Below are 56,977 nucleotides of genomic sequence, written 5' to 3' on the forward strand. Positions count from 1 at the left end.
CCCTGTTCGCCCGCTTCTCCTCCCGCCAGGAGGACTCGCCGCAGATGAAGATGATCGCCGCGCTGCGCAACCAGTTCGGCGGCCACGCCGTCGAGTCCGCCAAGTAACGGCTCGCCCGCCCGCCGCGGAATCCGGCAGGCGGCTCCCGGATCGTCGCAGGAACTTCTGCGGCGATCCGCTAGTTTCTACGTTGCTGTAGAAAGCTCAGAGGTCACCGGCCCGCCCGACCGGGCGGGCCGGATCCTCACTACTTATGGAGTTCGCATGGCCCTGTGGGACCGCATCAAGGAGTCCGCGTCGACGATGCAGACCCAGCTCGTGGCGAAGAAGAACGACCTGAAGAGCGGCGCGTTCCGTGACGCCAGCATGGCGATGTGCGCGCTGGTCGCCGCGGCGGACGGATCGATCGACCCGTCCGAGCGGCAGCGCGTCGCCCAGCTCATCGCGACCAACGAGGTGCTCCAGAACTTCGACGCCATGGACTTGCAGCGGCGCTTCGACGACAACCTGAACAAGCTGGCCGCCGACTTCGCCTTCGGCAAGGTCAGCGTCCTCCAGGAGGTCGCCAAGGCGAAGAAGAAGCCGGCCGAGGCGCGCGCCGTCATCCAGATCGGCATCGTCATCGGCGGCGCCGACGGCGACTTCGACAAGACCGAGCAGGCGGTCGTGCGCGAGGCGTGCTTCACCCTCGACCTGCCGCCGCACGAGTTCGACCTGTAAGCACCTCCGCGGGCCCGGGTCACAGAACGTCGCCGAACTCGCTCAGCACCCCGGGGGGTGCGAGCGCGTTGACGTAGTGGCCCGGGCCGTGGTCGTCGAAGGAGTACTTGAACGGGATGGTCCGGGTCAGCGCGAGCCGGGTCGCGAAGAACGCCAGCGGCGCCACGACGGCGAGCCCGGCGAGGCTGTCCATCTGCGGGTAGTGCAGCTCGGGGTCGGTGTTCTCGGTCCAGCCGTACTCCCTGGCGCGCAGCAGCGGGCGGCCCGCCCGCCGGACCGCGTCGCTGAGCCGGACCGCGCACTCGCCCCAGCCCCCCACCGGCCGGTCCTGGAGGGTGCGCAGCAGGTCGCCGGGGAGCGCCAGCGCCTCGATCGCCGAGTCGGCGGCGAAGGTCAGCGCCGCATCCACCGCGTGGCGCGGATTGCGGTAGTGGAACTCGCGGCCGAACGGCGCGTACGGTCCGACGGGCCGCGGCGGCAGCGCCGGGACCACGTCACGGTCGTAGATGTAGCGGATCAGCCGGTCACGCAGCACGGGCAGGCCGGGCGGGGTCATCGACTCCTCGCAGGCGCGGGCGAATTCGGGGCCGCCGACCATGGGCTGGCCGAAGGTGTAGACGGCCCGCAGTTTCTCCGCGACGGCCCGGTAGCGCGGGTCGTGCACCAGGATCACGCCCATCAGGGCGGCCATCGCGCCGCCGAGGCTGTGCCCGGTGACGTAGAGCGCCTCCAGGCCGTTACCGCGGGTGCCCTCGACGTCCGGAAGCACCGACTCGCCGCGCAGGGCGCGTTCCAGGGCGCCGATGATGTGCGGGCGGGTGGCGCGGACGTTGCGGTAGAAGCCCGCGTGCACCGCGTGCCTGCGTCCGTCCAGTTCCACGGCGAGCATCTCGGGCCGTACGTCGGCGTCGGTGAGGATGCTGATGATGTCCTCGGGCTGGGTGCCGCGGTAGCACAGGATCACCACCCGGCGGTCGCGGTCCTGGATCAGATAGGCCGCGGAGGCGATGTACATGGCGTCGACGCGCTGCTCGAACAACCGGCAGGCGTTCTCCTCCAGGCCGAGCCGGGTGGCGATGGTGGCCACGGTCTCCGGGTCCCCGCGCTGCTCGTATCCGGCGTAGGAGTAGGCCGCGCAGGTGGCCAGGGTGTGCGGCACGACGCCGTCCGGATCGGGCTGGCCCTTGTCCTCGGCCAGCCGCTCCACCAGGTCCGTGTAGACCGGGAAACCGGCGGGCCCCGGCGCGGTGTCGGTCCTGGACTTGAGCGGCCGCAGGTCGGCGAAGCTCGGGCCCGTCACGTAACTGCTGCTGTCCCGCATGATCGGCCTCCCCCGGGGTCACGGCAGCGGGACGGTGAGCACACCACCGCCCCGCAGGGCCGTCAACCGCCGGGTTCCCGCCCACCCGGCGCTCCCCGGCCACCTCCGCGACCGCCGTGTGGGGCCGCTGGTGACGCGGGGCGCTGCCGGGGCGTCCGGCGGCGCGCGGCGGAGGCCCGGACTCCGCGCTGACGTGCCGGGACGCCGGTGCGGGCCGGGGCGGGGCGGAAACGTGACCTCACCGCGCACATAGGCGGGAACCGCCGCTGTGGCCGTTCCGGGCCGCCGGTAGCGTGCTGGCCCCCTGTCCCGTACGCATCCGTACGAAGGAAGCGACCGATGGCTGAGACCGGGCAGCACGAGCAGCAGTACGAACGGTACGAAGGCGGCAGTCCCGAGGCGGAACGGCTGGTGTTCGACCGGCTGGCCCGGGAGCTGATGCAGGTGCAGGTGAAGAACCGGCGGGCCGGGGGCGGCCGGACGAGCCGCGCCTTCCACGCCAAGGCCCCGCTGGCCGTGGAGAACGCGCGGCTGCGCTTCCACGACGATCTGCCCGCGGCGCTGCGCGTCGGTTTCGCCCAGCCGGGCGCCGAGTATCCGGCGACGGTGCGGCTGTCGAACGCCAGCGGCATCCGGCAGGGCGACGGCTCGCCCGACCTGCGCGGCGCCGCGGTGCGGGTGAAGGTGTCCGCGCGGGAGAGCCATGACCTCCTCGCGACCAGCTATCCGGTCTCGCACGCCCGCAATGCCCGTGAGTTCGTGGCGTTCGCCAAGGCGATGGCGGGGGCCAGGACCCCGGTGCAGAAGGCCATCGGGCTCTTCGTGAAGCTGCCGCTGGCCGTCGGGCTCGCCACCGCCAACCGGATGCGGCGCAACGTCCAGGCCGCGACCCGGCACACCGTCACCTCCCTGGCGAGCGAGACGTACTGGAGCCGGGGCGCCGTCCTGTGGGGCGAGGCGGGTCCGGTGCGCTATCTGCTGCGGCCGGCGCCGGGCAGCCCGCCCGCGGCGGCGACGGACCGGCGCGACCCCGAGTTTCTGCACGGCGAGATGGCCCAGCGGCTCGCCAAGGGCGACGTGGTCTTCGACCTGTGCGTGCAGCGGTACGTCGACGAGCGGCGCACCCCGGTGGAGAACGCGGCGGTGGAGTGGAAGGACGCCATCGCGCCCGCCGTGCCGGTGGCCCGGCTCGTGATACCCGGCCAGGACGTGACGAGCGCGGAGGCCAGGGCGGCGGCCCTGCGGATCGAGGACCTGGCGTTCAACCCCTGGTACACGACCGACGAGTTCCGTCCGCTCGGCAATATCAACCGGGCGCGCAAGGCCGCGTACCAGGCGGGCAGCGCACACCGGCTCGGGCTGCGCTTCGTGACCGGGGAACCGGTCCAGAACCGGGTGCTCGGACCGCCCCTGACAAGGGCCTTCGAGCTGCTGAACCGGGTGGTGCCCTGGTACCGGCTGCCGCTGGAGTCGAGCCTTCTGAACCTGGTGTTCCTGCGCAAGACGCTGCGCCGGCTGAACCTGATCGACACCGAGGTGCGGGAGGCGCCGCCGAAGGCGCAGCCGGTGCCCGCCGTGATCCCGGAGCGGCTGCGCACCGAGCGGTCCTACGACGGCTCGTACAACGATCTGTCCGAGCCGCGGATGGGCGCGGTCGGCGCGGCGTTCGGACGCAATCTGAAGCCGGACTACCGGCCCGACCTCTTCGACACGCCCAACCCGGTCACGGTCAGCCGCCAGCTCCTGTACCGCGAGCGCTTCCTGCCCGCGACCTCGCTGAACATCCTCGCGGCGGCCTGGATCCAGTTCCAGGTCCACGACTGGGTCAGCCACCGGCGGCACAAGCCCGGCGAGCGCGGTGTCGAGGTGCCGCTGCCGCCCGGCAGCGGGGGCTGGCAGAACACGCCCGGCGGCCCGTCGGAGACCGTGATGCGGTTCGCCGACAACGACGGCATCGAGCTGCCGGGCAACCGCCCGCCGATCCTCTTCGGCAACGTCGCCTCGCACTGGTGGGACGGCTCGGAGGTGTACGGCGAGGACGAGGCCACGGCCCGCTATCTGCGCGAGCCGGACGGCGGCGCGAAGCTCCGCCTGGAGGACGGCCATCTGCCGTCGGGCCCGAACGGCATCCCGCTCACCGGCTTCAACGAGAACTGGTGGCTGGGGCTCAGCGCGATGCACACGCTGTTCGCGCGCGAGCACAACGCGGTCTGCGACGCGCTGCGCGCCGAGTACCCGACGCTGAGCGAGGAGCGGATCTACCACACGGCGCGCCTCGTGGTCTCCGCCCTGATCGCCAAGATCCACACGGTGGAGTGGACACCGGCGATCCTCGCCACCCCGGCGATCGACATCGCGCTGAAGACCAACTGGCAGGGCCCGCCGAGCAACTGGCTGAACCAGCTCGGCCTGTGGCTGTTCGAGGCACACTCGCTGACCGGCATCCCGAAGACCCTGCCCGAGCACCACGCGGCGCCGTACTCGCTGACCGAGGACTTCGTCACCGTCTACCGGATGCACCCGCTGATCCCGGACGACCTGGAGCTGCGCGAGCACCACTTCGGGCAGCGGCAGGAGACCGTGGGCTTCCTGGACATCCAGGGCCCGGCGGCCGAGACGCAGATCCGCAAGACCGGTCTCGCCGATTCGCTGTACTCGTTCGGCATCGCCAACCCGGGCGCGATCACCCTGCACAACTACCCGCGCTCGCTGACCCGGTTCGAGCGCGAGGGCGAGGTCATCGACCTTTCGGTGGTCGACCTGGTGCGCACCCGGCGGCGCGGCGTGCCGCGGTACAACGACTTCCGCGCGGGGCTGCACAAGAAACGCCTGCGGTCGTTCTCCGAGCTGTCGCAGGACCCCGAGACGGTGGCCCGGCTCAAGGAGGTCTACAGCTCGGTCGACGAGGTGGACACGATGGTCGGCCTGTTCGCGGAGAATCCGCCCACCGGCTTCGGCTTCAGCGACACCGCCTTCCGGGTCTTCATCCTGATGGCCTCCCGGCGCTTGCAGAGCGACCGGTTCCTGAACGTGGACTACCGGCCGGAGATCTACACGCCGCTCGGCATGGACTGGGTCGAGAAGGGCGGCATGAACTCGGTGATCCTGCGGCACTGCCCGGAGCTGGCGGCGCTGCTGCCGCGCGGCGCGAGCGCGTTCGCGCCGTGGCGGGCGGTCCAGCCGACGACCGACGGAGGCCCCGGATGACCACGGCCGGCGGCCCTTCGCCCGACGGCCCCGCGGGTCTCGCCGACGGCCCCGCGGGTCTCGCCGACGGCCACCCCGGCCTCGCCGACCTCGCCGTCCGGCCGCTCCTGGAGACGGTCTGGCACCGCCGTACCCACCGCGTCAGCCGTGGCGCGTCGGTGCCCGCCGGGTCCATGAGCTACCGCTCCACGCACACCCGGCAGCCGCTGTCGGAGCTGGAGGAGGCGGTGCTGATCGCGGTGACTCGCCACCCACCGCCGCTTCCCGGCGCACACGGACGCCCCGCACGTCCCGGGCGTCTGGCTACAGGCGCACCACGTCGAGACCGAGTACTACGACCGGTTCTTCGTGCGCGGCCTGGCGGACGCCCACCGGCGGCACGCGGAGCTGTGGGACTGATGCCGCCGGCGTCAGCGGTCAGAAGAGAGGAGGCACGGCGCAGTCGATGAGGTAGGGGCCGGGCTCGCCGAGAGCCCGGCCCAGCAGCGTACGGAACTCCTCGGCGGTGGTGGCCTGTTCGGCCGGTACGCCCAGGCCCCGGGCCAGGCCCACGAAGTCCAGGTCGGGCCGGGACAGGTCCAGCAGCTCGCCCGCCCGCGCACCGCCGGGCGCGGCGCCCACGGACGTCAGCTCCAGGTTGAGGATCGCGTAGGAGCGGTTGTCGAAGAGGACGACCGTGATGTCCAGCTCCTCGCGTGCCATGGTCCACAGCGCCTGGAGGGTGTACATCGCGCTGCCGTCCGCCTCCAGGGCGAGCACCGGCCGGCCCGGCGCCGCGAGGGCCGCGCCGACCGCGGCGGGCAGCCCCTGGCCCATGGCCCCGCCGGTGAGCGTCAGCCAGTCGTGCGGCGGGGCGCCCGCGGTGGCGCCGGGCAGCCACAGGCCGGACGTGTTCGACTCGTCGACGACGATCGCGTCCTCCGGGAGCAGCGCGCCGATCACCGCGGCGGCGGTCTCGGCGGTGAGCGCGCCCGTGGGCAGGGCGGGGCGCAGCGGCGCCTGCGGCACCGGGGACACGGCGTCGAACCCGGCCGCGAGCGCTTCCAGGGCCGTCGTCACGTCCTCGGTCCCGGCGGCCAGCGTGCGGACCTCGCAGCCGTCCGGCACCAGCCGGGCCTGCTGCCCCGGGTAGGCGAAGAACGTCACGGGCTCGGCGGCACCGGCCAGCACCAGGTGCCGTACGCCCGAGAGCTGGCCCAGGGCGTCCTCGCCGCGGTAGGCCAGGCGCTCGACCGGGGGCAGGCCCGCGCCGCGTTCCAGCCGGGCGGGGAAGGTCTCGCAGAGCAGCCGGCAGCCGGTGGCGGCGGCGATCCGGGCGGCGGCACGGATGCCAGGACCGTGGGTGGCGGACCCGCCGAGGAGCAGCGCGGCAGGAGCCTTCGCCCCGTGCCGCAGCGCCCGGGCCGCCTCGGCCACCGCCGTCGTGGACACCACGCCCGAGCGCGGGAGCACGGGCGCGGGGGTGGCCTTGCCCGCCTCCGACCAGGACACGTCCGCCGGCAGGAGCAGCGTCGCGATGGCACCGGGCGGGCCGACGGCGGCGGCCACCGCCTCGGCCACGTCGGCGGCCAGGTCACCGGCGTAGTAGGTGCGCCGGGTCCAGTGCGAGACGGTCCGCGCGAGGGCGCTGATGTCGGACTCCAGGGGCGCGTCGAGGCGTTTGTGGTGCAGCGCGTGGTCGCCGACGATGTTGACCAGCGGGGTGCGGGCGCGGCGCGCGTTGTGCAGGTTGGCCAGGCCGTTGGCGAGCCCTGGGCCCAGGTGCAGCAGGGTGCAGGCGGGTTTGCCCGCCATGCGCCCGTAGCCGTCGGCCGCGCCGGTGGCCACGCCCTCGAAGAGGCAGAGCACGGCGCGCATCCGCGGTACGTCGTCGAGTGCGGCCACGAAGTGCATCTCCGAGGTGCCGGGGTTGGCGAAGCAGACGTCGACGTCTGCGGCCACGAGACCTTCGATGAGGTTCTGTGCTCCGTTGGGCATGGCGGTCGCCTCCGCGCTCGCGGGCCGCGCCCCCGGTGGTGGCGCCGCCCCTCGCCGTCAGTACGGGCTGCCAGTCTCACGAGGTTGCGGGCGGGGCGTCAGCCGGGATTCGGACACAGGCGTCGCGGCGGAGGCTTCCGGGATCAGCGGCCCGGCCGTGCCGTGTGCTGGACGGCGAGGCGCACCGGGGCGTTCCGGGCGCCGTAGCCGCGGTGGCCGCCGTCGCGCTGGACGAGTTCGAAGAAGACCCGCCCTACGGTCTCGGTGTAGCAGTGCCGGAACTCCCCGTGCTCGTCCCGGTCGTAGAGGATGCCCAGTTCCCGGTACGTGTCCAGCTCCCCGTCGGCGAACTCGTACTGTGCGGCCAGGTCGTCGTAGTAGTTCGCGGGCATCGCGAGCAGCCGGCCGCCCGCGGCACGGTACCGGCGGGCCGCGGTGACCACGTCGTCGGTGGCGAACGCGAGGTGCTGGACGCGGGCGCCGTCGTCGGCGGGCGCGGGGCCGACGCCCAGGGCGATGCGCACACTGCCGTCGGCGCTGGCGACGGCGCGGCTGCGGTGCAGTCCGTAGGGGTCGGCGACGTCGACGCTCTCCCGCGCGGCGAGCCCGAGGACGCTGCGGTGGAAGAGCGCGGCCTCGTCGAACTGGTGCCAGGGCTGGGTGAGCGCGACGTGGTCGACGCGGTGGACGCAGCCGGCGGAGCCTGCCCGGTCGGCGGGCGGCTCGGCGACCGGCGTGAAGTCGTCCGTCCAACTGGGCAGGTGCGGGCGGTCGGTGGCGCAGAAGAAGAGTTCCGTGCCGTCGGGGGCGGCCACCGCGTCGAGCGGCGCGTCCTCGGGTGCGCGGCGGCGCGGCAGGACCGGCGCGAGCAGGGCCTCGGCGCGGCGGGCCGCGCCCGCGGGGTCCGGGGACTCCAGGCCGATGGCGGCGAGCACGGCGCCGGCGCGGTGCGCGGCGGCTCCGGTGTTCAGCAGCACCCGGGCCTCGCCCTGCTGCCACAGGTCGACCGGCTTGCTGCGGTGCCTGGCCGTACGGGTGAAGCCGAGGGCGCCGAGCACCGCGGAGACCGGTGCGGCGTCGGAGGCGACGAGTTCGGCGAAGGCCACGCCGGTGGGCACCACGGGCGCGGGCGGCGCCGCGAGCCCGGTCGCTTCCTTCAGGACGAGCAGCGAGCGCTGGGCGTCGACGGCGGTCGGCCCCGCGTCGGCCTGCCGGAAGACGTCGTTGAACACCTCCAGGGAGAGCGGCCCCCGGTACCCGGCGCGCACCACGTGCCCGAGCAGCCCGGCGAGGTCGAAGCCGCCCTGGCCGGGGAAGCAGCGGTAGTGCCGGCTCCACTGGAGGACGTCCATGGCCATCAGCGGGGCGTCGGCGAGCTGGAGGAAAAAGATCTTCTCGCCGGGTATGTCCTCGATCCCCTTGGGGTCGGACCCCCGGGCCAGGATGTGGAAACTGTCCAGGCAGGTGCCGAGCGCGGGGTGCCCGGCGGTTTCCACGAGACGCCACGCGTGGTCGTACGTGTTGACGTGCCGGCCCCAGGCGAGCGCCTCGTAGGCGACGCGGATGCCGGAGTCCTGGGCCAGCTCGGCCAGTCGGCGCAGTTGCCCGGCGGCCAGCTCGTCGTCGTCGAGGGCGTGCGGGGAGACGCTGGAGCACACCAGGACGGTGTCGGCGCCCAGGCGCCGCATCAGCTCGAACTTGTGCCGGGCGCGGCGCAGATTGCGGGCGAACTCCTCCTCGGGCACCGCCTCGATGTCCCGCATCGGCTGGTAGAGGTCGATGCTCAGGCCGAGGTCGGCGGTGCGGGCCCGGATCTCCTCCGGGGCGAGCGGGCTGGCGAGCAGGTCGTTCTCGAAGATCTCGACGCCGTCGAAGCCCGCCCGGGCGGCGGCCGTGAGCTTCTCGGTCAGGGGTCCGCTGAGCGAGACGGTGGCGATGGACGTACGCACGGGGTGTTCCCTTCGTAACGGCGTGCAGGTCGGGGGCGGTTCCGGCGGGGCGGCGGGGCGGCGGCTGGCGGCTTGGCGGCGGCTGGCGGCTTGGCGGCGCGGCGGCTGACGGCCGGACGGCTTGGCGGCTGGCTGCTGGCGGCTGGCTGCTGACGGCCGGACGGCTTGGCGGCTTGGCGGCTTGGCGGCGCGGCAGCTGACGGCCGGACGGCTTGGCGGCTTGGCGTGGCGCGTTTCCAGGAGCGGCCGCTCCGCGTGGCGCGTTCGGCAGCGGAGCCCGCGGGGCGGCGGGGCGGCGGGGCGGCGGGGCGGGTTCGGGTCGGTTCCGCCGGGGCGGTCAGCCGCGCGCGCCCGCCGTGCCGGCCGTGCCCGCCGTGCCCGCCGCGTCCGCCGCGTCCGCCAGTTCGGCGATGTCGGCGAGCATGCGGATGGCGTCGGGTTCCCGCCCGGTGAAGAGCCGGAACGCGTCCACCGCCTGGAAGACGGCCATGCCGCCGCCGTCGAGGGTGGGGCAGCCGAGGGCGCGGGCGGTGCGCAGCAACTCGGTGTCGAGCGGCCGGTAGACGACCTCCGCGACCCAGAGGCCCGGGTGCAGCAGTCCGGCGGCCAGCGGCAGACCGGGGTGGGCGGCCATACCGGTGGGGGTGGCGTGGACGATGCCGTCCGCCCCCGACCGCGGCGACAGCAGGGACGGCAGCGCGTCCGGGGTCGCGGCGGCCGCGCGCCCCGCGCCGAAGTGGCCGTTCAGGGCGGCGGCGAGGTCGGCGGCCCGGTCGGGCAGCGCGTCGACGACGGTGAGGTGTCCGGCGCCGAGGGTCAGCAGGGCGTGGGCGACCGCCGCGCCCGCTCCCCCGGCGCCGAGTTGTACGACCTTCTCCAGCGGGGCGTCGGGCAGTCCGCGCGCGAAGGAGGCGGCGAAGCCGGTGACGTCCGTGTTGTGGCCGACGGCGCGGCCGTCCTCGAAGACGACGGTGTTGACCGCGCCCAGCGCCTCGGCCTGCGGGGCGAGCGCGTCGAGGTGCTCGATGACGAGCTGCTTGCAGGGGTGGGTGATGTTGAGCCCGTCGAAGCCGAGGGTGCGGGCGAACCGCACCAGCGCGCCCACCGCGCCGGGAGCGGCGCCGAGCGTGTCGAGGTCGATCAGCCGGTACAGATAGCGCAGCCCCTGCCGGTCGGCCTCGCGTTCGTGCAGCGCGGGGCTGAGCGACGGGCCGATGCCGGAACCGATGAGGCCGACGAGATAGGAGTCCTGGGTCACGGCGACCTCCTGAGCGACTGGCTTGCAGAGACTGGCTGACTGCGACGGGTTGGCAGCGACGGGCTGACTGCGACGGGCTGACTGCGACGGGCTCGCGTGGCCGTCGCTCGACGCGGTGACCACCTAATGTACGAACTAGTACGTTAGTGATACCAGGCTGCCGCCGTCACGGGAACCCCCCGTCAGCAACGCGGGCACCGGCCGGGCTCCCGACGGCTGCTTCTACAATTCCCAGCACCCGCCCTCTCCCAGCACCCGCCCTCTCCGGCACCCGCCCCTCGCCCGCAGGCCCGAAGGAACGTCATGACCAGCGTCGAAGAACCGGCACGACAGGGCGGCCGCATCCGCGACGCCGCCCGCACCAGGGCGGAGATCCTCGACGTGGCCACGCGGGAGTTCGCCCGGGCCGGCTACACCGGGGCCCGCGTCGACGAGATCGCCGCCCGCACCCGCACCACGAAGCGGATGATCTACTACTACTTCGGCGGCAAGGAGCAGCTGTTCACGGCGGTCCTGGAGCGGGCGTACTCCGTGATCCGCCAGGCCGAACAGGAGCTGGACGTCGAGCACCTCGACCCGGTCGCGGCCATCCGCCGGCTCGCCGAGGTGACCTTCGACCACCACGAGCGGCACCCGGACTTCATCCGCCTGGTGAGCATCGAGAACATCCACGACGCCGAGCACATCGCCGCCTCCGAGGAGCTGGGCCGGATCGGCTCCCCCGCCCTGGAGGTGATCCGCCGGATCCTGGCGGCGGGCCGCGACTCCGGCCTGTTCACGGCCGACGTCGACGCCGTGGACCTGCACGCGATGATCAGCTCGTTCTGCTTCTTCCGGGTCGCCAACCGGCACACCTTCGGCGCCCTCTTCGGCCGCGACCTGGTCGACCCGGGACAGCGGGAGCACTACCGCACGATGCTCGGCGACATGGTCATCGCCTATCTGACCGCCGAGCGCTCCACGGACTGAGCGACGGCTCCACGGACTGAGCGGCGGCCGCGGCGGCCGGCGGCCTTTTTCGACATCACCCCTTGACACGGCGGAAACACGGGCGCAGCATCCGTAGCCAATCCATTGGTAACTATCCAGTGGGTTAATTAGCCGGGGTCCGCTCCCGGCACGGCCGACCCGCTCACCCCCCAGGGTCCCGGCACCCCTCCCCACCGTCACTCCCGTCCCCGGAGTTCCCCCGAAGGAGCACGCCGTGTCCGACCCCGCCGCACCGCTCGATGCCCCTCCCGGCCAGCCCCGGAAGGCCGCCACGGCCGCCTGGGTCGGCAGCGCCCTCGAGTACTACGACTTCTTCATCTACGGCAGTGCCGCCGCGCTGATCTTCCCCGAGGTCTTCTTCGACGAGTCCGACCCGGCCACCGCGACCCTGCTCTCGCTGGCCACGTTCGGTGTCGCGTACGCCGCCCGGCCGGTCGGGGCGCTCTTCCTCGGGCACTTCGGGGACCGGGTGGGCCGTAAGAAGATCATGGTGTTCACGCTGCTCCTGATGGGCCTGTCGACGTTCCTGATCGGCTGTCTGCCCACCCGTGACCAGGTCGGCGGCCTCGCCCCGGTGCTGCTGGTGCTGTGCCGGGTGCTCCAGGGCATCTCCGCCGCCGGCGAGCAGGCCAGCGCCAACTCCATGACGCTGGAACACGCGCCACCGCACCGCCGCGGCTTCTTCACCAGCTTCACGCTCAGTGGCACCCAGGGCGGCCAGTTCCTGGCCACCCTGGTCTTCCTGCCGGTCGCGGCGCTCCCCGACGAGCAACTGCTCTCCTGGGGCTGGCGCGTCCCGTTCTGGCTGAGCGTGGCCGTCGCCGTCGTCGGCTACGTCATCCGCCGCACCCTCCAGGAGACCCCGGCCTTCACCCGGCAGGCCGCCGCCGAGGGCGTGGTGAAGCTGCCGCTCGTCGTGCTGCTGCGGGACCACCGCGCGGACGTACTGCGGGTCGTCGCGGGCGCGTTCATCGCCTCGGTCAGCACGATCTTCACGGTGTGGGCGCTGGCGTACGCGACCAGCGACTCGGTCGGCATGTCCCGCTCCGGGATGCTGTGGGTGGGCGCGCTCGCCAACGTCGCGGCCCTCGGCGCCATCCCGCTGTGGGCCAAGCTGTCCGACCGCATCGGCCGCCGCCCGGTCTACCTCGTGGGCGCCGTCGGCAGCGCGGTCACCATGTTCCTGTACCTGTGGGCCATCTCGACCGGCTCCTATCCGCTCACCCTCGCCCTCGGCATCGTCGCCTTCGGCATCGTCTACAGCGCCGCGAACGGCGTCTGGCCCGCCTTCTACGGCGAGATGTTCTCCACCCGGGTGCGGCTGTCCGGCGTGGCGATCGGCACCCAGATCGGCTTCGCGGTGGCCGGGTTCGCGGTCACGTTCGCCGCTCGGATCGCGGGTCCCGACGGCGACGACTGGTCGTCCGTGGCGCTGTTCACCGCCGCCCTGTGCGTCCCGCCGGTGATCGCCGCCGTGACCGCGCGCGAGACGCACAAGGTGCCGACGGAGCACCTGGGTTCGCGCCCCGCCGCCGACGCCGCGCAGCGCACGGCCGTGACCGCCTGACCCCCGCCTGGCCCCCGTCTGATCCCCGCCTGATGCCCCGTCCGGTCCCGCCCGCCCGCCGGGCCTGCCGGGACCGCCCGCGGGGAGGACACCGCTCCCGGCGGGCCGTAGAGTTCCACTTCGCGCACACCGGCCGGGTTCAGGGACGGCCGGTGTGCGCGGAGCCTTCCGCCGCGGCCGGGACCCGATGCGCGTGTGACGGCGCTCACAGCGCCGCGCGTTGATTCTGACACTGATGTCAGGATCGACCATTCGCGGCATGCGAACCGACAACGACAGTCACAGCTCCGGCTCCGGCTCCGGCTCCGGCTCCAGCTCCAGCTCCAGCTCCAGCTCCAACCACGATCTCGGTCACGATCCCGGTCACGACCGCGACCACGGCCACGACCGCGACCACGACCGGAAGTTGCCCCTCTCCCCGCTGCTCGCCCTCGCGACCGCCGTCTTCGTCACGAGCCTGACCGAGACGCTGCCCGCCGGGCTGCTGCCGTCGATGAGCGCGGACCTCGGCGTCGGCGAGCCGGCGATGGGGCAGTCCGTGACGGTGTACGCGGCCGGGACCGCGCTCACGGCGATCCCGCTGTCCGCGGTCACCGCCGGGTGGCGGCGCAAGCGGCTGCTGCTGGCCGCGACCGCCGGGTTCGCCGTCGCCAACACGGTGACGGCCGCGTCCACTTCGTACCCGCTGACCATGGCGGCCCGGTTCGTGGCGGGGGTCGCCGCGGGGCTCGCCTGGGCGCTGCTTGCCGGGTACGCGCGCCGCCTCGCACCGGCCGGGTTCCAGGGCAAGGCGGTCGCGGTGGTCATGACGGGCATCCCCCTCGCCCTGTCGCTGGGTGTTCCCGCGGGCACCTTCCTCGGCGGCGCGGTGGGCTGGCGGGTGACGTTCTCCCTGATCACGGTGGTCACACTCGGTCTGCTCGGCTGGATCGCCGCCGCCGTGCCCGACCGCCCGGGGCAGCGCGGCGACGGCCGCCCGCCGCTGCTGCGGGCCCTCGGCGTGCCCGGCGTGGCACCGGTGCTGTTCGTGACGCTGGTCTTCGTACTCGCGCACACGATCCTGTACACCTACGTCGCCACCTACCTCAATCACGTCGGCATGGGCGGCTCGACCGATCTGGTGCTGCTGGTTTTCGGCGCCGCGTCGATGGCGAGCATCTGGATCACGGGCGCGCTGATCGACCGCCGGCTGCGCCTCCTGACCCTCGCGAGCACCGCGGGTGTCGCCCTGGCCGCCACCCTGCTCGCCGCGTCGACGGGCGGTCACGCCCTGGTGTACGTCGCCGCCGCGCTGTGGGGGCTCGGCTGGGGCGGCGCGCCCACCCTGCTCCAGACCGCGGTGGCCGACGCGGGCGGCGAGGCCGCCGACGCCGCCCAGGCCATGCTGGTGACCCTGTGGAACGCGGCCATGGCGGGCGGCGGGGTGGCCGGCGGCGTCCTACTGGACCGCTTCGGCGCGGCCGCCCTCCCGTGGAGCGTCCTGGCCCTGGCCGTTCCGGTACTGGCGGTGGTGGCCGCGGCGCGTACGCACGGCTTTCCGTCCCGCTGAGCGCTCAGCGTGCGCGCGGGATGCCGTACACGCGCTCCGCGCGGAGGCGCAGGACCAGCCGGCCGTCGCGGACCATGGCGGCGCGGTAGTCGTCCCAGTCCGGGTGCTCGCCCTGGAGGTCGCGGTAGAGCCGGACCAGCTCTTCGACGGTCTCGTCGTGCGGGTCCCGGGCGACGGGCGTCAGCTCCGCCGTGCCCTCCACGACGGTGTACGCCCACCGGTCCTCGCTGGTCACGTGGTACGAGGCCCGCGGATCCCGGCGCAGATTGCGGGTCTTGGCGCGGTCGTCGGTGAGGGAGACCCTGAGGATCCGCTCCTTCGGGTCGTAGCCGTGCACCACGTTCGACAGCTGGGGCCGGCCGTCGCGTTTGAGGGTGACCAGCACCCCGCCGCCGTACTCGGAGAGCAGCGCGAGCAGGTCGCCGTCGTGGTTCGCATCCTGAGTCATGCCGTGCCCAACGCGCGCGGCGGCGAACGGCATTCCGCCGTTGGCGGCGCACATCCGCGTACGCCGCCCGGTATCTCCGTGCCCGCGATACCCGTAGACAGTGTCTACGCCGTCTGGTAGACACTGTCTATGCACGTTGAGAAGTCATCCGGGGAAGCCCCGGACAGAGCGCCGGAGTCCGGGCTGCGGGACCGACTGGTCCAGGCCGGCGTCGAGTTGGTGACCGCCGAGGGGGCGGACGCGCTGTCGCTGCGGGAGATCGCCCGGCGCGCGGGCGTCTCGCACGGCGCCCCGCGCCGCTACTTCCCCACCCACCTCGAACTGCTGTCGGCGATCGCCCGCCGCGGCTTCACCGACCTCGGCGACCGTGCCGCGGCGGCGCTGGGCGAGAACGGGGGCGAGGGCGGCGGCGAGAACGGGGGCGAGGACAGGAGCACGGACGCCCGCGACCGGCTCGGCACGCTGGGCCGCGTCTATCTCGACTTCGCCCTCGCCAACCCGGGCATGTACGCGCTGATGTTCCGGCACGACCTGCTGCGCAGCGACGAGCTGGGCCTGCGGGACACGAGCCTGCCGCTCTTCGGGGTCCTGGTGGACCTGGTGGGGCAGGCGCGCCCCAGCGCAAACGCCCGGCTGGTGGCGGGCGCGCTCTGGGCCAACCTGCACGGGATCGCCCAGCTCTGGATCTGGGGCAGCCTCCAACTTGCCACCGGTGCCGCGGACTTCGAGCCACTTCTGCGTACGGCACTCGACGCGCACCTCGGGCAGGTCGAGCGATGACGCCGCACCGTCTCCTCACCCTGACCAGCAGCGTCGTCGGCGCCGCGATCGTCGCGCTGGACGGCACCGTGCTGGCCGTCGCGCAGCCCACCCTGAAACGCGAGCTGCACGCCTCGTTCGCGCAGGTGCAGTGGACGAGTACGGGCTATCTCATCGCGGTGGCGGGCCTGCTGGTGTTCGCCGGGCGGCTCGGCGACCGGTACGGCCACCAGCGCGTCTTCGCCCTCGGCACGCTCGGCTTCGGCGCGGCCTCCGCGGGCATCGGCCTGGCGCCGGACATCGGCTGGGTGATCGCGCTGCGGGTGGTCCAGGGGGTCTTCGGGGCGCTGCTGCAACCCGCCACCCTCGGCATGCTGCGCGCCGCGTTCCCGCCCGAGCGGCTCGGCATGCCCATCGCTCTGCGCACCAGCGCCATCGGCCTCGCGGCGGCCACGGGCCCGCTCGTCGGCGGCCTACTGGTCACCCAACTGGGCTGGCGGTCCGTCTTCTTCCTGAACGTCGCCCCCTCGGCGGTGCTCGGCGTCCTGGCGCTCACCGTCCGCGGCCCGGTCGCGGAGCGCGTCGGCGACGGCAGCGGCGACGGAAGCGTTGGCGATGGCAGCGAGGCCGGCGGCCGTACGGGGGATGCCGTCCGCGCCCCGCTCGACGTGCCCGGCGCCTGTCTGCTCGCGGCGGCGCCGGCGTGCCTGGTGCACACGCTCGTCGGCGTGCGGGACGCGGGCGGCGCGGCGCCCACCGTCCTCGGTCTCGCCGCGGCGGCCGCCCTGACCGCCCTGTTCGTCCGGCACGAACGGCGTGCCGCGAGCCCGCTGCTGCCGCCGGACGTACGGGGTTCGGCGACCGTCGGCGCCGCGCTGGGCATCCTGGTCGCCGCGTCCGCGGCGATGTCCGGCTCCGTGTTCGTCGGCTCGTACTTCCTTCAGGACGTCCTCGCGCTGGACCCGTTCCAGAGCGGTCTGCGGGCCGCGCCGCTGGCCGTGATGATGGTGCTCGGCGCGCCGCTCGCCGCCATGGCGATGCGCCGCTGGGGGCCGCGCCGGACCACGGTCACCGGGCTCGCGCTGCTCACCGCCGGCGTCCTGCTGCTGTCCCGGCTCGCCCGTTCGTCGTCGACGCTGCACATCTGCGGCGGATTCCTGCTGCTCGGCGCCGGGTTCGCGGCCGTGATGGTGACGGCGACGGCCGTGATCGTGCGTCATGCGCCGGCCGCGTCCGCCGGGGTGGCGGGCGGCCTCCAGCAGACCGCGATGAACGTCGGACCGACGCTGGGCGTCGCCGTGGCGGCCACGCTGGTGACCTCCACGGAGGTCACGGCGACGGTTTCGACGGGCCCGGCGCTCACCGTGCTCGCCGCCCTCGTGGCGCTCGCCGTGCCGCTCGGCCGCGCGCTGCCCGGACGGCACACCGGCGGTGCGCGGTCCGCCGCGGCCGAGCCGGATCCGGGCCGTACGGCAGCGGTTCCCGGACGCCGCTCCTGACCCCGTCAGACGGCAGCGGTTGCCGGGCGCCGCTCCTGACCCGTCAGAAGACCGACTCCGTGCGATCGGCGTCCAGATGCGGCAGGTCGGCGTCCAGGTGCGGCAGGTGGTGGTCGAGGCGTTCCCGCTTGGTGAGCAGGTAGGCGAGGTTCTCCTCGCAGGGCGGGATCAGCAGCGGCACCTGCTCGGCGACCGCGATGCCGTGGTCGAGCAGCGCCTGCCGCTTGCGCGGGTTGTTCGAGAGCAGCCGCACCGAGCGGACCCCGAGGTCGTGCAGCATGTCCGCCGCCACCCGGTAGTCGCGGGCGTCCACCGGGAAGCCGAGGGCGAGGTTCGCCTCGACCGTGTCCAGGCCCTCAGCCTGGAGCTTCATCGCGCGCAGCTTGCCGAGCAGCCCTATCCCCCGGCCCTCGTGGCCCCGCAGATAGACGAGGACACCGCGGCCGGCCGCCACGATCTCCCGGAGCGCCGTGGCCAGTTGCGGGCCGCACTCGCAGTGCGTGGAGCCGAAGGCGTCACCGGTCAGGCACTCCGAATGCAGCCGGGTGAGTACCCGTTCTTCCCCGATGTCACCGTAGACGAGAACCATTTGTTCTTCACCGCGGTCGTGATCCAGGTAACCGACGGCCTGGAAATCGCCGTACACGGTGGGCAAAGGGGCCGTCACGACTCGGGTGACTCCCGCGGAGTGGGCGTTCCCGCCGAGCACGGCGACGTTCTCTGTCATGATCTGGTTCCTATCTGCCAGGCGCAAGCGCAGGCGGTACGAGACGAAAGGCCGTGAAAGCATGGACAGTTCGGACAGGCAGCCGACGATACCCGCCGGATCCGCCGCGACATCGGCGGAGATCTCCTCGCCGCCGGCCGGGGAAGCCTCCTCGGCGACCGGGAATTCCCGACCGTCGCAGCGTGCACCGCACCGGCCGCCGCACCAGTCGTCGCACGGTGGCTCCCCTCTTCCCACGCACACCACGGACGAGGTGCGCGACCGCCGCGGCGCCGCCGGGCGCCAGGTCGCCGTCCTTCCCGTCGGCAGCTTCGAACAGCACGGGCCGTATCTGCCGCTGGCCACCGACACGCTCGTGGCCTGCGCCGTCGCCCGTGAGATAGCCGACGCTCATCCCGTTCACCTCCTTCCTCCGGTGACGATCTCCTGCTCCCACGAACACGCGGCCTGGCCGGGCACCGTGAGTATTTCGGCCGTCACACTGCACGCGGTGGTACGGGACATCGCCGGCTCCCTCCGCGGCTCGGGGGTCGACACCCTGGTACTCGTCAATGGACACGGCGGGAATTACGTACTGGGCAATGTGGTCCAGGAATCCGTCGGCAGCGGTACGCGTATGGCGCTTTTCCCCGCCCCCGAGGACTGGGAGACGGCGCTCGACCGGGCCGGTGTACAGACCTCTCTGCTCAGCGACATGCACGCCGGGGAAATCGAGACCTCCATCCTTCTGCACGCTCATCCGGAAACGGTCCGTCCCGGTTACGAGACCACCGATTTCCTCGCCGACGACCGCAGGCATCTCCTCACCCTCGGCATGTCCGCCTATACCGGGTCCGGTGTCATCGGGCGCCCTTCGCTGGCTTCCGCCGATAAGGGGAAGGAACTCCTCGCGGCGCTCGCCGATTCCTTCGGCGCGTATTTCTCCCTGCTCACCTCGGAGGAGGAACTTCCGGGCGACGCCACCGAGACCCGCGCCCGCGCGGGCGGTGAGCGGGGGTAGACGGCGGGGGAAGGAGAGGGGTCGGGAACGGGGCTCGGGGACGGCGCCGGGGCCGAGTTCGGGGCCGGGGCCAAGTCCGAGGCCGGGGCCGGGGCCGGGGCCGGGGCCGAGTTCGGGGCCGGGGCCAAGTCCGAGGCCGGGGCCGGGGCCGGGGCCGAGTTCGGGGCCGGGGCCGGGGCCGAGTTCGGGGCCGGGGCCGGGGCCGGGGCCGGGGCCAAGTCCGAGGCCGGGGCCGGGGCCAAGTCCGGGGCCGGGGCCAAGTCCGGGGCCGGGGTCGGGACTTGGACCGGTTCCGACGCCACGTCCGGCGTCGGGACCCTGCGGTCCGCCGACCGGGCCCCCGTACGGGATCGGCGGGCCCCCGTACGGAATCGGCGGGCGTCCGTACCGGATCGGCGGGCGTCCGTACCGGACCGGCGGGCGTCCGTACCGGACCGGCGGGCGTCCGTACCGGACCGGCGCGCGTCCGTACCGGACCGGCGCGCGTCCGTACGGGAGCGGCGGGCGTCCGTGTACCACCGCGCGACCAGGACGCAGACGCCCGGGAGGCTCGCGGCGAAGCTGAGGACGCCGTAGACGACCGCGACGCTCAGGCCGGTGCTCGCGCTGAGGCCCGCGGCGCCGAAGGCCCACGCCGTGACGCCCTCCCGCGGCCCCCAGCCGCCGACGTTCAGCGGCAGCCCCATGGCGAGCAGGGCGAGCAGCGCGAGGGGCAGCAACTCGGCGGCCGACGCGTCGGATCCGCCGACCCGCGCGGCGAGCAGGAACATCGCAACGTGTCCGGCCAGCACCACCACCGACGAGACCGCGACACCGGTCCGGCTGCCGCGGGCGAGGAGCGCGTGACGGACCTCGGTGAGCGCGGCACGTACGGCCCGGCCCCGGCCCCGGCGGTCCTGGGCGGGCGTCCGGCCCATCCGGACCGCCGCCATGACGGCCAGCGCGCCGAGTCCGCCGAACGCGAGCAGCGCGCAGAGGTGGCGGGCCTGCGCCAGTACCGGCGAGGGCTGTGTGATCAGGACGCCCGCGCCGACGACGACCAGGACGACCTGTCCGGCGGTGCGTTCGAGGACCACGGCACGGACGCCGCGTCCCAGGTCACCGGTGCTCTGTCCGTGCCGTACCGCCCGGTGGACGTCGCCGAGGACGCCGCCAGGCAGGGCCGCGTTCAGGAACAGCGCGCGGTAGTAGTCGGCGACGGCGGCGCCGAGCGGCAGCCTGATGCCGAGCGCGCGGGCGACCACCTGCCAGCGCCAGGCGCTGAACACGGTGGTGAGCAGGCCGATGCCGAGCCCGGCCAGCAGGGCGGGCGCGTCGAGGCGCCGCAGTCCGTCGAGGAAGACGCCGGTACCGAGCCGCCACAGCAGCACGGCGAGGATGGCGACCCCGGCGACCGTACCCAGGTGGGCGCGCAGCCCCTTGAATCCGGCCCGCGCCCGGCCACCGGACGTAGACACGGCGGCGACACCGGCCTCGGAAGTCTCGGCACGGAGGGGGGACACCGCGCGCGCCGCGCCCGTACCCGTCGCCGCGCTCATGAGGCTCCGCCCGCCGGTGTCCGGCCGGCCGACGTTCCGCCCGCCGGCCGGGGCAGGGCCAGGATGTCGCTGTGGTGGACGACCACCCGCAGCTCCCCCGCCGCGCACTGCGCGAGCCTGCGCCGCAGGAACTCCTCGGCGTCCGCGGCCAGTTCGGGCCGCTGCTCGACGGCCGCGGCGACCCAGCCGCGCAGCCACTCCGCGGTCAGCTCGGCGTGCCCGGCGTCGAGCCGCCAGGGGCTCGGATGCACCCGTACGGTCGCGCCCTGCCGGTCGAAGGCCTCGCAGGCGGCGGTGATCGCGTCGGGGCCGAGCAGGCCGCCGCGGCGCTGATGGGCGTTGAAGGCGTCGGCGATCGGGGCGTCGAGCGGGTCGGTGGGCGACAGGTCCACGCGTCCCGCGACGGACAGGGTGAGCAGCGCCGGGCAGCCCGCTCCGGCGCAGGCCGTCGCGAGCACGTCGACCTCGTCGCGGGTGAGGACGTCGAGCAGCGCGGACGCCGTGACCAGTGAGGCGCCGTCGAGCGCGTCGGGGGTCAGCCGGCCGATGTCGCCGCGCTGGGTGCCGGCGGTGACCCGGCTGCCGTCGGCGGCCGCGCGGGGTGCGCCGACGGCGGCGAAGTGGAGGAGGTAGGGGTCGCGGTCGTGCAGCACCCAGTGCTGGCTGCCGTCGAGGCGGGGCGCGAGCCAGCGGCCCATGGAACCGGTGCCGCAGCCCAGGTCGTGGACGACGAGGCCGTTGTTGCGGCGCGGCAGGTTGGCCAGCCGGATCCGCAACGGATCGAGCAGCTCCCGCGACCGGGCGGCGGCATCCGCGTACTCCCGCAACTCCAGCCACCGCGGCGCGAACCGAGGCACCTCGACGACCCGCGCGTCCCGGGCGCCCTGGACGTCCGGCACACCCTGGACATCCGGCACGCCCTGCGCACCACCCACGTCCCCGGCACCCCGAACGTCCGGCACACCCTGGACGTCCAGCACACCCTGCGCACCACCCACGTCCCCGGCACACCGAACGTCCGGCACACCCCGAACGTCCGGCACACCCTGCGCACCACCCACGTCCCCGGCACCCCGGACACCCTGAGCGTCCCGCGCACCAGGCACGCCCCGCTCACCCCGAGCCCCCAACGCATCGCGCACGCCCGACACATCGCGCACGTCCTGCGCATCCCGCACGCCCGACACATCGCGCACGTCCTGCGTATCCCGCGCGTCCTGCGCATCCCGCACGCCCGGCGCTTCCCGCGCGTCCGCCGTCTCCGGTACCCCCCGCGCCCGCGCCGTGCCCCCCGAAGCGAGCCTGGCCGGGCCTCCGGCCGGTGTCGTCTTCGTGTTCATGCTGCCCTCCGGGGTTCCTGGCGGAGGCGGCTCAGGACGGTGGCGAGGGTGCGGGCCGTCGCGGCCCAGCCGTCCAGGGCGGCGCGGCGGGCGCGGGCGGCCGCCTTCAGCCGGCGGCGCACGTCCGCCTCGCCGAACCAGCCGCGCAGCTCCGCCGCCAGCGCGGCGGGGTTCTCCGGCGGTACGAGGATGCCGGGCACGCCGCCGTCCGGGGCGCGCCCCACCGCCTCGGGCAGCCCGCCGACGTCCGTGGCCAGTACGGGGATGCCGCGGGCCAGCGCCTCGGTGACCGCCATGCCGTACGTCTCGGCGTACGAGGTGAGGACCATCAGATCCGCGGCGGCGTAGCTCGCGTCGAGTTCCGCACCGGCCTGCGGACCGGCCAGGTGCAGCCGGTCGCCGAGGCCGAACTCGTCGATGAGTTCGCGCAGTTCGGCGACGTACTCCGGGTCGTGGCCGAGGCCGCCGACGAGGACGCAGCTCCACGGCAGGTCGGTGACGGTGGCGAGCGCCTCCACCAGCCGGTGCTGGCCCTTGCGCGGGGTGACCGAGGCGACGCACAGCAGCCGAGACACCCCGTCGGTGCCGGGGGCGAGCGGTGCGATGTCCGCGCCGGGGACGGCGACGTGCACCCGTTCGGGGGCGAGCCCGTGGTGGGCGACGAGCCGGCGGACCGCCCACTCGCTGGTCGCGACGACCGCCGGCACGGCCCGCAGCGTTGCACGTTCCCGCGCGTCGAGGTCCGCGGCCACCACGGGGTCGAGCCCCGTCTCGTCGCCGAGCGGAAGATGAACCAGGACGGCGAGCCGCAGCCGCCGGGCCTCGGGTCCGACGATCTCGGGGACGCCGCAGGCCACGAGCCCGTCGAGGAGGACCACGGCTCCGTCGGGCAGCTCGGCGAGCGTACGCGTGAGCCCGGCGCGGGCCGCCTCGTCCGGCCGGGGCCAGTCGCCGGGGACGACGTGCCGGCGGACCTGCCAGCCGAAGCCGGGCAGGTCGAGGCAGACCCGGCGGTCGTAGGCGTTGCCGCCGCTGGGCGCGGCCGGGTCGTCGACGCCGCCGGGCATGACGAAGTGCAGTGAGCTGAGGGACATGGGGATGATCTCCGCGGTCCTGCGCGGACCTCGCTGGGCCGGCTGCCGCGGCAGCACGGGAGGCTTCGCCAGGGTCACGTCGCTCACAGGGCACGCTCGTAACTCGCCCAGGCGACGTGCGACTCGTGCAGGGTGACGGTGATGCCCGCGAGGCCGCGGGCGCCCTCGCCCAGGGCGCCCGCGTGCACCCGGTCGGCGAGCCGGTCGGCGATCACCTTGGCCAGGAACTCCGTGGAGGTGTTGACGCCGGCGAACGCGGGTTCGTCGTCGAGATTGCGGTAGTTCAGCTCGCTCACCAGTGAGCCGAGCTCCTGCGTGGCCAGTCCGATGTCGACGACGATGTTGTCGTCGTCCAGCTCGGCGCGGCGGAAGGTGGCGTCCACGAGGAACGTCGCACCGTGCAGACGCTGCGCGGGCCCGAAGACCTCGCCGCGGAAGCTGTGGGCGATCATGAGGTGATCGCGGACGGTGATACTGAACAACGGACGACCCTCCAGGTGCGGTACATCTGGTCCCCTTGCCGACCCCCTGCCGGGGGATGCCGTGTAGTACGGCTGACCAGCATGGGTTGTTCAGCTACTCGTACAGCTGCTGGTTCAGCTGCTGGTTCAGCTGTGCGTACGGCAGCTCGTACGGCTACTCGTACAGCACCCGGTGGCACAGGCCCGGGAGTTCGCCGGACGCGAGCCGGGGCAGTACGTCCGGGAGTTCCTCGAACCGGCACTCGCCGGTGATCAGGGCGTCGAAGCGGGGGTCGGCGAGAAGGCCGAGGGAGAGCGTGAGCCGGTCGGCGTAGGTGCGGCCGGCGCGCCGGGCCGGGGAGACGGAGCCCACCTGGCTGGCGCGCAGGACGAGTCGGCGGGAGTGGAAGGCCTCGCCCAGCGGCAGGCTGACCCGCCGGTCGCCGTACCAGCTGAGTTCGAGGACGGTGCCCTCGGGGGCGAGCAGTTCCAGGGACCGGGCGAGTCCGGCGTCGGTGGCGCTGGCGTGCACGACGAGGTCGCAGCCGTCCTTCGCCTCGCCGGGCAGCGCGAAGTCGACACCGAGGGCACGGGCGACGTCCGCGCGCGCGGGGTCGGCGTCGACGAGCTGGACGCGGACGCCGGGGAACCCGGCGAGCAGGGCGGCCACGGAGGAGCCGATCATGCCGCCGCCGACCACGGCGATCCGGTCGCCGACGAGGGGGGCCGCGTCCCAGAGGGCGTTCACCGCGGTCTCGACGGTCCCGGCGAGGATCGCCCGCCCGGCGGGCACGCCGTCCGGTACGACGGTCACGGCGCTCGCGGGGACGACGTAGCGGGTCTGGTGCGGGTGGAGGCAGAAGACGGTCCGGCCGAGGAGTTCCGCGGGTCCGGCCTCGACCCGGCCGACGCTCAGATAGCCGTATTTCACCGGCCCGGGGAAGTCGCCTTCCTGGAACGGCGCCCGCATGGCGGTGTACTGGCTCTCCGGCACCCCGCCGCGGAACACGAGGCTCTCCGTGCCGCGGCTCACGCCCGAGCAGAGGGCCCGTACCAGCACCTCGTCGGCGGCGGGCGCCGGCAGGACGCTCTCCCGCGTCTCGGCGTGTCCGGGCGACCGGAGCCAGAGGGCACGTGCGGTGAGTTGCCCGGGACTTGTGAACTCTGTGTGCTCCATGTGCGGTCCTCCTGAACGATCGGCCGACTCGCCACGTACGCAGCTACGAGAAGTCGCGCACAAAGTACGCGGCGTCGATCGAATCTGTCACTCGGCCGGAGGGTGAGCGGTGGCCCTGAACAACACGTACGACGCAAGGCTCGCGTACCAGGAGACGGCGGTGGGGGCGGGCGTCCAGCTCCTGCTGCTCGCCCTCCTGGGGACGGCGATCGGGATGGGACCCGCGGGCTGGCTCACCGGGCTGGTCTTCGCGATCGCCACCTGGGCCGTCCTGAACCGGGCCCTGCGCCGCTCGCAGCCGCTGCCGTTCGGCCCCGCCAACCGTGTCACCCTCGGCCGCGCGATCCTCGTCGGCGGGGTGACCGCCCTGGTCGCCGACTCCTTCCAGGACTCGCCGCCCGTCACGCTCTTCGTCGGTCTGACGGCCGTGGCCCTGATCCTCGACGGCGTGGACGGCAAGGTGGCCCGCCGCACCGGCACCTGCTCGGCCCTGGGCGCCCGCTTCGACATGGAGGTCGACGCGTTCCTGATCCTGGTGCTGAGCGTCTACGTGTCGGTGTCGCTGGGCCCGTGGGTCCTGCTCATCGGCCTGATGCGCTACGCCTTCGTGGCCGCGGCCCGCGTCCTGCCGTGGCTGAACGCGCCCCTCCCGCCGAGCATGGCCCGCAAGACGGTGGCAGCCCTCCAGGGCGTCCTGCTGCTGGTGGCGGCATCCGGCGTACTCCCGTACGACGCGACGGCCGTCCTCGTGGCGGTGGCCCTGGGGACCCTGACCTGGTCGTTCGGCCGCGACATCGGCTGGCTGTGGACCACCCGCAGCCCCTTCACCCCGCCCCACCCGGCCTCGGCCCCGACGCCGGCCCAGGCCGTCAAGCCGGAGCCGGTCGCGGTCACTGGCGGCTGACCGCGCGGGTGACACCCGCGACGATCGTGGTCGCCAGGATCCAGCCGGTGATGATCAGCGCGTACGACAGCCACTGGTACCAGCCGTGCGGGGCGAACGCGGTCTCCTGGCCGAAGCTGACGACCGGCATGAGCAGGTCGAGGGTGTAGAAGACGGGGTTGAAGTCGGGCGCCTCGTCCGCCTTGACGGGGCGCGGCCGGTCGAGGCCGAACGCGATCGAGCCGATCGCCAGCAGGGACAGCAGCCAGACCGCCGCGCGCAGGGGACGGAAGCCGTAGCCGACGGTGGCGTCCTGCACATATCCCCACAGCCGTCCGTACCAGGTGAGCGTGGTGCGTCGGCGGCGCTGTCGGGCGAGCTGGACGAGCCGGGCCGCGTCGTCGTCACCGACGTGCCGGTAGGCCGCGATCAACTGTTCGTAGCCGTACGGCTCGTAGCGGCCGCCGTCCCGCTCCAGCATCGGCAGCCGGCGCTCGGCGGGCTCGTGCGGGGCGAGCACGGTGTACGTGAGATTGCTCAGGTGCACCTGGTCCGGCAGCATCTCGGGGCCGAGGCTCAGGATCTCGATCTGGGAGCGCCGCAGATTCAGGGCGCCCTCGATGCGTTCGCCCCCGTGCAGCCAGAGTTCGCCGATGACGCAGCTGCTCGCCCGCAGTGCCGTGTCACCGGGGTGCGACAGGCGGGCGTGCAGCAGATCGAGCCGGCCCGGTATGCGCGAGCCCCGGAACTCGAGCCGGCCCCGCACCTGGACGCGCCGCGCCCGTATGTGGCCTCCGACGTCCAGGTTCTGCGCGTCCAGCGCGATGCCGCCGGGGTGGACGAAGTGGGCGTCCTGGAGGTTGATCCGCCCGGTGACGGACGCGCCGGTGAGCCGCACCTGTCCGTGTGCGCGCAGCTCCGGCGCCCAGATGTCGTCGCCGACGGCCGCCTGGTTGAGCTGGAGCGCCGGCTCGGATCCGTCCGGTGCCGTGAACCGCGCCCGTTCCATGAACAGCGCCCCGGATATCTGTGCCCCGCCGAGCCGCACCGGCCCCCGCATGCGGCAGTCCGTCATCCGCAGCACTCCGCCGACCCGCACGGTCGCCGCCGTCAGGCCCGGCAGCACGGACGCGCTCAGATTGAGCTGGCGCAACTGGGCTCCGTACAGTTCGGGCACGTCGTCGAAGAGGCAGTGGCTCAGCCGGACGGCGGCGTCGACCGTGGCGTACCGCAGGTCCAGTACACCGGTGATGCGGGCGCCCGCGAGTTTGAGGGCGGCGATCTCCCCGTCCTCCCGCGGGGCCTTGAGCAGCAGGGTCCGCAGCACGCTCGCCCGTACGGTCCGCTCGGCGCCCCACGTGGTGACGTGTGCCGGGTCCTCGTCCTCGGCGGCGCGGAAGTCCACGTACTCGCCTCGGGGGTAGGCCCGCCACACCCGTCTCTCGGCCGGTGTCATGTCGTCGGTCTCGCTCACCTCGGGACTCTGACCCGGCGCGATCCGGCTGTCAACCGCCCCTCGGCGGGCGCGATCAGCCCTTCACCGCGCCCGACGTGAGGCCCTGGACGATGTGGCGGCTGGCGAAGGCGAACAGGAGCATGGTGGGGAGGATGGTGAGGACGGCGGCGGCGGACATCGAGCCCCAGTCGATGTTGAAGCTGGAGATGAAGCCGTTCAGGGCGGTGGGGACGGTTTTGTTGGTGTCGCTGTTCATCAGGGTCACCGACAGGAACAGTTCGTTCCAGCAGTTGACGAAGTTGAAGATGAACGCGGCGATGATGCCCGGCTTCATGACCGGCAGCAGGACCCGGAAGAGGGCCCCGAAGCGGGACAGGCCGTCGATCATCGCGGCCTCCTCCAGTGCGTCGGGAACGTTCTCGAAGAACCCGCGCAGCATCACCGTGCAGAACGGGATGCACACGGCGATGTAGACGAGGACGAGCCCGAACCGGTTGTCGACCAGGCGCAGGTCGGTCATCAGCAGGTACAGCGGGCCCAGCGCGATGAAGGAGGGGATCATCTGCGTGACCAGGGCGGCCATCAGCAGCGCGGACTTGGTGCGGAACTCGAAGCGTGCGAGGACGTACGCCGACAGCATGGAGATGGCGGTGGCCACCACGCCCGCGACGGTGGCGACGACGAGGCTGTTGGTGAGGTAGGTGCCGAAGTCGGCCTGGTCGAACAGGCCCTGGTAGTTCTCCAGGGAGAAGTGCTCGGGCCAGTAGGCGATCGGGAAGGCGAAGATGTCGCCGGGCGCCTTCAGCGAGGTGACGGTGATCCAGTAGAGCGGGAAGACGGTGAACAGCAGCCACAGTCCCAGGAAGGCGAACTTGACGGCCCGGCCGGCCGCGGTCTCCTTGCCGATCATGCCGTCACCTTCCTCTCCCGCGCCTTCGGGCGCTTGTTCTCCCGGGTGTTCTTCTCTCTCGTGGCCAGCAGGAAGAAGACCGCGAAGAGCAGCAGGATGGCGACGACCAGGAGGCCGAGGGCGGAGGCCCTGCCGTAGTCGCCCTGCTGAGTGATCTTGATCATCCAGGTGGTCACGATGTGCGTCTCGTTGTTGGGCCCGCCGCCGGTCATGCCGAAGATCAGGTCGGGGAAGTTGAAGATCCAGATGACCCGCAGCAGCACGGTGAGGGCGAGCGTGGTGCGGATGTAGGGGATGGTGATCTGGAAGAGCGTGCGCGCCTTGCCCGCTCCGTCAAGGGCCGCCGCCTCGTACAGCTCGTCGGGGATCGACTGGAGCGCGGCCAGGATCATGATGGCGAAGAAGGTGACGCCGTACCAGATGTTCGCGATCAGTACGGCGGTCATCGCGGTGTCCGGGTCGGCGAGCCAGGCGATCGGCTCGTCGATCAGTCCGGCCTTCTGGAGCAGGTCGTTGACGACACCGAACTCGCTGTTGAACATCCAGCGGAACAGGATGCCGATGAGGAACCCGGAGATCGCCCAGGGGAAGAAGATCAGCGCCTGGTAGAGACCGCGGAGGCGGAAGCGGCGGCGCAGCCACAGGGCGATCGCGAAGCCGATCACCAGCTGCGGGACGATCGATCCGACCACCCAGACACCGGTGTTGCCGAGCACGGTGGACCAGGCGGGATCGGCGAAGACGTCCTGGAAGTTCTTCAACCCCACCCAGGAGGTGTCGGTCAGATCGGTCAGCTTCCAGTTGCGGAAGGCCATCTGACCGCCGGCGATCATGGGGTAGTACGTGAACACCGCCACGAAGACCGCGGCCGGTGCCATGAAGGCGGCGATGACCAGCCCGCGGCGGGTGGTGAACTCCCGCCGGCGACGGCCGCCCGGCGCCCCCCGGCCGGGGGCGGCCCCCTTCTTGCCGAGGCGGCCCCCCTCCCCCGTACCCGCTGCCGTCTTCGTCACGGTCGTCTCGGACGTGGCGGGCATCTTCACTTCTCCTGCTGCCACTTCTCGGTCCAGTACGCGTCCCAGTCGGCCAGAACCTGCTTGGGCGTGGCCTTGCCGAGCACCAGCTTCTGCACGTCGGCGTCGGCCTTCTGCTGCCACTCGGTCCACCAGGAGACGCCGCGCGGCTGGCTGACGTTGAGGTACTTGTCCGGGTGCTCGGTCATGGTGACGTAGCTGGACCAGGGCCCGGTCTTGTAGAAGGAGTCGTCGGTCGCCGACTTCAGGATCGGCACCAGGCTGTTCTCCTTGGTGAAGGACGTCGACGCCTCGCCCTGGGAGAGGAACTGCACCAGCTTGACCGCCTCGGCCTTGTGCTCGCTGCCCTTGGCGACGCCCCAGCCGGCGGTGGCCAGCGGCTGCACGGTCTTGCCGCTCGGGCCCGCCACCAGCGGAGCGGTGTCCCACTGGTCCTTGGTCACCGACTTGGACTCGGAGACCGTGGCGATCACCTCGGGGTCCTGGAGCAGGAAGGCCGTCGACCCGTTGGAGAAGCCCTCGACCATCTCCGGATAGCCCCAGGAGACGGAGGACTTGGGCGAGGCCTCCTTGAACAGCTTGAGATACGTCCGCAGCGCGTCGAGCGCCTCGGGCGCGGCGAAGATCGTCCTGCCGTCGGTGAGCTTGTAGCCGTTGGCCGTGTCGATCTTGTCGGCGACGTACGCCTCGATGACCGCGGTGGCGTTGCTGTTGGCGTTGGCGCCGCCCCGGAAGGCGTAGCCGTAGCGGCGCTTGGCCGGGTCGTGGAGGGCGGTGGCCTGTTCGAGCAGTTCGTCCCAGGTAGCCGGAGGCTTGTCGAAGCCGGCCTCCTTGATGAGGTCGGTGCGGTAGAAGAGGCTCAGCCCATAGAAGCCGTACGGCACGAAGTACGTCTCGCCGTCGGCGTTCTCGGCGGCCTTGACGGCGTTCTCCGTCATGGCGTCCCAGCCCTTCCAGCCGGTCAGGTCCTTCTTCATGTCGTAGAGCCAGCCGTTGTTCGACCACGGCCCCACGGTGATGTCGCGGACCTCCAGGGTGTCGACGCCGCTGCCGGACTGGAGCATCTGCTGGATCTTCTGGTCGGCCTGCTCGGTGGGCGGCGAGACCAGATTGACCTTGATCTTGGGGTTCTGCTTCTCGAAGTCCGCTATCAGGTCCTTGATCAGGGCGGTGCGGGCCGGGTTGGTCAGGCTCTCGACCATGTTGAGGGTGACGGTGCCGTCCGCATTGGGGCTCATGGTGGAACAGCCGGTCAGGACCATCACGGCGGCGGTGCCGAGGGCGAGGGCTGCCGTCCTTCTTCTCATCGTGCCGACCTCTTTCTCGTACGTGTCGTTCATGCGGCTTCCTGTGCGGCGCGAGCCCACTCGCCGAGGACGGGTACGCAGGTCCCGGCGAAGTGCTCGTAGTCGTCCGGGGTGTTGTAGACATGGGCGGACAACCGCATGTAGCCGGCACCGCCGAAGCTGGTGAAGGCCGCCTCGACGCCGAGTTCGGCGGCGACCCGGTCGCGCAGCGCGTCCGCCTCGACGCGGCTGCGGCCGAGCCCCTGCGGCAGCCGGACCAGCCGCATCCCGGGTACGGGCATGCCGACGTCGACCAGGTCGCCGGTGCCCGCGGCCCCCGGCAGCGCGGCGAACGCGGCGCCGACGACGCGCTCCGCGTACCCGGCCAGTTCGTCCATGTAGCGGCGGGCGTTCTCCCAGCCCCAGGCGGTGCCGACGAAGTCGAGCGCGGTGGGCGCCGCCAGATAGCCGGTGGAGTCCACGGTGCCCTGCTGGTCGAAACGGCCGGGGAACGGGTCCGCCGCCGCCCAGGAGTCGATCAGCGGATACAGCCGCTCGCGCAGCGGCCCCCGGGCGATCAGCGCCGCCGTACCGCGCGGCGTGCACCCCCACTTGTGCAGGTTGCCGACCCAGAAATCGCAGGTGACGCCCTCCAGCGGGGCGGCGATCAGCCCCGGCGCGTGCGCACCGTCGACGAGCAGCGGGATGCCGCGCCGCCGTGCCTCCGCGCCGATCCGGTCGACCGGCATACGGCGGGCGGTCGCGGAGGTGATGTGGTCGACGACGACGAGCGCGGTCCGGTCGCCGAACTCGGCGACCACGGCCTCGTACGCCTGCTCCGCGTCCGCGTCCAGCGGCACGTGCGCGGTCCGCACCTGCCCGCCCCAGCGGCGGGCCAGCCGCTCGGCGCCCATGGTGACGGCCCCGTAACCGTGGTCGGTCACGACGATCTCGCCGCGGGGACGGTTGTCGAGCGCGGCGTACACGGTGCTGACGCCCGCGCTCGCGTTCGGCACCAGGGCCAGGTCGCCGGGGTCGACGCGCAGGAAGGCGGCGATGTCGGCGCGGGTGTCGGCGATGCGCTGCGGGAGCGCCGGGAACCACACCACCGGCGAGCGGTCCATCTCCGCGCGCAACCGGTTCTGCCGCTCCTGCGCCACCACGGGGACGGCTCCGAACGAGCCGTGGTTGAGGTGCCGCATGGCGGGGTCAAGGGACCACGCCTCGGCGGCGGGCCGGCCGTCCGGCAGGAGGAGGGGACGCGGCGCGGTGGCCGTGCCGGTCCCCGTACCTGCCCCGGTCCCGGTCCCGGTCTCGATGTCGGTCACGTGACTCCACTTCTGCCGAAGCCGGACGCCGGGGCGACACGTCGGACACCTGCCGACGGCCACCTCGGACACATCTGATGAATCGGCATCCTGACAGCGACTTTTGGCCAGATCAAGGGGTTGAACAGCGGAAGACATCAGATGACTCTTAGTCGATACATCCAAGACATCTGATGACTGGAGGTCCCACCGGGCGGTCTTCCGGGCCTCCGGCTGGGTAAGGTCAGCCGTCCAGGCCCCTCGGGGCCCGCCAGGGGAGGATCGGTAATGTCCGCAGTCGACAAGGCGTTCCACGGCCTACGGCACATGATCGCGTCGGGGCGCCTGGGCGCGGGCGAGCGCATCCCGCCGGAGGCCGAGCTCTGCGAGGAACTGGGCGTCTCGCGGGGTTCGCTGCGCGAGGCGGTACGGATGCTCGCGGCCCTGGGCGTGATCGAGCCGAGGCACGGCTCGGGCACCTACGTCTCGCAGCTCAGGCCCGAGGACGTCATCGGCAGCCTCTCCCTGACCCTCGAACTGCTGCCGCTTCAGGGGCTGTTGGACGTGTACGAGATCCGGCGCGTCCTGGAGTCACATGTGGCGGCCCAGGCAGCGGCCCGCTGCACCCCGGAGACGGCGAAGACGCTCTTCTCCCTGATCGAGGCCATGGAGGCGACCGAGGATCCCGCCGAGGCGTCGGACCTGGACCACCGCTTCCACGCGGAGATCGCCCGCACGGCGGGCAACGCGGCCCTCTCCTCCCTCCTCGCGGTCTTCCGCGCCCGCTCCCGCAAGTACCAGATCTTCACCCTCCCCGAGGGCCCGGCCGTCCGCCGCCGGAGCGACGAGGACCACCGCCTGATGGCCACGGCCATCGCGAACCACGACCCGGGCGCGGCGGCGGGCGCGGCGCAGGCGCACGTGGCGCAGACGGAGCGGTGGCTGCGGGCACTGATGCCGGAGGTGGAGGCGGAGGACTCGGGAGAGTAGACGTGTGCTTGGCGTACGGGGGGTGACGACCGTCTGCCCTCGTGCGCGGGTCCGCCGGTCACGCTGTCGAGTCGGCGGACCTTGCCGCGGTCACCGTGCGCCCCGGCGACAGCCTGAGCGGACGCCTTGTCCGACCCGCGCCGAGCCGCCGTGTACGGGCGGGGCTTGTACGCGGCGCCGCTCCGCACCGGCCTTCGGCTCTGGGGCCTGCAACGCCCCGGGGCCCGGCGCGAACGCCGGGCCCCGCTCGTCGTACGCTCTCAGCGGCCGGACGCCAGCCGCACGAACCCGGCCCAGGCGTCGGCCCCCACGGCCAGCACGGGCCCGGCGAGCCGCTTCGAGTCCCGGATCAGGACAGTTTCGAGCGAGCGGGCTACTTCGAGGCACTCGCCGCCGTTCCCCGTGCTGTAGCTGCTCTTGAACCAAGCGGCTTCCGGTACAGCTGCCTTGGTGCGCTGCGCGCTCATGCCTCTCCCATCAGTTGCTCGAGGAACGCCGACGACGATCTCGTCCTGTAGGAGCGGTCGCTGCAAGTGGAAGACGGCTCGCGCGTATTCCTCCGTCTGCAACAGCCCGGGAACGGCGTACATCGCGTGCACGTTGAGGGCCATCGCCTTGGCCTCGAAACGAGCCGCATCCCGAAAGAACGCCGGATACTGCGCCCGCGCCAACTCCTCCTTCAGCGCAACCAACACACCCCCCGCCCCCACCACCTCATCCGCCCGCTCGATGAACCGCGGCTGCGGAATCCGCCTCCCCTGCTCGATCGACGCCACCGACTCCGCCGCGTACCCCACCAACTTCCCGAACGCCGCCCGGTCCTGCCCCGCCCGGACCCGCAACAGCTTCAGCTGGCGTCCGAACGCCGCCACCACCCCCCGACCCCGGCTCGTCCTCCGGCCGCTGCCCCGTCCCGTCGTCGTCCCGCATGGTCGTCACCGTCACCGCCACCGCCTCTTCCGCGCCGCACGTACACCACCAGCACCACCGCGCACAAGGACCGTGCGACGGTGCGTCACCACTGGTCACGCTACGCCACAAGAGGCCACTGTGAGCCCGTGACCAGCACAGAACTACCTGTCCGTGCACACCACTTCGCCATGCGCTTCAGCTCCACGCCCCGTGGGGTGCGGCTCGCCCGACGCCTCTGCGCGGAACGGCTCGACGCGTGGGGCGTCCCGTGCGACAGCGACGCGCACGACATGGTGACACTCGTCGTCGCCGAGCTGTGCGCCAACGCCGTACAGCACGGGCACGTGGCGGGCCGTGACTTCCACGTCGAACTGACCGGCGTCAGCGGCCTCGCCCCCAGTACGGCCGCACTCACCTCCGTACGAGTGGACGTCACCGACACCCGCGCTGAACGCCCGCCCGCACACCCCGCCGCCGCGCCCCGACCGGACGACGAAGCGCGCACCGGCGGCCGTGGCCTGGTCCTGGTCGAGGCGCTCGCCGACCGGTGGGGCTGGCGCCCGCGCGAGGGCGGACCCGGCAAGACCGTCTGGGTGGAGTGCGCTGTCCCGACGCTGCCGGTACTCCGGAACCGTTCGGCCCAGCCGGACCGGTGACCCCCGCTGAACCGGCCCGTGGCGGTGAAACACATCAGGCCGCCGCCCGCGAGCCAGGCGGTGGCGGTCGCGGCGCAGGTCGGACTGTGAGGCTCCCACCGTGCGGCTTGACGGTGCCTTCGCTGAGAGCTTGACGGGGCCTTCACTAAGAGGTTGAGTGATCAAGCTTTCGGAGCCGGTCGACACCGGCGCGCTCCGAACAGCTCCCGGGCGGGAGGCGCGCTTGCCTCCCGACGCACGATCCACCTCGGACATCTCAAGGACGCCGCATGCAGCACCAGCCCGTCTCCGCCTCCTTCCAGCTCCTCCCCGGCACCCCCGACTCCCCCGTCATCCTGCACGTCCCCCACTCCGCCCGTGCGATCCCCGCCGGTGTCCGCCGCGGCATCGTGCTGGACGACGCCGCGCTGGAGCGGGAGCTGGACCACATCACCGACGCGCACACGGCGGAGATCGCGGCCGGGGCCGCGTCGGCCGCCGCCCGTACGCCCTGGCGGTTCGTGAACCGGCTGTCCCGGCTGGTCGTCGATCCGGAGCGGTTCCCGGACGAGCGGGAGGAGATGCTGGCCGTCGGGATGGGCGCGGTGTACACCCGGACCACGCACAGCGAGGAGCTGCGGCGGGACGGCCACGACGGGCGGCCGCTCGTCGAGCGGTACTTCCACCCGTACGCCGAGGCCATGACGGCGGCCGTCACGGACCGGCTGGCGGCGACGGGGCGCGCCGTGATCGTCGACGTGCACTCGTACCCGAGCGAACCCCTTCCGTACGAGCTGCACGGGGCGGGTCCGCGCCCGCCGGTCTGCCTGGGCACCGACCCGTTCCACACGCCCGCCGAGCTGCTCGCCCACGCGGAGCGGGCGTTCGGCGGGTTCGGCGGGAGCGGGATCGACAGCCCGTTCGCCGGGGCGTACGTGCCGCTGGAGTACTACGGGCGGGATCCGCGGGTCGGCGCGCTGATGATCGAGATCCGCCGGGACGTCTACATGCGCGAGCCCGGCGGCCCGGCGGGACCGGGCCTCGACGCACTGGCCGGCGCGCTGGCGGCACTGGTGGACGCGATCGCGTGAGCGCCGGGCCCCACGGGTTACTCGGGGCACATGGTTACCGCGAATCCAGATCCTGACCCCCGGAACACCCCAGGTCTCGACCCCGGCGGTGGAGTGCCGCCCGGGGAGACGCCGCCCGCCGAGAGCAGCATGCCGGAGGCGGGACCGCGGCACGACCCGCCGCACGGCTGGTCCAAGCTGCCGCTCACGCTGATCATGATCGTCGTCGTCCTGGTCGCCGCCTTCTTCCTCGTCTACGCCATCCTCATCTAGGGCCTGCCGTTCGGGCAGCGCCTGCCGTTCGGATCGCGCCGCGGACGCGGGGCCCGGCCCCGTCCGTGCTCACCGGCCCCACCGGCTCCCCGTGTCGGAGTCGTCGGCCCGGGTACCGGAGTGGGGTGGAAACGGGCACGGAGACGAGAAACGGAGCAGCAATGACGCAGAAAGCGGACGACGCCGCTCTCGACCCGCGGCAGACCTCTCCCGAGCTGCACCTGACGGCAGTACGTCCGCCGGAGACCGACCACCTGCACCCGCAGCTCGAATTGCCCCGGGACCGCAACCAGGCGATCCTTGAGGCGACGAAGCTGGTCGGCTCCCTGCTGAAGAAGAACGGCCACGCCTTCGCGCTGGCGGGCAGCGTCGCGGTCTACGCGCACGGCGGCACCCAGAACCTCCAGCACGACGCCGACTTCTGCATCAGGCCCGAGGACGCCGAGCGGGTCGCGGCCACGCTGCGCGACGCCGGACTCGTCGTCATCACCCCGCCCGAGGACTGGCTGCTGAAGGCCAAGTGCCTGGGGCAGGACATCGACCTGATCTACGAGCTGGCCCACGAGGCGGTGAACTCGCAGATGCTGGACCGGGCCGAGACGCTGTCGGTCGACTCGGTGCACATGCCGGTACTGACGGCGACCGATCTGATGCGCAGCCTGATCGCCGCCTTCTCCGAGCACCACTGCGACTTCGGCGCGGTGCTGCCCATCGCCCGTGCCCTGCGGGAGAAGGTCGACTGGGAGCAGGTGCGCACGGTCTTCGGGAACGCCCCCATGCCGGACGCCTTCCTGTACCTCCTGGAGCGCCTGGAAGTCATCGCACCGCTGAGGCAACCGCTGAAGGAACCGCTGAAGGAACCGCTGACGGAGCGGCGGAAGGAGCGACCGTGAGCGAACACGCCAGCACACCCGAGCAGAGCGTCGACTACCGCATCGCCCACCTCCAGGACCGGCTGGCCGCCGGGGACCTCGCCGAGATGGGCGTACGGGCGGAGATCCGCTCCGGACCCGCCGCACCGGCGGTGGTGCTCACCGGCACGGTGCCCTCCGACCACTGCCGCGACGAGATCCTGCGGACCGCGCGGGAGGAACTCGACGGGCTGACGGTCCACTGCGACATCGTGGTGGCCGAGGCCTCCGCCCCCGAGCACACGGAGGAGCTCACATGAACAGCGGAGCTCGTACGGACGGCGGAGCCCGCATGATCCGCGTCGCGGCCGTCGGGGACATCCACATGGCGCCCGACAACCGGGGGACCTTCAGGCCCGCCTTCGAGACCCTGCCCGAGTGCGCCGACGTGCTGCTCCTGGCCGGTGACCTCACCCGGCACGGCACCCCCGAGGAGACGAAGGTCGTGGCCGACGAGGTACGCGGCCTCGGGGTGCCCGTCGTCGCGGTGCTCGGCAACCACGACCACCACGACGAGCGCCCCGAGGAGGTCACCGCCATCCTCCAGGACGCCGGCGTACGGGTCCTGGAGAAGGAGGCGACCGTCCTGGAGATCGGCTCGACGCGGGTCGGCGTCGCCGGGACCAAGGGGTTCTGCGGCGGCTTCGTCGGCCGCTGCGCAGGCGAGTTCGGCGAGCCGCTGATGAAGGAGTTCGTCCGGTACACCCGCCGGTGCGCGGACGGGCTGCGGACCTCGCTGGAGGACCTGGCACGGGACGGCTGCGAGGTACGCATCGCCCTGACCCACTTCTCCCCCGTGGCGGACACGCTGGCCGGCGAACCGCTGGAGATCTATCCCTTCCTCGGCAGCTATCTGCTCGCCGAGGCCATCGACACGGCCGGTGCCGACCTGTCCGTCCACGGGCACGCGCACGCAGGTACCGAGCACGGCATGACCAGCGGCGGCGTCCGGGTCCGCAATGTGGCACAGCCCGTCATCCGGCGCGCGTTCAACGTGTACGAGCTGCACGCGGACGCGCCTCAGCCGACCGGGGAGCGGGTGCCCGCCGGAACCTCCGGCTGAGCCGTCGCGCCCTGCGAGGCACGGGGCCCGGCCCCCGTACGGCGGCCGCGGGCCGCGGGCACGAGCAGCGCGGCCAGCGCCGCGGCCAGGCAGAGCAGGGCCAGCAGGCCGAAGCCGTGGGTGTAGCCGGACTCGTACGGCAGGCCCGAGGGCTGGTGGCCGAGAGGCCGGGGGCCGGGGGCCGGGGGCCGGTAGCCAGTAGCCAGTAGCCAGTAGCCAGTAGCCAGGGTGCCGGTCACGGCGGCTCCGATCGATCCGCCGATGGTGCCCGATGCCGGCGTTCACGGCGCCGGTCGCGGCGCCGGTCCGGGCGGCAGGGACGCTGCCCATGCGAATGGCCGGGCGGCGGGGACGCTGCCCATGCGGATGGCCGCCAAGATCACCGCGACCTCGTTCCTGGACGACGCCCAGCGCGACCGCGTCCTGTCCGTCGCCCTGGACGGCGTGCGCGCCCCGCACGACACACGCGGCACGCACGCCCCATCCGCCTCGGACGACTGACGCGGCACACGCACCCCACCCACCTCGGGCGGCCAGGGAAGCACCCACAACTCACGCGACCCACAAGCCGATTGCGACCAATCGCCGACGCCTGAACGCCCGTTCGAGCGATGGTAACTTTCGGTGCCACTTCCTGTACGTTGCGTGCATGAGTGTCCCGACCCCTGTGACCTCGCCCGGCACGGGCACAGCCGCGGTACTGACCGGCGTCGGCTCCTGGCTGCCCCCTCGTCGCGTGACCAATGACGAACTGTGCGCACGCCTGGACAGCAGCGACGAATGGATCCGGGAGCGGATCGGCATCCGCGAACGGCGCCTGGCGGAAGGGTCCGTGTCCACCGGCGACATGTCCGTGGAAGCGGGCAGACGGGCGCTGCGCTCGGCCGGGGCCGACTCCGTCGACGCGGTGGTGGTGGCCACGACGACCCCCGACCACCCCTGCCCGGCCACCGCGCCGTCCGTCGCGCACCGGCTCGGCCTCGAGGCCGCCGCCGCGTTCGACCTCTCCGCGGGCTGCGCCGGTTTCGTCCACGCCGCCGCCGTCGCCGCGGGCCTCATCAGCGCCGGTACGGCACGCCGTGCGCTCGTCGTGGGCGCCGAGACCATGTCGGCCATCATCGACCCCGGCGACCGCGCCACCGCCCCGCTGTTCGGCGACGGTGCCGGTGCCGTCGTGCTCGAAGCGGGCCCGCCCGGCGCGGACGGCGCCCTCGGCCCGTTCGTCTGGGGCAGCGACGGCTCGCTCGCCGACGCGATCACCGTCCCGGCCGGTGGCGCCCGCGAGCGCCACCGCGCCCGTACCGCCCCCGCCGGCGACTTCTACGTGCGCATGCGCGGCAACGAGGTCTTCCGGCACGCCGTGCGCCGGATGACCCGGGCCGCCCGCGACGCGGCCGCGGCGGCGGGCTGGACTCTCGACGAGGTCGACCGCCTCGTCGTGCACCAGGCCAACGGCCGGATCAGCGCCTCCGTCGCCGACGCCCTCGGCATCCCGCCCGAGCGCGTCCCCGCCAACATCGACCGCGTGGGCAACACGGCGGCCGCGTCCGTACCGCTGCTGCTGGCCCACGCCGCCGACGAGGGGCAGTTGAAGCCCGGACACCGCGTCCTCGTCGTCGCCTTCGGCAGCGGACTCGCCTGGGCCGCGACGACGCTCGTCTGGCGCGCCGGAATCACCGCGGAGCTCTGAGAGCGAAGGCGCTCGGCTCCCGAAGCGGATCACCGCCCCCCGAAGCGGATCACCGCCCAGGGATCGATCCACTCGCCGAACAAGGAGACCACCACCGTGCTGGAAAAAGTCAAAGGCATCCTGACCGCCCAGGCCGGTCTGCCCGCCGCGCCGATCACCCCCGAGGCGACGCTGGCGCGCGCGGGCATCGACTCCATGGCCGTCACCGTGCTCTCCATGCAACTGGAGGACCAGCTGGGCCTGTTCATCACGGAGAAGGAACTCTCCCGCGCCCCCACCGTCGCCGCGCTCGCCGAACTCGTCGCGGGGAGGGCCGGCGAGAACTCGTGATGCCGTCCGCCACCGCCCCCGCCTGGGCCCCGCCCGCCTGGAACCCCCCGGAATCGACCCGCGAAGAGGTCGTACGGCTGAACTGGCGCGGCCTGCGCTACACCTGCCGCGTCGTCACCTCCGAGCAGGCACCGGCCACCGAACCGCTGCTGCTGCTCGGCGGCGCCCTCCAGGACATGTACGCCTGGCCGCGCCTGGAGCGCCGGCTCAGCGGGCACACGACCCTGATCCTGACCGATCTGCCCGGCACCGGCACGGCCGACGACCTGCCGGCCGAGCAGGGCTTCGACGTCCTCGCCGACGCCGCCCTGCACATCGCCGAACGCCTCGGCCACGACCGCGTCAACCTCCTCGGCGCCTCCTACGGCGCCGCCATCGCCTACCGCGCCGCCCTGCACCGGCCCGACCGCGTCGCCCGGCTGGTCCTGGTCGGCGCGACGCACGGGATGAACCCCCGGGTGAGATCGATCTGCGAGGACATCCGCGGGCTCGGCGCCGCCTGCGACCACGCCGACAGCCCCGGCCGCGACCTGGCCGCGGACCGTGCCGTGGCCGCCCTGGTGAACCACGCCCGCCAGGACCTCGTCACCCAGTCGGGCGCCGTGGCCCGGCTGCTGCGCCGCCAGTTCGTCCGCATCACCCCGTACGAGGCGCGGCGCAACGCCGTCTGCTACGACCGGCTGCTCGGCATGGCCCCCATCCCGCGCGCGGTCATCGACTCCGTCCCCGCGCTGGTGTTCACCGGCGAGCACGACCATGCCAGTACGCCCGCCGAGAACCGGGCCGTCGCGGCCACCATCCGCGACGCGGCCTTCGTCCTGGTGCGCGACGCCGACCACATGGTGCACCTCGAACGGGAGGCCGAGTACGCCGACCTCGTGCTCCGCTTCCTGACAGACCTCCCATTGGAGGAACTGCCGTACTGCACAGCGCCGGAGCACCCCGCCCGCCGCTGACGGGGACCGGTGCTAGTCGAGGCCCGCGAGGCCGGAGGCCGCGTTCAGGAAGCGGGCGTAGCGCACGCGGGCCTCGCCGTCCGGTTCCTGGCCCGCCTCCCAGGCCCGGACCTGGCCCGTCTCCACCGCGAGGGTGTCGGCCACGTCCGCGAGCCGCAGCCCGAGCGCCTCCCGGCGGGCGCGGCGCTCGCACGGGCCGGGCAGCGGCGGGCAGGGCCGCGTGGCCGCCGGCCGGGGCGGGTCGGCCGGGGGCGCGTGGGCGGCGGCCCGGTCGGCCGTCTCCCGCAGCAGCGACAGCTCGATCTCCAGCAGGGTCCGGCGCAGCGCGTCGTCGTCCGTCGCGGTCAGGAAGCCGGGCGGGACGTGGAAGAACCGCTCCAGATGGAACTGGTGCCGGGCCGTGGGCCGCCGCGTGCCGGAGAGGAGGGCGGAGCACTGCTGCCGGGACATCCGGGTGCGTTCGGCGATCTCGTCGTGGCTGAACGGCTTGCCGTCGGGCCGCCTGTGCGCGGCCCGCAGGGCGCGCAGCCGCCACAGGAACCGCTCCTCCGGCCCGCCCGCCCCGGCGCCGCACGCCCGGCCGGCCAGCAGGTCGGCGACGGTGCACCGGGGCACGCCCGACGCCTCGGCCAGCGCCCGTTCGTTCAGCACCTTCTCCGGGGTGTGCCCGAGGAAGACGGCGAGGGCGGCGACCCGCGAGGCGATCACGGACGGCGCACCGGCGTGAGCGGAAGCGGGTTCGCCGTGGCCGTCGCGTCCGGCGTGGCCGCCATGGCCGTCCTGCTCCCCGACCGGTGCGGCGCCCGCGCAACTCACCGGCGGCAGCGTCGAGTTGTCGTGCATCACCTGAGGCGGCACCTGTGGCCTCCGTCTCGTCCACCCGCTTCCGCGGTCCTTCGCGGTGGGCCCGACCCAGCAGCAATATGCCAAACACGGGTGCGGTTGAGCCACCACGCCCCCGCCCGTGACACGGGGCGAGCCTTCGCAAAAGCGCGGGAACCTGGTCAAAAACCTTGCCCTGTCATCGACTTCATATCCCCAGCGAGCCGGAAACCGGCCGCATGGACGGATTCCCGGGTTCCTCATGCCCTCGCCGTGGCCGGATCGCAGCGCACGGCCGCGACGCTCGTACACCTGTGCTCATGGGTGGGGTGGACGGCCGGTACGGTTTGGCCATGGAGCTATCCGGAACACGTGCTACCGATGAGAACGCCGGGACGGCGGCGGCCATCAAGGCCACCGCGCGCGGGCTGCTGGGTGAACTGGGCGCCGCGCGGCTGTCGTTGGAGGCCGTCGCCGAGGGCGCCGGGCTCGCGGTGTCCGACGTGGCGGCCGTCTTCCCGCACCGGGACGACCTGTTGACCGCGCTGGTCATCGACGCCTACGACGCGTCGGGTGCCGCCATGGAGCAGGCCGACCGGAAGGCCCTGGACAGCGGGGCGCCGGCGGGCGCGCGGCTCCTCGCGGTCACGCGCGCGCTGCGGCGGTGGTCCTTCGACCACCCCGGCGAGTTCGCGCTGATCTACGGTTCGCCCGTGCCGGAGTACCACGCTCCGCAGCAAACGATTCCGGCCGCCTCGCGCACCCCCGCGGCGCTGGCCGCCGTCGTGCGTGCGGCGCTGGAGGCCGGTGAACTCACGCCGCCCCGGCGGGCGGTACCGGGACCGCCGCTGCTCCTGCCGGAGGCCGTGCAGCTCTTCGGCGGCGTGCCCGGGGAGCCCTTCTCGGACATCATCGAGCGCGGCATCGTGCTGTGGAGCAGCCTCGTCGGACTGCTGGTGTTCCAGGTCTTCAGCCGTACGCACGACAGCGTCCGGGACGAGTCCGCGTTCTTCGACTACGCCGTCGCCGTGGCGGCCGAGTCCATCGGCCTCGCCGTCCCCGCGGGCGAGCCCACCGACCAGACCGTCTAGACCGTCCGCCGCGTGCGCGGCACAGGCGGGGAGATCAGGCCGTGAACACCACCAGAACCCTCTGCTTCGTCATCGCGGCGCTGTCCTCGTACGCCGCGCTCGTCTACCGGCTGTGCCAGGTGCGGCGCAGTTGGCGGGAGGCCGCCTACCGCGCGCTGGTGGTCACCCTGCTGCTCCAGTGCCTGACCTTCACGATGGGCGCGGTCGCCATGGTCGGCGACAGCTTCCTGGGCGTCGGCAACCTCGCCGTCCTCGTGATGCACGTGTCCGCGGTCGCCTTCTGCGTCAGCGCGCAGATCATCCTGCTGCGCTGGGCGACCGCGGGCGCGGAGGCGGTCTGGCGGGCCCGCGCCTGGCTGATCACCGGCGTCGCCCTGAACGCGCTGCTGATCGTGCTCTTCTTCGTCGCCGACGGGCCGGACCGGCCCGCCACGGACTTCAACACCGGCAGCGGGCAGCCGCTGGTCCTCACCTACCTGCTGGTCTTCATCGTCAGCCAGGCGGTGCCGTGCGTCACCATCTTCCGCCAGTGCGGCCCCTACGCCCGGATGACCGAGAACGCCTCGCTGCGGCAGGCGCTGCGGATGCTGTCCGTGGCCGCGGTGATCCTCTTCCTGTACTGCCTGTGCCGGACGATCAACATCCTGACCGCCGCGAACGGGATCGACATCGGCGTCTGGCAGCTCGCCTCGAACATCTTCAGCGCCGCGGGCATCGTCACCCTGTCGCTCGCCCTGACCATCTCCTCCTGGGAGTCCTCGGCCACCAGGCTCGTCGGCTGGGCCCGCAGCTACCGCTCGTACCGGGCCCTCTATCCGCTCTGGCGCGACCTGTACGAGTCCTCCCCCGACATCGTGCTCGAACCCCCGGGGGCGGCCGCGGTGTCGGACCTGGACTACCGCCTGCACCGGCGGGTGATCGAGATACGAGACGGCTGGCGGGACCTGCGCCCGTACATCGACCGGGTCCCGAACGGGGACGGTGCCGCGCACTCCGGCGGGAACGGCGCGGGCGGCGGGAACGGGACGAGCGAGGAGTCCCGGCAGGCGTACGCCGAGGCGGTCCAGATCAGGCAGGCCCTGCACGCCAAACGCTCCGGCACCCTGCCGGACACCACCGACGAGGTCGGTGACTTCGAGGAACGCGATACGGACAACTTCACCGCGGAGGTCACCTGGCTCACCAAGGTCGCGTCCGCCTACCGTAGGCTCGACCGGCCGAGCTGAGAACTCCCGCCCGGTCTGTCCCCCGTCAGACCGGGCGGGTATTTCCCCGCTTCCCCCGTTCCGCCCGCCCGGTGGGACCGGGCCGGCAGGCAGGCAATCAACTCGGCTACCCCCGTAAACGAAGTTAACTGCCAGCTATCTGCGGGGTCCACGGTGGCGGAGTCTCGGCCGATTGTCAACTGTCAGCTATTCTGCGAAACTGACTGTTAGCCACGGGCAATGCCGGGGAGGTGACGGAAGGAGATCACGATGTCCGAGACCGACGACCGGCCCGTGCTGGCAGTGCGTCTGGACGACCTCTTCAGAACGGTGCGCCCCAAGGGCAAGCACTGGACCAACGCCGAAGTGGCGGAGGAACTGAAGCGGACCAACCCCGAACTCAAGGTCGGGGGTGTGTACTTGTCGCAGTTGCGGACCGGCAAGCGCTCCAACCCCTCGCCCGACCTGCTGGCCGCCCTGGCCCGCTTCTTCGGGGTGTCGGTCGCCTACTTCTTCGACGAGAAGGTGGCCGAGTCGGTGCTCGGCGAGGTCGCCGCCATCGAGGCGCTGCGGCAGGCGGGGGTCCGGGCCGTGGCGATGCGGGCGGCCGGGATGAAGAAGGAGAACCTCCAGGCCATCACGGCCATCATGGACCAGTACCGGCAGTTGCAGGGCCTGCCGCCCGTCACCGACCCCTCGCCCCCGGCCTCCCCCTCCTCCACCCCCGCGCCCCCGGCCGCGGAATGAGGTGCGGACCGACGTGAGACTTCCCCGCAGCCCCAGGAAGGGGCAGCAGGCCGGCCAGGACCGCCGCAGCCAGCTCAAGAGGCTGCGCAAGGACGGCGCACGGCGCATCGCCGAGCTGGAGCTGCCCGAGGTCGCCGACGTCGCCGAACTCTGCCGCTATCTGGGCGAGAGCCGCGGGCGGCCGATCACCCTCGTCCCGATGCCGATGCCCGCCTCGCACCCGTGCGGCATGTGGGTTGCCGCGCGCGACGAAGACCTCATCTTCTACGACGCCAACACCACCAGCGCGCATCAGGAGCACATCATCTTGCACGAGCTGGGTCACATCATCTGCTGCCACCGCGGGGCGGGCTGGCTGGACGAGGCGAGCGCCCGCCTGCTCTTCCCCAACCTCGACCCCGACCTCGTGCGCGACATGCTCCTGCGCGCGACCTACGACGACGTCCAGGAACAGGAAGCCGAGATCATCGCCTATCTGCTCTCCCAACGGGTGGGCGGCGGCCGGGAGGCGCAGGACGCGCCACCGGACCGGGTGGCCCCGGACGGCCCGGGGTCCGGCAAGGACGCCCTGCTCAGCCGGATAGAACGCACGCTGATCTGACGTGCGCCGCCCCGGTTCCCCGTCCCCCGGCAGATCCTCACCCCTCGGTGGACCCCACCTCCTCGGCCAGGACCGACACGGCCCGCCGGATGTCGTCCTCGCCGTGCTCGCTGGTGACGAAGAACCGCAGCCGCGCCAGCCCCTCCTCCACGGCGGGGTGGAAGATCGGATCGACGATGACGCCCCGGTCGTAGAGCCGGTCCGCGACGGCCAGGGTCCGCGCCGAGTCGCCGAGCAGACACGGCACGATGGGCGTGTGCGCGCTGGAGCCCGTCGCGAGACCGGCCGCGGACGCCAGGCCGAGGAACAGCTCCGCGTTACGGCGCAGCGTGCGCACCCGGCGCGGTTCCGCGACGATCAACTCGGTGGCGGCCAGCGCGGCAGCCGCGTTGGCCGGGGTCAGACCGACGCTGTAGACGAAGCCGGGCAGCGTGTGCCGCAGCCAGGACACCATCCGGGGCGAGCCGCCGAGGTAGCCGCCGCAGCTCGCGAACGCCTTGGACAGGGTGCCCATCCACAGGTCCACCCCGGACCGGTCGACGCCGAAGAACTCGCCGACGCCGCGGCCGCTGTCGCCCACCGTGCCGATGCTGTGCGCCTCGTCGACCATCAGCAGCGCCCCGTACCGCTGCTTCAGCTCGATCACGGCCGGCAGGTCGACCAGGTCGCCGTCCATGCTGTAGGCGCCCTCGACGGCGATCAGCACCCGTCTGAACCGGGACCGGTTGCTCCGCAGCAGGTATGCGAGCCGCTCCATGTCGTTGTGCGCGAACGGGCGCCGCGCCGCGCCGGACAGGACGCAGCCCTGGAGGATGCTGTCGTGCGCGAGCGCGTCGTGCAGCACGAGGTCCTGCGCGCCGACGAGGTGGCCGATCGCGGTGACATTGGTGGCGTGGCCGCTCACCAGTGCCAGGCAGTCGCCCACGCCGAGGAAGTCCGCGAGCGCCCGTTCCAGGCGTACGGTCAGATCCCGCTCGCCGGAGAGCATCCGGCTGGCGGAGACGGAGGTGCCGTAGCGCTCGACCGCCCGGTGCGCGGCCTCGTTGACCGCCGGGTGGCCGGACAGGCCGAGGTAGTTGTAACTGCCGAAGGACAGGTACGAACGGCCGCCGATCTCGGTGGTGTCGCGGATGTTGCCCTGGTGGACCCGGAAGTACGGGAAGTCCGCGCCGCTCGCGACGATCGCGCCGCGCCGCTCCTCGAACTGCCGCACCTCGGGGAAGTCGTCCACGCGGGCGCTGGCGGGGTCCCAGGGGGCAGCGGTTTCCGGGGGCGGAGGCAGGGGCTGGGGCTGGGCTGCGGGGCCCGGCTCGATGGGGCCCGGCTCGATGGGGCCCGGCTCGATGGGGCCCGGCTCGATGGGGCCCGGCTCGATGGGGCCCGGCCCCTCTCCGAGGTGGGGTCCGACGAGCGCGACGAGCTGTTCGACGGTGAGGGTCGGCGAAAACATCTCGTCGGTGCGGAAGCCCGGTATCCGTCTGCCGATGTTCACTTCGAGCTCCTGGAGCATCAGGGAGTCGAAGCCGAGATCGGTGACCAGCGCCCGCTCCCCGCCGAGATCGGCGACGGGGAAGACACCTGTCCGCGACACCTCTTCGTAGACGATGGAGGAGGCGGAGGTGACGGCGGTCGCGGCGGTCTCGGCGGTCGGAGCGGGTGGGACGGGTCCAGCGGCTACGGCGGAAGGGCTGTCCGGGTCGTCGCGTCCCGCCTCGTCCACCACCCAGTGGTGGCGCGGGGCGAGCGGGCTCGGTGGCAGGGTGCACGGGGGTATTCGCCCGGTCAGCAGGCGCAGTCCCGGGCCGGTGACGGCGCGTTCCGCGAGCCGCTCCAGCTCGGCGGTGCGCGCCTCGACGGGCAGCGAGCCGGGGGCCGGGACGGCGGCCTCCGGTGGTTTGCCCGGGGTTGCGGTGCCCGTCAGCGCGGAGCCGAGGTGCCCGGTGCGGCCCGCATCGAGGGCGTCGGCCGCCGCGGTGAGCCTGGTCACGGCGTCGGAGGCGTCCCGCACCACCAGGGCGAGACGTTCGGGGAGAAGCGCCCGGCGGGCCAGGGTGCCGGCCACCGCGGCCGGCGACAGCCGGTCCTCGGCGATGGCCTCGGCGACCTCCCGGCCGTACCGGGCAAGGCCGCCCCGGTCACCGGCACTGAGCACCAGCAGCCACGGCCCGTCGCCCGTACGCCGCCCGTCCGGAACCGGGCGGTCAGGGGCGGGACGGTCCGCTCCCGCAACGTCCGGAACCCGGCCGTCAGGGGCAGGACGGTCCGCTCCCGCAACGTCCGGAACCCGGCCGTCAGGGGCAGGACGGTCCGCTCCCGCAACGTCCGGAACCGGGCCCTCAGGGGCAGGACGGTCCGCTCCCGCAACGTCCGGAACCGGGCCCTCAGGGGCAGGACGGTCCGCTCCCGCAACGTCCGGAACCCGGCCGTCAGGGGCGGGACGGTCCGCTCCCGCGACGTCCGGAACCGGGCGGTTCGCGTCCGCGTCGTCCCGGGCCGCGGCGTAGTCCTCCACCACCACGTGGACGCCCGTGCCGCCGAAGCCGAAGGCGCTCACACCCGCACGGCGCGGGCCGCCCGGATCCGGCCAGGGGACCGGTGTCGTCGGGACGGTCAGGCGGGCCGCGTCGAGGGCGGCGCGGTCGGCCGGGTCGTACGCGGGCTGCGGCGGTATCACGCCCCGGTGCACGGCCAGGACCGTCTTGATGAGTCCGGCCATGCCCGCGGCGTTGAGCGAGTGTCCGAGCACCGACTTCACCGCGCCCAGGTAGGCGGGTGCGGCCCGCTCGCCCCGCAGTTCGCGCAGGACGCCGACCTCGACCGGGTCGCCGACGGTCGTCCCGGTGCCGTGCGCCTCCAGGTAGCCCACCGCCTCGGGGTCCAGGTCCGCGTCCCGGTAGGCGCGGCGCAGCGCCCGGAGCTGGCCGGCCGCCTGAGGATGCATGCCGCCCTGCACGGTCCCGTCGTTGGCGGTGCCGACGCCCCGTACGACGGCGTAGATCCGGTCGCCGGATACCAGCGCGTCGGCCAGGGGCCGCAGCACCAGGATCCCGGCGCCCTCGCCCAGGACGAAGCCGTCGGCCTGCGCGCCGAACGGCAGGCACCGGCCGGTGCGGGAGATCGCCCCGATCCGGCACAGGCCCACCAGGAGGTCCGGGGTGAGATGCAGTTGCGCGCCGCCCGCGAGGGCGATGCGGCAGCGCCCGGAGCGCAGCGCGAACACGGCGTTGGCGACGGCCATCAGACCGCCGGAGCACGCGGAGTCCAGCGCGTAGCTCTCGCCGTGCAGGTCGAGGACCGAACTGATCGTGTTCGGGCCCATGTTGAGCAGCAGTCCGGCGACGGAGGTGCCGTTGAGCTGGTCGACCGCGCGGATCGCCGCCGGCCACCGCGGGTCGGCCGCCCGCGCCCCGAACTCGCCGCCGGCCAGTTGCCGCAGCCGGATGTGCAGGGTGCTGATCTCGCGGTAACCGCCCTCGGTGAGCGCCGTGATCACCGACGTCTCCTCGCGGTCGAAGCCCTCGGCCTCCCACCCCGCGTCCTGGATCGCCTCACGGGCGAGGTCGATCAGCAGCCGGTGCTGCGGGTCCATCGCACGGGCCCGGCGCGGCGGGATGCCGTAGTGCGCCGCGTCGAAGTGGCCCACGTCCGGCAGCAGCGCCATGGTGTCGGTGTAGACGGAGGACGCGTCGCGGAAGTTGTCGCTGAGCAGGGCGGCGGAGCGCCAGCGTGCGTCGGGGACGGTGGCGAACTGCGGCTTCGGGTCGGTCAGCAGCCGCCAGTACTCGTTGACGTTACGGGCGCCCGGGAACCGGCAGGCCATTCCGACGATCGCGACGTCGTCGTGCCGCACTCCCGCCGCACCCGCTGCATCCGCTACGTCCACTGGGGTGAGGTCTTTCGCTGTCCGGGGCGTCACCCGGCGGTGGCCAGTCGCTCGCGCCACCAGTCCACGGTCGCCTTGACCTGCTCGTCGACCGGGGTGGCCCGGACCGTGAACGCGGCTTCGTAGGCGCTCGCGTCGACGACGAAAGGACGGTCGAACTGGTAGCGGACCTCCTTCAGTTCACGCAGCAGCGGGGAGAAGAGGGAGCCCACGGCCAGGACGGCCGGCGGCAGCCCGCGCACGGCGACCGGTTCCCTGCCCGCCTGCGCGGCCATGCGGCCGGTCATCTCCCGGGCGGACTGCGGAGGTTCACCGGGGATGTGCCAGGCGCGGCCCCAGGCCCGCTCCTCGTGGGTGACCTCGACCAGCGCCCTGGCCACGTCGGGGACGTAGCTCCAGCTGTGCGGGGCGTCCGGGTCGCCGAGCACGGAGACGGGCTTGCCGCGCAGCAGCGGCGGCACGGCCCGGGCGGCGAGGTGCCCGCCGTCGGTCACGCCGGGTCCGAAGAAGTCCGAGGCCCGCACCTCGACCGCCTTGATGCGGCCCTGCTCGTGCGCTTCCCGCACTCGCTCCCACACGGCGGCGCGCACCCGGCCCTTGGGGCCGGTGGCCGCGAGCGGCAGTTCCTCGGTGAGGGGGCCGTCCACGGGGCCGTAACCGTAGAGGTTGCCCAGCACGACCAGGACGGCTCCGGTCGCCTCGGCCGCCGCGCAGGCCGACGCGGCCAGCGGCTCCAGTACGCTCGTCCAGCGGTGGTAGGGCGGTGCGGCACAGCTGTAGATCGCGGCCGCGCCCTCGGCCGCTTCCGTCAGTCTTCCGGTGTCCGTCGCGTCCAGTGCGACGTGCTCGATGCCGGGCTCCGGGCCGCGCCCCGACTTGGTGATGACCCGTACCGAATGCCCCTGTTCGGCCAGCAGCCGTGCAGTGGCGGCCCCGGCGGGCCCGAAACCTATGACTACGTAAAGGCTCACGCGCGCACCCTAGCGTGAGGGCGCGCGCCCTTGGGCAGGTGCGCCTGGCATACCCGACCGGGGACCGGTCCCCGGCTGAGGACCGGTCCCCGCCCGCGGACCGGTCCCCGCTCGCGGGATGCGGGCGGGGACCGGCCGGGCCGTGGTCAGTCGCGCGACGAACGCCGCGTCGCGCCCGACGCCGCCGATGCCGCCGATGCCACGTCGGCGGCGTTGTTGATCACGAACTGGGAGCCGGGCTCGATGAGGACGTCGCCCTGCGCCGAGTCGGTGATCGTCACGTTCGTCAGGGTCGCGCTGCCGCGCGCTCCGCTCATCGCGAGGATCCCGGACCCGTTGTTCGACTTGTCGATGGTGACGTTGCTGATCTGGACGCCGGGCATCGCGCCGCCGCCCGTCTTGAACTGGATCCCGTCGTATGTCGAGTCGTGGATCTCCGTGTCCCGGATCGTGACACCCGGGATGTCCTGGCCCTGCGCGAACAGGGTGATCGCGCCGAACTCCTGGTCCTCGTTCCAGAACGCTCCGCCCGTGCGGTACAGACCGTTGCCCGCGATGAGGGTCTGGCCCGAGAAGGGCAGCGGGTCGTGGTCGGTGGCCAGCATGATCCCCGGGTAGTTCATGGTGTCGGAGATCAGGTTGTCCTCGATCGTGTTGCCGTAACCGCCGTAGACCGCGACGCCGTTGGCGCGCCAGGGCAGTTGCACGGTGTTGTTGCGGAAGTGGTTGTCGTGGCCGATGTCGACCGAGGTGTCCTTGACGTATTTGCTCGCCCACACCGCCATCGAGTCGTCACCGGTGTTGCGGAACGAGGAGTTGTAGACGGTGGAGTTGCGGGTGCCGTTGGCGAAGTTGACACCGTCGGCGTAGGTGTCGCGGATGCGGACGCCGCTGAACTCCAGGTTGTCACCGGGGCCCCACAGTTCGGGGATGTTGGAGTAATCGCGGCCGACCCAGGCGGCGACGTTGGCGTGCTCGATCCAGACGTTGCTGATCTTGGTGTTCTTGCCGAAGCGGCCGTTGAGCGCGACGCCGCCCTCGGCGTTGCCGTCGCCGCCCCGGATGGTGCCCGAGCCGAAGATGGCGATGTCGGAGATCTTGGTGTTGTCGTCGATGTCGAAGCCGAAGTTGCCCTCGTGCGGGTGGTTGATGCCGCCGGCGTCCTGCGGCTGGATGAGCGAGTAGAGCTGGGAGTGCCACATCCCGGCGCCGCGGACGGTGACGTCGCGGATGCCGACCTGGTTGTACTGGCCCCGGTTCTGCGGGTCGTCGGTCAGGATCTTCTTCTCCTGGCGCCACTGGCCCGCCGGAATCCACACGCAGGGGATGTCGCCGTTCTGGTCGGCGGTGACGGCCCGCTGGATGGCGTCCGCGTCGTCGAGACCGTCGCCCGGCACGGCCCCGTACTCGGTGATGGACACGCAGTCGGCGGGCTTCGCTACCGGTGCCGCGACCTGCTCCAGGTCGATCAGGTCGATGACGTAGAAGGCGGCGGTGTCACCGCTGTCGCGCTGGAGCCGGAACTTGGTGCCGACCGGGTAGGACTTGGCGAGCAGCGCGTGCGACTCGTCGAAGAGGCGCCGGGCGTCGCCGCCGGGCCGGTTGGTCAGCCCCTCCGGGTCGTCGGTCGTGCCGTAGAGCCAGCTGTGCTTGGAGGACAGGGTCAGCTTCTGCACGAACGCGCCGTCCGCGTAGAGGCTCAGGGTCGCCTCCTGGCCGCCGCCGCCCGCCGCGTCCGGGATCGAGTTCCGTACGACGACGGAGTTCGAGGGCGTGGTGGAGGTGAACTCCACGTACTGGCCTGTGGAGTTGAGACGTACCGACTCGCGGCCCGAGGACTCGGTGGCGAAGTTGGTGTGCCCGAAGGTGCGCTGGGCGTCGGTCTGGAGGAGGGTGCCGTCGTACTTCGCGTCCTCCGCCTCGTACTCGGTGTACGGGACGGCGGCGCCGCGTCCGACGACCAGGGAGCGGGCGTAGGTGTTGTTGTTCTCGTTGGTCTCGGCGACCGTGCCGGTGGCGTCGGCCGTCGCGGTGAGGGTGGCGCCGCCGCTGGTGGCGGTCCAGCTGCCGGAGACGGCGACCGTCTCCGAGCCGCCTGCGGCGACGGCGCCCGTGGTGCCGTTCAGGGTGGTGTCGCCGACGGTGAGCCGGGTGACGGTGCCGGCGGGCACGGCGGTGGTGCCGCGGTTGTGCACGGCGACGGTGAAGGTGACCTTGGCTCCGACAGCCGGACTGGCCGGGTTGGTGGTGATGCCCGCGACCTCCAGGTCGGGGCCCGGGGCCTGTCCGACGACGAGCTTGGCGTCGGCGTTGCGGCTGTTGTTGGTGTTGTCGAGTTCGGCGATCTTGTCGGACGGGTCGACGACGGCGGAGACGGTGTAGCTGCCCATGGGGCGCTTGCCGACCGCGACGGGGACCTTCGCGGACGCGCCCGCGGCGAGCGCGCCGACGTCCGCGGTGCCCGCGACGGTGCCTTCGAGGCTGACGTTCACCGTGGTCGCGGCCGAGGCGGCGGTGCCCGCGTTGCGGACGGTGGCATCGACGGTGACCGGGTCCGTCTCGGACGGTGCCGCGGGCGACCAGGACAGGTCGGTGACCGTCAGGTCGGGGGCGGGCGCGGCGGTGCCGACGACCTCGAACTCGGCGACCTGTCCGCCGCCTTGCCCGGTGTTGTCGAAGAATTGCAGACGTACGTCGGCGTACCGACCGGAGACGGTGATGTTCACCGTGTTCTTGTTGCCGGACGGGCTGAAGGCGTAGTCGGCCCGGTCCTTCAGCGAGGTGAAGGCGGAGTCCCCCGCCTTGCGGCCCAGGACCTGGATGCTCTGGGTGCGGGCGCTCCAGGCGGGGTCGGGGTTCAGCTTGACGACGACGCCGGTCAGGTCGGCGTCGGCGCCGAGGGAGACGGTCAGCGTGGAGGACTGGCCGCCCGCCTCCCAGTAGGTGCCGGTGCTGCCGTCGTTGGCGTTGGCCGCGACGTAGTTCTGGGTGACCGACGACGCCTCGATGGGCTTGCGCAAGGCCAGGTTGGTGCCCGCCGGCGGCGGGTCACCGGGGTCGGTCTCCCCGGCCTCGCCGTAGATCTCCACCTCGGACAACTGGGCCGCGTTCCAGCCGGTGTTGGCGCTCACCTGTATGCGCACGTAGCGCGCCTCGGCGTCGGCGCCGACCTCCACGGTGTTGGCGGCGGAGGGGGCGAACGACCGTCCGGCGGACGCCGACAGCGTGCTGAAGTCCGTACCGTTCGTGCTGCCCTGGACGGCGAGGGTCTCGGTGCGGGGCTCCCATGACGCGGGGAGCTTAAGCACCACCTTGGTCAGGTCGACCGTGCTGCCGAGGTCGATCCGCACCCACTGCGGGAACGCGCCCGCGGGGCCCTCCCAGTAGGACGCCTGGCTGCCGTCGGTGACGTTGGACGCCGGGTAGGAGCCGTGCGCTCCGCTGGTCGTGACCGGTCTGCCGAGCGCAAGGTTCGTCGCTTCGGCGGCGGCGTTCGCGCCGCTCGCGGCGTTCGCGGTCTTCCCGGGATCCGCGGTCTTCTCGGGGTCCGCGGCGTGTGCCGCCGCGGGCAGCAGCCCGACGACCAGCAGACCGGCCGTCGCCAGCCCGGCGAACAGCCGCCGGGCGGGGCGTCTCCCCTTGCTGAGGCTCGTGCTCATACAGCCTCCCTGGTGAGTCAAGAATCCAGAATTTAAGTGATCCTGTCAGTTTTTTGCAGCGTTGAGGCGACAGGTTTCTACCAGGTATCGGCTTTGTCAACGGGGTGGGACGGAACCGTTCCTCGGCGCCGTCAGGCGGCGTCCGAGCCGGTCGCCGGTCCGGTCCGGCCGGCCGCCCGGGTGGAGGCCCACCAGCAGACGGCGGTCAGCGGGAGCGCGGCCAGCAGGGGCAGCAGGGGGAAGTGGGTCCCGGTCCCGCCGGACGAGAAGGCGTCACGGACGGCGGCGTTCGCGGGTGAGGCGGAGAGCACCAGCAGCAGCACCGAGCCGGTGATCAGCGCCAGCGCCCCGCCCGCCGTCGTACGCACCAGCGGCGGGCTGCCTGCCGCGCCGAGCGCGCTGCCGGTCAGCGCGCAGACCAGACCGGCGGCCAGTCCGTCGCCGAGCACGACCGCCGTCGGGGCGCCCGTGGGCGCCGGGCAGACCAGCAGGGTGACCGCCGCCGCGAGCAGAACGAGCGGCAGCCCTGCGGCCAGCGGGACGGCGAGCGCGGCGCGGTGCGGGCGCCGGGTGCCGGTCGCGGCGGCGAGGCAGGCGCGGGCAGCGGGCGGTTCCGCCGCGAGCAGCGAACGGGTGAGCCAGGCGAGCACGGGCACCAACGCGGCCGCGTTCCAGCCGAGTTGACTGCCCAGCTCCGACTGGCCGTCCAGCGAGACAGCCAGCAGCCCCACGTAGAGCAGCACGGGCGGGAGCCAGCGCTGGGAGCGCAGGAGGAGGACAGCGTAGTAACGGAACAGGGCCATCACCGGTCCTCCCCTCCCGACGCGTCCGTGTGCGTCCCCGGCTCGGCTCCGTCCACCCCGTCCGCGTAGGTCCCCGGCTCGGCTCCGCCCACCCCGTCCTCGGCTCCGCTCACCCGGCGGATGTGGACCCCCGGTTCGGTGAGCAGGGTGCGGAGCAACGCGTCGGAGTGGGTCTCGTCCGTCTCCAGCCGTACGCTGCCGTCCGCGAGGACGCGCACCGCCCGCACGCCCGGCAGGGCCGACAGGCCGTCCGGCCCGCCCTCGGCTCCCGTGCAGTCGATCCGTACCGGCGCGGCGGGGGCGGCCTGCCGGGTCACGGTCACCGTGCCGCCGCCGACGGCCCACCGCAGGTCGGTACGGTCCGCGAGCCGGGCAGGATCGTGGTCGACGAAGACGACGGTCGCGCCCTGGGCGACCCGCTGCTCCACCGCCTCGTCCAGGGCGGCCCGCGACGCGGTGTCCAGGCCCGTCCACGCCTCGTCCAGTACCAGCAGCGCGGGTTCGGCGAGCAGCGCCTGCACGACCGCCACCTTCTGGCACGTCCCCTTGGAGAGCCGGGCCAGCGGCCGGTCCGCGTGCGCCTCGGCGCCGAACCGGGCCAGCAGCCGCGCCGCGCGCCGCTCCGTCTCCCCGCCGGGCAGCCCGTGCACCCGCCCCATGAGCCGCAGGTATTCGAGCGCGGTGAAGGGCAGCGCGGGCGGGAACCGCTCCGGTACGTAGGCGGTGCGCGCCGGCCGTCCGAGTACCCGTCCCCGGTCCGGCCGGGCCGTGCCCGCGACCACCCGCAGCAGCGTCGACTTGCCGCAGCCGTTGCCGCCCTGCGCCCGCACCAGTTGCCCGGGCGGCAGTTCCAGACGCACGTCGCGCAGCACCCACGGCCCACGCCACCCGTAGCGCAGACCGACCCCGTCGAGTCTCACCCGGCCAGCATAGGAGGGATCACCCCGGCCGGGCCGTGGTCAGGCGGTCTTGCGGGCCACGCCTCCGTAGAAGCCGATCTCCTCCGAGCGCGGCGGCGGGGGGCCGTCCGGGCGCCAGAACGGGGCCTGGGCGAGGCCGGGTTCGACGAGTTCGAAACCGGCGAAGAAGCGCTCGATCTCCGCGCGGGCGCGCAGGTTGAGGGTGGCGGTGGCCCGGCAGTAGATGGCCTGGGCGTCGGTGCGGTCGGCGAAGTCGCCCGTGGCGTGCGAGAGCACCAGGTAGCTGCCGGCCGGCAGCGCCTCGTGCAGGGTGGCGACCACGTCCTCGGGCTTCTCCGCCTCGGTGAGGAAGTGCAGGAGGGCGACGAGCAGTACGGCGACCGGCTGCCCGAAGTCGATGATCTCCCGGACCTCCGGGTCGTCCAGGATGGCCTGCGGGTCGCGCACGTCTCCCAGCACGATGCCGGTCGTGCCGAAGCGGCTGAGCAGCGCGTCGCCGTGGACCTTCACGATCGGGTCGTTGTCGACGTAGGCGACGCGCACGTCCGGCGCCACTTCCTGGGCGACCTCGTGGACGTTCGGGGAGGTGGGCAGGCCAGTGCCGATGTCGAGGATCTGGCGGACCCCGTGACCGACGACGTAGCGGACGGCGCGCTGGAGGAACGCGCGGTTGGCCTGGAGGCCGATCCGTACCTCGGGCGCGGCCTCGGCGAGTTCGTCGCCTGCCCGCTGGTCGACCTCGTAGTTGTCCTTGCCGCCCAGCAGGTAGTCGTAGATCCGCGCGGGGTGCGGCCTGCTGGTGTCGATCTCCTCGGGGCGGAAACCGTCCTGTCTCACACTGCGCTCCTCTCGGCGACCACCACGGCCCCTCCCGCGATCGGCTGCCGACAGCTTGCCACAACAACTTGCGTGCTCCGGCACCCAGTTCGCGGCACGGAAGCCGTGGTCACAGGCCGTGTCCGGACGCCCACGACCACCTCGCCGCCGCGCCCTCGCCGTCCTGCTCCTGCTGGTCGGCGTCAAGGCGGGCGACCTGCGCGAACAGCGCCGGTCGTAGGGGTGCGGGTGCGGTGGCGGACCGCTTCGGGCCGCCCGCGCGGATGACACACCGGATTAATTATCCGGTGTGTTGACGAAAATCGGCGGGCCCTCGCATGCTGGGGAACATGCCATTCCAGGACGGCCCTTCGGCCCACCTCAGGCGGGCCACGGAAGGCTCGTACCCGAACCGCCGCGCGGCTCCGGCCCGTTCTGGACGCCTCTGTACGACGTCGCCGCGGAGTTGCTGACCGCGGCGACCACGTCGTAACCCCCGGGCCGGCCCGGCTCCGTACGGCGTACGGCCCGGAAGCGGCCGTCCCGTGCAGAGGACGGCCACCATCCCCTGGACACACCCGCCTCACTCACCCCTGCCTGCCCTCTCACAGGCAGGGCACCCGCACCTGAACAGATTGAGGAGTACGTGACCCATGAGCAGTAGCGAGCACACGCCGAGTGTCGGACGACGGTCCCTGCTGGCCGGTGCCGCCGGTCTGGGCGCGGCGGCGGCGCTGCCCGCCGCCACCGCGCAGGCGGCCCCGTCCCAGGCGGTCCCGGCGAAGTCCTCCGCGTCGTCCGCGTCCTCCGCGTCCGCTTCGAAGGGGCGGTACCCGGCCAACTGGCCCGATCCGGACACGTACGGTCTCGCGGACGACCATCTCGATCTGTGGCCGCGCGAGGACAACTCCTTCGTCCTGCCGCTCGAACTGCGCCCCCGTGACAAGGAACGCGGCAAGGTGTGGATACGCGACACCTACGTCAACTGCTTCGTCGTCGACGGCCGTCCGCTCTACGTGGCCACCGGCACCACCCGCGTGCCGGGGCTCGACGCGGCGGGCCCGTGGAACGACGGCATCTTCGTGTGGACGGCCCGCTCGCTCGAGGGCCCCTGGAGACTGGCCGACACCACCGGCATCCGGCCGAACGCGGAGAAGGGCAAGGTGTGGTCG

Annotated in this window: 47 protein-coding genes and 6 pseudogenes (1 of these 53 cut by a window edge); 27 read left to right on the top strand and 26 right to left on the bottom strand. The window is 72.9% G+C overall.

The genetic code is table 11. The annotated features are described in order from the left end of the window. Positions 1–107, top strand: a pseudogene (locus tag ACFV6E_RS01460) (6-phosphogluconate dehydrogenase); the annotation flags it as partial. A gap of 157 nt (positions 108–264) precedes the next feature. Then, on the top strand, positions 265–720 hold the full coding sequence (locus ACFV6E_RS01465; protein WP_385177051.1) for a tellurite resistance TerB family protein: 456 nt from the start codon (positions 265–267) through the stop codon (positions 718–720). A gap of 19 nt (positions 721–739) precedes the next feature. On the opposite strand, the gene ACFV6E_RS01470 is transcribed toward ACFV6E_RS01465, so the two are convergent. Further along, entirely contained in the window at positions 740–2,041 is a 1,302-nt protein-coding gene (locus ACFV6E_RS01470; protein ID WP_385177052.1) for a lipase family protein, read from the bottom strand. A gap of 339 nt (positions 2,042–2,380) precedes the next feature. Here ACFV6E_RS01470 and ACFV6E_RS01475 point away from each other — a divergent pair, with 339 nt between their 5' ends. Next, positions 2,381–5,248 carry a peroxidase family protein gene (locus ACFV6E_RS01475; RefSeq protein ID WP_385177054.1) on the top strand — a complete coding sequence of 956 codons (2,868 nt, stop codon included), beginning with the start codon at positions 2,381–2,383 and terminating at the stop codon, positions 5,246–5,248. Between the two features lie 417 nt (positions 5,249–5,665). On the opposite strand, the gene ACFV6E_RS01480 is transcribed toward ACFV6E_RS01475, so the two are convergent. The 3 genes from ACFV6E_RS01480 to ACFV6E_RS01490 all read right to left on the bottom strand — a co-directional run bounded on the left by ACFV6E_RS01480 (position 5,666) and on the right by ACFV6E_RS01490 (position 10,432). Continuing rightward, positions 5,666–7,225, bottom strand: coding sequence for an acetolactate synthase large subunit (locus ACFV6E_RS01480; protein ID WP_385458752.1), 1,560 nt, complete (start codon positions 7,223–7,225; stop codon positions 5,666–5,668). 143 nt (positions 7,226–7,368) lie between these two features. Beyond that, complete coding sequence (locus ACFV6E_RS01485) at positions 7,369–9,174, bottom strand: bifunctional sugar phosphate isomerase/epimerase/4-hydroxyphenylpyruvate dioxygenase family protein (RefSeq protein WP_385177060.1); 1,806 nt, start codon at positions 9,172–9,174, stop codon at positions 7,369–7,371. A 337-nt stretch (positions 9,175–9,511) separates the two neighbouring features. Then, a complete protein-coding gene (locus ACFV6E_RS01490; protein ID WP_385458754.1) occupies positions 9,512–10,432 on the bottom strand; it encodes a shikimate dehydrogenase in 921 nt (306 codons plus the stop codon). Positions 10,433–10,735: 303 nt separating this feature from the next. Between ACFV6E_RS01490 and ACFV6E_RS01495 the strand changes: the two genes are divergently transcribed. The 3 genes from ACFV6E_RS01495 (at position 10,736) to ACFV6E_RS01505 (ending at position 14,538) form a co-directional block, all read left to right on the top strand. Beyond that, positions 10,736–11,401, top strand: coding sequence for a TetR/AcrR family transcriptional regulator (locus tag ACFV6E_RS01495; protein WP_385167168.1), 666 nt, complete (start codon positions 10,736–10,738; stop codon positions 11,399–11,401). Positions 11,402–11,636: 235 nt separating this feature from the next. Continuing rightward, positions 11,637–12,989 carry an MFS transporter gene (locus ACFV6E_RS01500; RefSeq protein WP_385458756.1) on the top strand — a complete coding sequence of 451 codons (1,353 nt, stop codon included), beginning with the start codon at positions 11,637–11,639 and terminating at the stop codon, positions 12,987–12,989. 259 nt (positions 12,990–13,248) lie between these two features. Next, positions 13,249–14,538 carry an MFS transporter gene (locus ACFV6E_RS01505; RefSeq protein WP_385458758.1) on the top strand — a complete coding sequence of 430 codons (1,290 nt, stop codon included), beginning with the start codon at positions 13,249–13,251 and terminating at the stop codon, positions 14,536–14,538. 4 nt (positions 14,539–14,542) lie between these two features. On the opposite strand, the gene ACFV6E_RS01510 is transcribed toward ACFV6E_RS01505, so the two are convergent. Continuing rightward, positions 14,543–14,986 carry a PPOX class F420-dependent oxidoreductase gene (locus ACFV6E_RS01510; RefSeq protein ID WP_385167162.1) on the bottom strand — a complete coding sequence of 148 codons (444 nt, stop codon included), beginning with the start codon at positions 14,984–14,986 and terminating at the stop codon, positions 14,543–14,545. 129 nt (positions 14,987–15,115) lie between these two features. Between ACFV6E_RS01510 and ACFV6E_RS01515 the strand changes: the two genes are divergently transcribed. Both ACFV6E_RS01515 and ACFV6E_RS01520 read left to right on the top strand, forming a co-directional pair. Continuing rightward, complete coding sequence (locus ACFV6E_RS01515) at positions 15,116–15,766, top strand: TetR/AcrR family transcriptional regulator (RefSeq protein ID WP_385458760.1); 651 nt, start codon at positions 15,116–15,118, stop codon at positions 15,764–15,766. Continuing rightward, positions 15,763–17,244: an MFS transporter gene (locus ACFV6E_RS01520; RefSeq protein WP_385458762.1), complete on the top strand. Its 1,482-nt coding sequence runs from the start codon at positions 15,763–15,765 to the stop codon at positions 17,242–17,244. The genes ACFV6E_RS01515 and ACFV6E_RS01520 overlap by 4 nt, the downstream gene beginning before the upstream one ends. 43 nt (positions 17,245–17,287) lie before the next feature. Here ACFV6E_RS01520 and ribA read toward each other — a convergent pair whose 3' ends face one another. Next, positions 17,288–17,971, bottom strand: a complete 684-nt coding sequence (gene ribA, locus ACFV6E_RS01525; protein WP_385458764.1) for a GTP cyclohydrolase II — start codon at positions 17,969–17,971, stop codon at positions 17,288–17,290. Between the two features lie 253 nt (positions 17,972–18,224). On the opposite strand from ribA, the gene ACFV6E_RS01530 reads away from it, so the two are divergent. Then, positions 18,225–18,971, top strand: coding sequence for a creatininase family protein (locus ACFV6E_RS01530; RefSeq protein WP_385458766.1), 747 nt, complete (start codon positions 18,225–18,227; stop codon positions 18,969–18,971). 497 nt (positions 18,972–19,468) lie between these two features. Here ACFV6E_RS01530 and ACFV6E_RS01535 read toward each other — a convergent pair. The 5 genes and pseudogenes from ACFV6E_RS01535 to ACFV6E_RS01555 form a co-directional block, all read right to left on the bottom strand. Continuing rightward, positions 19,469–20,509 (bottom strand): annotated as a pseudogene (locus ACFV6E_RS01535) (lysylphosphatidylglycerol synthase transmembrane domain-containing protein); the annotation flags it as partial. After that, entirely contained in the window at positions 20,506–21,426 is a 921-nt protein-coding gene (locus ACFV6E_RS01540; protein WP_385458767.1) for an SAM-dependent methyltransferase, read from the bottom strand. The gene ACFV6E_RS01540 and the pseudogene ACFV6E_RS01535, both read right to left, overlap by 4 nt. A 419-nt stretch (positions 21,427–21,845) precedes the next feature. Further along, positions 21,846–23,015: a glycosyltransferase family 4 protein gene (locus tag ACFV6E_RS01545; protein ID WP_385458928.1), complete on the bottom strand. Its 1,170-nt coding sequence runs from the start codon at positions 23,013–23,015 to the stop codon at positions 21,846–21,848. An 11-nt stretch (positions 23,016–23,026) separates the two neighbouring features. Then, positions 23,027–23,425, bottom strand: a complete 399-nt coding sequence (locus ACFV6E_RS01550) for a 6-pyruvoyl tetrahydropterin synthase family protein (protein WP_385458769.1) — start codon at positions 23,423–23,425, stop codon at positions 23,027–23,029. 154 nt (positions 23,426–23,579) lie between these two features. Further along, positions 23,580–24,581 (bottom strand): zinc-binding alcohol dehydrogenase, encoded by a 1,002-nt coding sequence (locus ACFV6E_RS01555; RefSeq protein ID WP_385458771.1) that lies wholly within the window; start codon positions 24,579–24,581, stop codon positions 23,580–23,582. Between the two features lie 109 nt (positions 24,582–24,690). On the opposite strand from ACFV6E_RS01555, the gene ACFV6E_RS01560 reads away from it, so the two are divergent. Next, positions 24,691–25,485 (top strand): CDP-alcohol phosphatidyltransferase family protein, encoded by a 795-nt coding sequence (locus tag ACFV6E_RS01560; protein WP_385458773.1) that lies wholly within the window; start codon positions 24,691–24,693, stop codon positions 25,483–25,485. On the opposite strand, the gene ACFV6E_RS01565 is transcribed toward ACFV6E_RS01560, so the two are convergent. The 5 genes from ACFV6E_RS01565 to ACFV6E_RS01585 form a co-directional block, all read right to left on the bottom strand. Next, positions 25,472–26,920, bottom strand: a complete 1,449-nt coding sequence (locus ACFV6E_RS01565) for a membrane-associated oxidoreductase (RefSeq protein ID WP_385458929.1) — start codon at positions 26,918–26,920, stop codon at positions 25,472–25,474. The two genes, ACFV6E_RS01560 and ACFV6E_RS01565, sit on opposite strands and share 14 nt — an antisense overlap. Before the next feature lie 73 nt (positions 26,921–26,993). Beyond that, positions 26,994–27,830, bottom strand: coding sequence for a carbohydrate ABC transporter permease (locus ACFV6E_RS01570; RefSeq protein WP_385458775.1), 837 nt, complete (start codon positions 27,828–27,830; stop codon positions 26,994–26,996). Next, entirely contained in the window at positions 27,827–28,867 is a 1,041-nt protein-coding gene (locus ACFV6E_RS01575; RefSeq protein ID WP_385458777.1) for a carbohydrate ABC transporter permease, read from the bottom strand. The genes ACFV6E_RS01570 and ACFV6E_RS01575 overlap by 4 nt, the downstream gene beginning before the upstream one ends. A 2-nt stretch (positions 28,868–28,869) precedes the next feature. Next, positions 28,870–30,171 (bottom strand): ABC transporter substrate-binding protein, encoded by a 1,302-nt coding sequence (locus tag ACFV6E_RS01580; RefSeq protein ID WP_385458931.1) that lies wholly within the window; start codon positions 30,169–30,171, stop codon positions 28,870–28,872. Between the two features lie 29 nt (positions 30,172–30,200). Next, positions 30,201–31,478, bottom strand: coding sequence for an aminotransferase class V-fold PLP-dependent enzyme (locus tag ACFV6E_RS01585; protein WP_385167146.1), 1,278 nt, complete (start codon positions 31,476–31,478; stop codon positions 30,201–30,203). A 267-nt stretch (positions 31,479–31,745) separates the two neighbouring features. Between ACFV6E_RS01585 and ACFV6E_RS01590 the strand changes: the two genes are divergently transcribed. Beyond that, the gene (locus ACFV6E_RS01590) at positions 31,746–32,447 is read left to right on the top strand and encodes a FadR/GntR family transcriptional regulator (protein ID WP_385458779.1); all 702 of its coding nucleotides are present in this window, start codon (positions 31,746–31,748) and stop codon (positions 32,445–32,447) included. Positions 32,448–32,707: 260 nt separating this feature from the next. On the opposite strand, the gene ACFV6E_RS01595 is transcribed toward ACFV6E_RS01590, so the two are convergent. Beyond that, the gene (locus ACFV6E_RS01595; RefSeq protein WP_385458781.1) at positions 32,708–33,322 is read right to left on the bottom strand and encodes a Scr1 family TA system antitoxin-like transcriptional regulator; all 615 of its coding nucleotides are present in this window, start codon (positions 33,320–33,322) and stop codon (positions 32,708–32,710) included. Positions 33,323–33,547: 225 nt separating this feature from the next. On the opposite strand from ACFV6E_RS01595, the gene ACFV6E_RS01600 reads away from it, so the two are divergent. The 6 genes from ACFV6E_RS01600 to ACFV6E_RS01625 all read left to right on the top strand — a co-directional run bounded on the left by ACFV6E_RS01600 (position 33,548) and on the right by ACFV6E_RS01625 (position 37,311). Beyond that, a complete protein-coding gene (locus ACFV6E_RS01600) occupies positions 33,548–34,015 on the top strand; it encodes an ATP-binding protein (RefSeq protein ID WP_385458932.1) in 468 nt (155 codons plus the stop codon). 269 nt (positions 34,016–34,284) lie between these two features. Continuing rightward, on the top strand, positions 34,285–35,085 hold the full coding sequence (locus tag ACFV6E_RS01605; protein ID WP_385458783.1) for an N-formylglutamate amidohydrolase: 801 nt from the start codon (positions 34,285–34,287) through the stop codon (positions 35,083–35,085). Between the two features lie 30 nt (positions 35,086–35,115). Then, complete coding sequence (locus ACFV6E_RS01610; protein ID WP_385170915.1) at positions 35,116–35,337, top strand: DUF6480 family protein; 222 nt, start codon at positions 35,116–35,118, stop codon at positions 35,335–35,337. Between the two features lie 161 nt (positions 35,338–35,498). Continuing rightward, positions 35,499–36,230 carry a hypothetical protein gene (locus ACFV6E_RS01615; RefSeq protein WP_385170912.1) on the top strand — a complete coding sequence of 244 codons (732 nt, stop codon included), beginning with the start codon at positions 35,499–35,501 and terminating at the stop codon, positions 36,228–36,230. Continuing rightward, the gene (locus ACFV6E_RS01620) at positions 36,227–36,508 is read left to right on the top strand and encodes a hypothetical protein (RefSeq protein ID WP_385170910.1); all 282 of its coding nucleotides are present in this window, start codon (positions 36,227–36,229) and stop codon (positions 36,506–36,508) included. The genes ACFV6E_RS01615 and ACFV6E_RS01620 overlap by 4 nt, the downstream gene beginning before the upstream one ends. Before the next feature lie 32 nt (positions 36,509–36,540). Further along, positions 36,541–37,311, top strand: a complete 771-nt coding sequence (locus ACFV6E_RS01625) for a metallophosphoesterase (RefSeq protein ID WP_385170931.1) — start codon at positions 36,541–36,543, stop codon at positions 37,309–37,311. Here ACFV6E_RS01625 and ACFV6E_RS01630 read toward each other — a convergent pair. After that, positions 37,269–37,641 (bottom strand): annotated as a pseudogene (locus tag ACFV6E_RS01630) (hypothetical protein); the annotation flags it as partial. The gene ACFV6E_RS01625 and the pseudogene ACFV6E_RS01630 overlap by 43 nt on opposite strands. Positions 37,642–37,671: 30 nt before the next feature. Between ACFV6E_RS01630 and ACFV6E_RS01635 the strand changes: the two are divergent. From ACFV6E_RS01635 to ACFV6E_RS01650, 4 genes and pseudogenes are all read left to right on the top strand, one after another. Continuing rightward, positions 37,672–37,812, top strand: a pseudogene (locus ACFV6E_RS01635) (hypothetical protein); the annotation flags it as partial. 148 nt (positions 37,813–37,960) lie between these two features. Further along, positions 37,961–39,001 carry a beta-ketoacyl-ACP synthase III gene (locus ACFV6E_RS01640; protein WP_385170907.1) on the top strand — a complete coding sequence of 347 codons (1,041 nt, stop codon included), beginning with the start codon at positions 37,961–37,963 and terminating at the stop codon, positions 38,999–39,001. Positions 39,002–39,097: 96 nt separating this feature from the next. Beyond that, positions 39,098–39,331: an acyl carrier protein gene (locus tag ACFV6E_RS01645; RefSeq protein ID WP_385170904.1), complete on the top strand. Its 234-nt coding sequence runs from the start codon at positions 39,098–39,100 to the stop codon at positions 39,329–39,331. Continuing rightward, the gene (locus ACFV6E_RS01650; protein WP_385458785.1) at positions 39,331–40,287 is read left to right on the top strand and encodes an alpha/beta fold hydrolase; all 957 of its coding nucleotides are present in this window, start codon (positions 39,331–39,333) and stop codon (positions 40,285–40,287) included. Before ACFV6E_RS01645 ends, ACFV6E_RS01650 begins: the two co-directional genes overlap by 1 nt. Positions 40,288–40,299: 12 nt before the next feature. On the opposite strand, the gene ACFV6E_RS01655 is transcribed toward ACFV6E_RS01650, so the two are convergent. Further along, a complete protein-coding gene (locus ACFV6E_RS01655; RefSeq protein WP_385458786.1) occupies positions 40,300–41,145 on the bottom strand; it encodes a helix-turn-helix domain-containing protein in 846 nt (281 codons plus the stop codon). 317 nt (positions 41,146–41,462) lie between these two features. On the opposite strand from ACFV6E_RS01655, the gene ACFV6E_RS01660 reads away from it, so the two are divergent. From ACFV6E_RS01660 to ACFV6E_RS01675, 4 genes are all read left to right on the top strand, one after another. Further along, the gene (locus tag ACFV6E_RS01660; RefSeq protein WP_385170897.1) at positions 41,463–42,200 is read left to right on the top strand and encodes a TetR/AcrR family transcriptional regulator; all 738 of its coding nucleotides are present in this window, start codon (positions 41,463–41,465) and stop codon (positions 42,198–42,200) included. Between the two features lie 41 nt (positions 42,201–42,241). Next, a complete protein-coding gene (locus tag ACFV6E_RS01665) occupies positions 42,242–43,426 on the top strand; it encodes an MAB_1171c family putative transporter (RefSeq protein WP_385170894.1) in 1,185 nt (394 codons plus the stop codon). Positions 43,427–43,675: 249 nt separating this feature from the next. Beyond that, on the top strand, positions 43,676–44,152 hold the full coding sequence (locus ACFV6E_RS01670; RefSeq protein WP_385458788.1) for a helix-turn-helix domain-containing protein: 477 nt from the start codon (positions 43,676–43,678) through the stop codon (positions 44,150–44,152). Between the two features lie 13 nt (positions 44,153–44,165). Beyond that, entirely contained in the window at positions 44,166–44,753 is a 588-nt protein-coding gene (locus ACFV6E_RS01675) for a toxin (protein ID WP_385458789.1), read from the top strand. 37 nt (positions 44,754–44,790) lie between these two features. Here ACFV6E_RS01675 and ACFV6E_RS01680 read toward each other — a convergent pair whose 3' ends face one another. Continuing rightward, positions 44,791–45,984 (bottom strand): aminotransferase class I/II-fold pyridoxal phosphate-dependent enzyme, encoded by a 1,194-nt coding sequence (locus ACFV6E_RS01680; RefSeq protein ID WP_385458934.1) that lies wholly within the window; start codon positions 45,982–45,984, stop codon positions 44,791–44,793. On the opposite strand from ACFV6E_RS01680, the pseudogene ACFV6E_RS01685 reads away from it, so the two are divergent. Then, a pseudogene (locus tag ACFV6E_RS01685) lies at positions 45,895–46,098 on the top strand (hypothetical protein); the annotation flags it as partial. The gene ACFV6E_RS01680 and the pseudogene ACFV6E_RS01685 overlap by 90 nt on opposite strands. Positions 46,099–47,223: 1,125 nt before the next feature. Here ACFV6E_RS01685 and ACFV6E_RS01690 read toward each other — a convergent pair. The 6 genes and pseudogenes from ACFV6E_RS01690 to ACFV6E_RS01715 form a co-directional block, all read right to left on the bottom strand. Then, positions 47,224–48,696: pseudogene (locus tag ACFV6E_RS01690) on the bottom strand (polyketide synthase); the annotation flags it as partial. Continuing rightward, a complete protein-coding gene (locus tag ACFV6E_RS01695; RefSeq protein ID WP_385170882.1) occupies positions 48,666–49,607 on the bottom strand; it encodes an NAD-dependent epimerase/dehydratase family protein in 942 nt (313 codons plus the stop codon). The pseudogene ACFV6E_RS01690 and the gene ACFV6E_RS01695, both read right to left, overlap by 31 nt. A 146-nt stretch (positions 49,608–49,753) precedes the next feature. Beyond that, a complete protein-coding gene (locus ACFV6E_RS01700; protein WP_385458791.1) occupies positions 49,754–53,266 on the bottom strand; it encodes a CARDB domain-containing protein in 3,513 nt (1,170 codons plus the stop codon). Between the two features lie 131 nt (positions 53,267–53,397). Then, positions 53,398–54,069, bottom strand: coding sequence for a hypothetical protein (locus ACFV6E_RS01705; protein ID WP_385170877.1), 672 nt, complete (start codon positions 54,067–54,069; stop codon positions 53,398–53,400). Next, complete coding sequence (locus ACFV6E_RS01710; protein ID WP_385458793.1) at positions 54,069–54,989, bottom strand: ATP-binding cassette domain-containing protein; 921 nt, start codon at positions 54,987–54,989, stop codon at positions 54,069–54,071. Before ACFV6E_RS01710 ends, ACFV6E_RS01705 begins: the two co-directional genes overlap by 1 nt. 39 nt (positions 54,990–55,028) lie before the next feature. Continuing rightward, the gene (locus tag ACFV6E_RS01715; RefSeq protein WP_385458794.1) at positions 55,029–55,826 is read right to left on the bottom strand and encodes an SAM-dependent methyltransferase; all 798 of its coding nucleotides are present in this window, start codon (positions 55,824–55,826) and stop codon (positions 55,029–55,031) included. 632 nt (positions 55,827–56,458) lie between these two features. Here ACFV6E_RS01715 and ACFV6E_RS01720 point away from each other — a divergent pair. Continuing rightward, a protein-coding gene (locus ACFV6E_RS01720) for a family 43 glycosylhydrolase (RefSeq protein WP_385458796.1) crosses the window boundary here: on the top strand, positions 56,459–56,977 show its beginning. It continues 846 nt past the right edge of the window; 519 of the gene's 1,365 nt are visible here — the first part of the coding sequence; its start codon is at positions 56,459–56,461; its stop codon lies beyond the right edge, outside the window.

Source organism: Streptomyces sp. NPDC059785, assembly GCF_042732375.1.
Classification (GTDB): domain Bacteria; phylum Actinomycetota; class Actinomycetes; order Streptomycetales; family Streptomycetaceae; genus Streptomyces.

Excerpts from the sequence above, each read along its gene's own strand:
- ACFV6E_RS01465 (WP_385177051.1), top strand. The coding sequence starts at position 265 with ATGGCCCTGTGGGACCGCATCAAGGAGTCCGCGTCGACGATGCAGACC.
- ACFV6E_RS01470 (WP_385177052.1), bottom strand. The coding sequence starts at position 2,041 with ATGCGGGACAGCAGCAGTTACGTGACGGGCCCGAGCTTCGCCGACCTG.
- ACFV6E_RS01475 (WP_385177054.1), top strand. The coding sequence starts at position 2,381 with ATGGCTGAGACCGGGCAGCACGAGCAGCAGTACGAACGGTACGAAGGC.
- ACFV6E_RS01480 (WP_385458752.1), bottom strand. The coding sequence starts at position 7,225 with ATGCCCAACGGAGCACAGAACCTCATCGAAGGTCTCGTGGCCGCAGAC.
- ACFV6E_RS01495 (WP_385167168.1), top strand. The coding sequence starts at position 10,736 with ATGACCAGCGTCGAAGAACCGGCACGACAGGGCGGCCGCATCCGCGAC.
- ACFV6E_RS01505 (WP_385458758.1), top strand. The coding sequence starts at position 13,249 with ATGCGAACCGACAACGACAGTCACAGCTCCGGCTCCGGCTCCGGCTCC.
- ACFV6E_RS01510 (WP_385167162.1), bottom strand. The coding sequence starts at position 14,986 with ATGACTCAGGATGCGAACCACGACGGCGACCTGCTCGCGCTGCTCTCC.
- ACFV6E_RS01515 (WP_385458760.1), top strand. The coding sequence starts at position 15,116 with ATGCACGTTGAGAAGTCATCCGGGGAAGCCCCGGACAGAGCGCCGGAG.
- ACFV6E_RS01520 (WP_385458762.1), top strand. The coding sequence starts at position 15,763 with ATGACGCCGCACCGTCTCCTCACCCTGACCAGCAGCGTCGTCGGCGCC.
- ribA (WP_385458764.1), bottom strand. The coding sequence starts at position 17,971 with ATGACAGAGAACGTCGCCGTGCTCGGCGGGAACGCCCACTCCGCGGGA.
- ACFV6E_RS01555 (WP_385458771.1), bottom strand. The coding sequence starts at position 24,581 with ATGGAGCACACAGAGTTCACAAGTCCCGGGCAACTCACCGCACGTGCC.
- ACFV6E_RS01565 (WP_385458929.1), bottom strand. The coding sequence starts at position 26,920 with ATGACACCGGCCGAGAGACGGGTGTGGCGGGCCTACCCCCGAGGCGAG.
- ACFV6E_RS01570 (WP_385458775.1), bottom strand. The coding sequence starts at position 27,830 with ATGATCGGCAAGGAGACCGCGGCCGGCCGGGCCGTCAAGTTCGCCTTC.
- ACFV6E_RS01575 (WP_385458777.1), bottom strand. The coding sequence starts at position 28,867 with ATGCCCGCCACGTCCGAGACGACCGTGACGAAGACGGCAGCGGGTACG.
- ACFV6E_RS01580 (WP_385458931.1), bottom strand. The coding sequence starts at position 30,171 with ATGAGAAGAAGGACGGCAGCCCTCGCCCTCGGCACCGCCGCCGTGATG.
- ACFV6E_RS01590 (WP_385458779.1), top strand. The coding sequence starts at position 31,746 with ATGTCCGCAGTCGACAAGGCGTTCCACGGCCTACGGCACATGATCGCG.
- ACFV6E_RS01600 (WP_385458932.1), top strand. The coding sequence starts at position 33,548 with ATGCGCTTCAGCTCCACGCCCCGTGGGGTGCGGCTCGCCCGACGCCTC.
- ACFV6E_RS01605 (WP_385458783.1), top strand. The coding sequence starts at position 34,285 with ATGCAGCACCAGCCCGTCTCCGCCTCCTTCCAGCTCCTCCCCGGCACC.
- ACFV6E_RS01610 (WP_385170915.1), top strand. The coding sequence starts at position 35,116 with ATGGTTACCGCGAATCCAGATCCTGACCCCCGGAACACCCCAGGTCTC.
- ACFV6E_RS01615 (WP_385170912.1), top strand. The coding sequence starts at position 35,499 with ATGACGCAGAAAGCGGACGACGCCGCTCTCGACCCGCGGCAGACCTCT.
- ACFV6E_RS01625 (WP_385170931.1), top strand. The coding sequence starts at position 36,541 with ATGATCCGCGTCGCGGCCGTCGGGGACATCCACATGGCGCCCGACAAC.
- ACFV6E_RS01640 (WP_385170907.1), top strand. The coding sequence starts at position 37,961 with ATGAGTGTCCCGACCCCTGTGACCTCGCCCGGCACGGGCACAGCCGCG.
- ACFV6E_RS01650 (WP_385458785.1), top strand. The coding sequence starts at position 39,331 with ATGCCGTCCGCCACCGCCCCCGCCTGGGCCCCGCCCGCCTGGAACCCC.
- ACFV6E_RS01660 (WP_385170897.1), top strand. The coding sequence starts at position 41,463 with ATGGAGCTATCCGGAACACGTGCTACCGATGAGAACGCCGGGACGGCG.
- ACFV6E_RS01670 (WP_385458788.1), top strand. The coding sequence starts at position 43,676 with ATGTCCGAGACCGACGACCGGCCCGTGCTGGCAGTGCGTCTGGACGAC.
- ACFV6E_RS01700 (WP_385458791.1), bottom strand. The coding sequence starts at position 53,266 with ATGAGCACGAGCCTCAGCAAGGGGAGACGCCCCGCCCGGCGGCTGTTC.
- ACFV6E_RS01705 (WP_385170877.1), bottom strand. The coding sequence starts at position 54,069 with ATGGCCCTGTTCCGTTACTACGCTGTCCTCCTCCTGCGCTCCCAGCGC.